This is a genomic window from Limnothrix redekei LRLZ20PSL1 (genome assembly GCF_043235035.1).
Classification (GTDB): Bacteria; Cyanobacteriota; Cyanobacteriia; order CACIAM-69d; family CACIAM-69d; genus CACIAM-69d.
The window spans coordinates 1-57,671 of the sequence record NZ_JAZAQF010000001.1 but is presented as its reverse complement, the minus strand read 5'-3'; the positions used below and the strand labels follow the sequence as shown (position 1 = coordinate 57,671).

Here is a 57,671-nt window from a genome sequence, read left to right as displayed (position 1 = left end):
AGTCGGCTCAGGAGTCGGTTCCGGCGTAGGCTCGGGAGTCGGCTCAGGGGTGGGTTCCGGTGTAGGAGTCGGTTCAGGAGTCGGTTCCGGCGTAGGAGTTGGCTCGGGAGTCGGAGTGGCAATCACGAAGGACTCACTGCCACCGTTCGCAAATCCTTGAACATGGAAACCAATGTCAAACGCACCGGCCGTGATCGCATCAATCAGGCTATTGAAGGTTTTGCCCGTATTGAGGCTGAACAGGAACTCGACCCACTCACCCGGATTTACGCCGCTGGGTTGCACAGGCGACTTGGCTTTGAAGTTGAAGTCTTCATCAAATTTGACCGTGTTGCCGCCGGGTAAATTGCCGCCACTGTCCAACGAATCAAAATTAACACCAGCACCAGAGTCGTTGATGCCGACACCCGAGGTCTTCAGGAAGCGCGAGCTATCCACGTCATCAAAATAGATCTGAGTGATTGAGGATGCCGCCAGGCCCGTATTACTGAACTTGAACAGCACCTTGTTGCTGCCGCTATCAGTCACATCAAGGCGCAGTTGGCTCTCACCTGCGAGGGCATTGACTGCGCTATTACCAGTGATATTTGTAAAGTTAAAAGTAACAGCGTGAGCGCTGGCGGCAGACAGTGCAGAAGCAACGACTGCAACTGCAGCGGAACCAACTGCACGACCCCAAAAGCTAACTAAATTGGTAGTTTGTCGTTCCATTGTCATTGACCAGCAAGGATAGAGTAGTAGGGTTGAGGGGCTTGGTAGGCGCGGTGAAATTAACTGAAGTGATTCAAGCTCAGTAATTTATCTAAGTAAAGATGCAATTACTAACTTGAATTGCCAGTTCGACATCAGGAGCTTTTGCCGAAAACGCATCTCTTCTGGGTATATGACTAACAATATTCGATCTGTTTGGGCTATTCAAGACACTTGAACCACTCTTCATGGAAATTTCAATTAATTTCCTTTTTAGGTATCTTTTTTGACTTAATTACTCAATTTTTATACGGAGATCGCTAATTTTGCGCCTGAACTCTAATCCGTGATTCGGTAATTTGAACTGCAGCCACAAAACTACGATTCAGTGCTAGGTATGATCTTGGGGCATCGCTGAGCACTCCTGAGGCGATCGCGCTGTTTGTGTCTGTCGTGGCATACCTGGCCCGAGCTGGCAACTGAAGGGGGTGGGGGTCGTGTTTTTGCCGACGATCGCGATCGAAACCAATGCACGAAAAAAGTGCGCAAAACAAAAAGCGACTAATCAGATTTCTCTAATCAGTCGCTTTTTGCTTTTACAGAGCGGGTGACGCGATTCGAACGCGCGACATTCACCTTGGCAAGGTGACGCTCTACCACTGAGCTACACCCGCTTGCGTTTGACGCTTTAATAGAATGCCAAGAGTTTTTTGATTTGTCAAGGGTTTCAGAAAAAAATTCTAGGAATTTTCTAGAAAGTATTCAAGATGATTCTGGGGCTGTTCTTGGGGGCTGCTTTGGGGATGTGTTGTTTTGATCGGCTGGCTCCAGGCGATCGCCCTGTCAAGATCCGGACGGTTGGGCCGGCTGCCGGGGGGATGGGGGATAGAGCAGCAGGCTGAGGCCAACGCCCCGAATTAGCCCCACGATCGCCCCGCTCAGGAGGCCGTTCAGCAGGGCGTAGCTCGCTGGGACAATTGCGCCCTCTAGCCAGTCCAGACTCATGGCCCCAAAAACCAACATGGGGAAAAGGTTCACGAACCAGGCCAGGGCACAGATCAAAATCCAGCGGTTGGGGTGTTGCACGCGCGATCGCAGGACGGGCGCTTGGAAGGCTCCTTGGATGGCGGCGGCGATCGGGAAGGCCGCTAGCAGAATTGAGAAATTGCCCGATGGCAACCGCTGCCCCAACCAGATCATCAAGCCACCGACCGATAGACCCACCCAAAGACCGATCGCACTGGCCTTGGCCCAAGCTTTGCCCCGGCGCAGGTGCGATCGCAGCACGAAGCCTTGGGCCAGCCCCACAAAGGGCGCACCCAGCAAGGGCCCCAACCAGGGCAGCCAAGGGAACTGGGGCCAAGAGGCCAGGTGATGTTGCCCAAAGCCAACGGTTCCGGCCACGAGGCTGCTAACGATGGTCCATTCCAGCCAGAGGGGCAGGGGGCGAGGCCGGGACAGGGGTTCAGGGAGTTGCATGGGAAGGCGGAGAGGGGATGAGCCGATCGCGTGGGAGCGCAACCTCAAAGCAGGCCCATGGCCCGTTGGGTGGTTAGGTCAGCAATGCCGGTGGGGCTGAGTCGTCGCGATCGCTGGAAGTTCATGACGGCCTGGGCAGTGAGGTTGTCATAGACCCCGTTTACCCGATCGAATCCCAAGAGACCGAAGGCGGCCAGGCGCTGTTGCAGGGCCGTGACGCGCACCCCTCGATCGCCCGGCATCAACCACCGATCATCGCTACGGGCACTGGGCGATCGCTGGGCCAGGGGGCTGGCGTTAGGAACGGCTCGCGGGGCGGCGGCTGGCTGAGGCGATTGGAAGGCAGGCACAGCGCGGGCAGGTGTTGCCGAGTTGGGGCTAGGGCTGGATTGGCTGCGGCTGGAGGCCCCAAACAGGGCTCGGAGGGTGGCGGGGCTGGCTTGGCCCGTGGCGGGTAGTTGGCGCGATCTCTGGAAGGCGGTGACGGCCGCTTGGGTGATGTCGCCATAGAATCCGGTGCTGCGGGCTTTGAGGAATCCCAAGGCTCGCAACTGATCTTGAAGGGCCTTGACCCGATCGCCGCTGTCACCAGGTTTCAAGGTTTGATAATCGGGATTGAGGGGCTGAATGGGCGGGCGATCGGGCGGGTTGACCGGGGTGGCCGGTTGGGCTGGTGTTGGCTGGGTCGATCGCTGACTGACTGCTTGGCGATCGGCGGATTGTCCATTGGTCGATCGGGTATTGGTCGATCGGGTATTCGTCGGTTGGGCCACCAGACGGGCTTCGATCGCCCGCAGGGTTTCCGGCGTTGCCCGACCTGTGGCGGTCAACCCCGCCGCCTGTTGGAAAGCTCGCACCGACCGGCTGGTGATTGGCCCATAGAACCCCGTGGGCGTGGTTGCAAAAAAGCCCAACTGGCGCAAGCGGGTTTGCAGTTGCCGAACGGCGGCGCTCCGTTGGCCGGGCCCCAGTCCATTGCTGGCTGTGGCCGGTTGGCTGGTGATCGGGCGGTTAGGCTGGGCTGGGGTCCCTTGGCCGCTGTCGGTTCCGGCTCGATCGCGCAGGGCCTGCATGGTGGCCAAGTCCACATGCCCCGTGGTTGAGAGATTCAGGGATTGCTGAAACCGTTCCAGGGCTTGGCGAGTAGGGCTGTCGAAATAGCCAGTGGGTTCGGCGGCCAAAAAGCCTAGCCGATTCAGGAGCTGTTGCAATTCCGTGGTGCTGGGGCCCCGATCGCCCGGTTGCAGATTCGCCACCAAGGTTAAATCAGCCCCCGTGGCTTCCAGGAGCGATCGCTTCGTCACAATATCCACCGCCCCCTTGGTGTAGAGACCCCGCGATCGCTGGAAGGCTTCTAGGGCAGCGGCCGTGGCGTTATCAAATTGGCCACTGAGGGGGCCGCCGTAATTACCCAGGGTTTTCAGTTGTCGTTGCAAGCGCACCACACTGGGGCCCGCATCGCCCGATCGCTGGCTGGCCGACAGGGCCCAAGCGGGCGCACCGCCCAAGACCACAACCCCGATCGCTGTTGCCACACAACTTCGCTCGATCGCCCGGCCCATGGTGGTGTCCTCCTGCTTGCTGATGCTGATGGTTAGGGGCTGGCTGTTGTTTGAACCATAACTTGGAGCCGTTAACTTGGAGCCGTTCCTGTGAATGGCTATTTTGGACTGTTGCCTCATCCCGGGGGCTGAGTCCAAGGGCTGGTTCAACGGAGCCAAGCTTGCCCTGGCCATGCTAGCTCAGGCGATCGACCGGTTTGCAGGGCCAGCGCTCTGGGCGGGCTGAAGCCCCCACGACCAACCATTGCCCGATACTATGAAAGACTCCGAAAGACTCCTTTGGCCATATGAGTGCCTCTGCCACGCCGCGCGAGATTCCTAACGCTGACTATCGGCTGCTGAACCGCGATCAGCTCACGCCGATGATGCAGCACTATGTCTCGGTCAAAGAACAACATCCCCAAGCCCTATTGCTCTATCGGGTGGGCGATTTTTTCGAGACCTTTTTCCAGGATGCTTGCACAATCGCGGAAGTGCTGGAGTTGGTGCTGACTTCCAAGGAGGGCGGCAAAGATATTGGGCGCGTGCCCATGGCCGGTGTGCCGCACCACGCGATCGAGCGCTACGCGGCGCAACTGGTGGAAAAGGGCTATGCGGTGGCCCTCTGTGACCAAACCCAGGATGCTGCCGAAGCTCAGGGGTTGGTGCGGCGGGAGGTGACCCGAATTCTCACGCCGGGGACGGTGCTCGAAGAAGGCATGTTGGCGGCCCGCAAAAATAACTTTTTGGCGGCGATCGTGCTGGAGCGTCGCCATTGGGGCTTGGCCTATGCGGACATTTCCACCGGGGAATTTTGGGCCACCCAAGGGGAAGACCCAGAACCCTTGGTGCAAGAGCTGTTGCGCCTGAGTCCGTCGGAAGTGTTAGTGCCGGTGAATGCGCTGGATCTGGTGGGGCTGTTGCGGCCGGGCGAGAGTCGATCGCACCTGAAGGGGCGGGATTTTCCCGATTGGTTACCCGGCCAGTTTTGCTATGCCCTGCGGCCCCAATCGCGGTTTGGGCTGGCGGAAGCAAGGCAACGGTTGCTCGATCGCTTCCGGCTGCGATCGCTCGAAGGGGTGGGCTGCGATCGCCGGCCCTTGGCGGCCCGGGCGGCGGGCGGGCTGTTGACCTATCTCACGGAAACCCATCCCAGCTCCGAAGACCAAACCCGCGAAATTCCGCTGCAACTGCTCAAAACCTACGAAATTACAGACTATTTAATTCTGGATTACCAAACCCGCCGGAATTTGGAAATTGTCCAAACCGTACGCGATGGAACCCTGACCGGATCGCTACTGTGGGCGCTCGATCGCACCGTAACGGCCATGGGCGGTCGGGCCCTGCGTCGTTGGTTGCTGCAACCCCTGCTGGATTTGGATGGAATTCGGGCCCGCCAAGGGGCGATCGGGGAACTGATTGATCAGCCCGACTTGCGCCAGGATCTGCAACGGCTGCTGCGGGAAATGTATGACCTGGAGCGGTTGGCGGGGCGGGCCGGCGCGGGCACGGCCAACGCCCGGGACTTAGTGGCTTTGGCGGATTCCTTGGGTCGGTTGCCGGAGCTGGCCCAAGTGGTGAGCGAGGGCCGATCGCCCTACTTCCGCGTGTTGCAACAAGTGCCGCCGGCCCTGGAGCAACTGGGCGATCGCCTACGCAGCCATTTGGTTGATGAGCCGCCCCTGTCCGTCACCGAAGGCGGCCTTGTTCGGGATGGTGTGAACCATGCCTTGGACACCATGCGCCAACAATCGGCGGGCGATCGGGACTGGCTGGCCAACTTGGAGGCGATCGAGCGGCAACGCACCGGCATCAACACCCTGAAAGTGGGCTACAACAAAACCTTTGGCTACTTCATTGGCGTGTCCCGGGCCAAGGCGGATCTCGTGCCCGAGGACTATATCCGCAAGCAAACCCTCGTGAACGAAGAGCGCTACATCACCCCGGAGTTGAAGGAACGGGAAGCGCGAATTTTGTCGGCCCGTGAAGATCTGAACCGATTGGAATACGAGATTTTCTGTGAGTTGCGATCGGCTACGGGGGAGTTGGCAAATCAAATTCGCAAGGTGGCCCTGGCAGTGGCGGCGATCGATGTGTTGACCAACTTTGCCGAGCTGGCGATCGCCCGGGGCTATTGCCGACCCGTGATCGATCAGGGCCGCACGATCGAGATTCAGCAGGGTCGCCACCCGGTGGTTGAACAATCCTTACCGGAAGGGTTCTTTGTACCCAACTCGACCCAGTTGGGGTATGAACAACCGGGCGATCGGACGGGGAGCCAGTCCGGTTCGCTGGTGGCTGCTTCCTTGGGTGCATCCATGGATGTGTCAATTGATGTATCAATTAATACCCGACCTGATCAGGGCGATCGCGATTTTGATCAACCGTCCGATCGCCCAAAAAATCTACCTTTTAGTTCAGACCTTAATCCAGCCCTTGACTCGGCTGGTCATGCCACTTTTGATCCATCCCTTGCGCCCTCGCCTGCGCCGGAGTCCCATCAGCCTCAGACCGATTTACCCGACGGGCCCCATTTGCCCGATTTAGTGGTGCTCACGGGGCCCAACGCCAGCGGCAAGAGTTGCTATCTGCGGCAAGTGGGCCTCATTCAGCTCATGGCCCAGGTCGGATCCTATGTGCCAGCCCAGGCGGCCCACTTGGGAATTTGCGATCGCATCTTTACCCGGGTGGGGGCGGTGGATGACTTGGCCACCGGGCAATCGACCTTCATGGTGGAAATGAACGAAACGGCCAATATTCTCAACCACGCCACCGATCGATCCCTGGTCTTGCTCGATGAAATTGGGCGCGGAACGGCCACCTTTGATGGCCTGGCGATCGCCTGGTCGGTGGCGGAATATTTGGCCAGCGAACTGCGTGCGCGATCGATCTTTGCCACCCACTACCACGAGCTAAATGAACTGGCCACCCTGTTAGACAACGTGGCTAACTACCAAGTGGCCGTCAAAGAACTGCCCGATCGAATTGTGTTTCTACATCAGGTGCAACCGGGCGGGGCCGATCGCTCCTACGGCATCGAAGCGGCCCGCCTGGCCGGGTTGCCCCCCAGCACGATCGCCCGGGCCCGCGAAATCATGGCCCAAATTGAAAAACACTCAAAAATCGCCGTAGGCCTGCGAAAAACCGCCCAAGCTGGCTCTCGTACTCACTCAAAGCCCCCGAATGAGGTTAACGCCGCATCAGAGCAGCCCATTGCCCAATTAGACATTTTTGGTAGTGGAAATTAAGAGTTCGGGTTGTTGATGAGTTTGACTGCTGGGTTGATTGCTGGGTTGATTGCTGGGTTGATTGCTGGGTTGATTTCCAGGCTAATTGCTGAGTTGAATTTGGAGCTTTGTTTTGAGGCCAATTCGGGGTTGGAAATTGGGCTAGCTTTTGGATTGAGTGTTGCGCTTGGCTAGCCGCCAGCTTTTGGGGGCTAACGGTTGATGGCTCATCTTTTGGACTGAATCGGACGCGATCGCCATTCGGCTGCTGAAAGACTTCAACTCGATCCCCCAATCGTTCCACTCAATTCAGATGAATTTTGCGACAAGAATCCTGAAAAATTTCACGAAATTCAGCGCACCCAATCAATACCGAATTAGCATCGATCGGGGCTGGTGCGGAGATGGATCGCCATAACCGACCAAAGAGATAGTTTTGGCTTCTGCTCAGGCATTGGCCAACCTCAGATCAATCCCCATGCTCAAAAAGATCACAAGAAATTTGGCAGCCGATCACACAGCCGCAGAAGCTCCCTTGACAGGATAGAGGGGAACCCCCGTTCATCCTCAAAAGCAATCGACAAATGGCAGATCGATCGGCTAAAGATAAAACAGCAACGCGCTAAGGCTGAAGCCGTTGCTAGCAACGCGAACCTGTTCTACTGTTGCCCATCTACATCTTGCTGAAGGTACACCTCTTTCCTGTGGATCTCATCGGAACGACTCGCTCCGTGAAGTTTCGGACGCGCCCCTGCGGTTGATCGCTGTTGATTTCGGCAGTTTTCCCAAGATTTCTTGGGCTATCTCCGTACTTTTCCGTATTTTGTCGAATCGGTTGGCTAGGATTTGGACAGGTCTGAACCCCCTGACCCAAAGTTGGCTGTGGAATCTGGATCTGCGGCCCACCCACAAAGGGCGGATAGCCTGCTGTTTGGTGTGGGGATAGGGATTAGACTCAATCGCCCCGCTACCGGTCTTGAAGGTGATCAGGGTCTCTAGGTTGGTCTACGTCTCCTAGCTCACTATCTTTGCGGATCCATGACGGAAGCGTTTAATCCCCTTCGCACTAGTTCAATCTTGACTCCGCCCCCCCTGCAACTACTGGATCAACTGACTTCGCCCATTTGGGTGATTGATCTGTCCGCTATGCGGCTCCATTGGGCCAATCGATCGGGGAGCGAACTCTGGAGCCGATCAAGCCTGCGGGCTTGGGTGAAACATGCCCAGCATGGCCGCCACGAGCAAGTGCGGATGCGCCTAGAGCGAATTCAGCAAGCTCTGAGCAAGCGGCAGACCTGGACAGAACATTGGACGTTTTATCGCCAAGGGGAGTTGGTGTCGCTGCCCTGTCTTTGTTCGCGGTTGACTTTGCCGGATCATGGGGAACCCCTGCTGTTGATTGAGGGGCTAGACGAACGGTTGGAACCTACCTTGGCCAAGGCATTGCGCCTGGCGGAACAGGACTTGGAACAGCGGGATGCGACGGCGCTGGCGGTGGGGGAAGCCATGCGCTGCTTGATGTTGTTGCCCGATGGCGATCGTGCCATTACCCAAACCCTACAGATGCTGGGCAGCATGACCCAGGCCGATCGAGCCTATGTGTTTCGGAACCATCCCCACCCGGTCACGGGCGAGCTGCTCACCAGCCAGCGTTGGGAATGGACTCGCGCCGGGCTGACGCTGCAAATGGAGCATTTGGAGCTGCAAAACATTGCCTACAAAGATTTAGACCCCAGTTGGTATGAATACCTCAGCACCGATCGGGTGTTGAATTTCCGGCTGCAAGATTTGCCCGCCAACCATGCCTATCGCAGCTTTTGGCATGGGCAGACGGTTCATGGGGTTTTGATGTTGCCCATGATTTTGCAAGGGGAATTTTGGGGGTTCTTGGGGTTCGATCGCTGCCGAACCGATCGGCTCTGGACGGATGCGGAATGCAACCTGCTGCGGTTGGCGGCCGCGGGCATTGGCTGCACCATCTTGCGCCACCAAAGCGATGTGAAGCTGGCCAGTTTCAACATGCAAATTGAAAGCCTGGTGGAACAGCGCACCCTGAAGCTGCGGGCGGCGGTGCAACAACTGCAACAGGAAATTCAGGAGCGGGAACGGGCCGAATCGCAATTGCGCTACAACGCCCTGCACGATCGGCTCACCGGGTTGCCCAACCGCACCTTTTTGATGGAGGAGTTGGCTAAAACCATCCGCCTGATGCAAGCAACCGAGCAGGGGGGCTTTGCGATCCTGTTTGTGGATATCGATCGCTTCAAGGTGATCAACGACAGCCTGGGCCATCAAGCGGGGGATGAACTCTTGGTGGCGATCGCCCACCGATTGCGGCGCTGCTTGCGGCCCACCGACTCGATCGCCCGGTTGGATGGCGATGAATTTGCCATTTTGCTGCAAGACGTGACCACTCGGGCCCAGGCGGAACAGGTGGCCGAATCGATCCATCGTTCTTTGGCGCGGCCGGTGACCTTGGGCAGCCAAGAAATTTTCACCAGCGTCAGCATTGGCATTGCCCTGGGATCTCGGGAATATGACTGTGCGGAGCTGCTGTTGCGGGATGCGGATATTTTCATGCGCCGGGCCAAGGCCATGCGATCGCGCCATGAGGTGTTCGATCGGGCTGTTCACCAACAGGTGCTCACCACCCTGCGCCTAGAGCATGACCTGCGCCGGGCGATCGCTCAAATTGAGGACATGGGCATTGATCGAGCCGGCCACCCGGAAGTGCCCATGCCCTTCAGCTTGCGTTATCAACCGATCGCCGAGGCCCGCACGGGTGAAATTCAGTGTTTTGAAGCCCTGTTGCGCTGGCATCACCCGGAATTGGGGCCCATTTCCCCCGATCGGTTCATTGCGATCGCCGAAGAAACGGGCCTGATTGTCACCCTCGGCCTGTGGACGCTCTATCGCGCCTGCTATCAGCTTCGGGAGTGGCAACAACTTTTCCCACAATTTGGGCATCTGCAAATTGCCGTCAACCTTTCCGCCAAGCAATTTTCTCGCCTTGACCTGATGGAGCAAATTGATCAGGTTTTGAATCGCACCAACATCAACCCCGGAACCCTGAAGCTGGAGCTGACGGAAACCACCATCGCCGACAATTCCGATCTGGCAGCCGCCACCATGTATGAGCTGCGATCGCGCCAGATCGTCCTTTGTCTCGATGACTTTGGCACGGGCTACTCTTCCCTCAGCTATTTGCATCGGTTCCCGTTGGATGTGCTCAAAATCGATCAGTCTTTCATTTCCCAACTGGGCGGGCGCGACAACACCCAAGCGATCGTCCGCGCCATCATCACTCTGGCGGAACAGTTGGGCATGGACACGATCGCTGAGGGGGTGGAAACCGCTGAGCAACTGGTCTGGCTGGCCAACCTGGGTTGCACCTACATTCAGGGCTATTGGCTGGCCCAGCCGCTTCAGGCCAGTGCCGCCACCCAACTGCTGGAGCAGCACGATCCTCGCCTAATTGCGGATTTGGAATCTAACCTGCAAGAGAGCGATCGCCCGTTCAATTTACTGGCCCGCTCCTAGTACGGTCGATCGAGCAGCGCGAAAAATCTTGAGCTGAAGATGATCGCTAATTGCTAGGCGATCGCCTGGAGGCTGGCATCATACCAGCGTTGTTCGCCGTTGTCTTCGTAGGACAGCAGCAGCCCCGCGCCTTCGAGAGCTTCGATCGCCTGTCTGATGTTCTTTGCTTTGGCTTTGGTGTTTTTGCCGCTGAATCGGCTGGTGGCGCGATCGATTGTCCATTCGCCCCCTTCGGTGCGAACCAGATCGCGGACGGCGGCGACGCGCTCTTTGAATTCCTTGGGCAGGGGCAAGGGGCGATCGTCCTGCGCAGCACGGCTCCGCGCGATGTGTTTGCCTGGAAGCGCGGCGAAACGACGGCTACCGCTGGCCAACTGATGGGTCTGAATGGTCTGACGGCTGAGAACCTGGTGAAACGGGCGATCGCGCCGTTGGATTAGGGCTGTGGTGTTTCTGGGGCGATCGTTGCGGTAAAAGTCCTATAAGGGGGGGTATTATCTTGCAACTGCGGGATAATACTCTTAGTACCGGAGCTAGACCGCAACTGCTTGATAACACTCTGCTGAGGAGAGTTATCCTGTACCTGCGGTCTAATAAATAGTTCGGCTGCTACGCTCAGCATTGTCGTGTTTGATATAAATTAAGGCAGAGCATGACAATACGAACACTCACGCCCGCAGACGTAAAAGAATATCGAGTACTCCGTTTAGCTGCATTGCGTGAGCAACCACCTGCGTTCGGCACTCCAGCCGAAAAAGAAGAAAAGCTCGCACTTGAAGCAGTGGCTTCACGTCTCCAAGAATCTGAAGATACATATATTCTTGGAGCTTTTTCCGATGAAATTCTTGTTGGCACCATACGCTTTTCACGTTTTGAAGAAGCGAATGAAAAGCATCGTGGCTTGATCGCTGGACTCTATGTTAGACCTGAATTTCGGCGGCGTGGTGTAGCACGAGCACTGGCAACTGAAGTCCTTGGACGTGCTCAACAAGATAATAGCTTGCGTAGAATACATCTCACGGTCGTCACAGCCCAAGACGCTGCTATCCAACTTTACAAATCGCTGGGGTTTTGCATTTACGGGACAGAACATGAAGCTTTTTCTAATCAAGGTCAATTTTATGATGAGCATCTGATGGAACTCATCTTACATGCTGAAACAAAGTGAACTTCTAGTCAATCAACAGCCGCCGAACAACCCTGCTGCACCGGAACGAATCTAAGCTATCGTTGTGATGCAAAGGTTATCTGCGTCCGGTGAGCAGGAACGTTAGGCTGAACAGCATTCCTCTAAGTCAAGATTTTGATCCTTGTAAAATACAGATAACAAAGTTATTTATTCTCTACATGCAAAACCAAGAACAAGCTGTAGTCTTCGACGAAGAACGCGCCGCTACCTATGACGAAAGATTTGCTAAACTGGCCCCATTGCGCGACACACTTCATTTATTGACCCGCCTGGTTCTTGCCGATCTTCCGCTCAATGCGCGGATTCTTTGTATCGGTGTTGGTACTGGCTTGGAATTGATTTATCTCGCCCGTGAATTTCCCCAGTGGCAATTTACAGCGGTTGAACCTGCCCCCGCAATGCTTGAAATTTGCCGTCAGAAAGCCGAAGCAAGTGGAATTGCATCGCGTTGCACTTGGCATGAAGGTTATCTAGATTCATTATCTGTTTCGGAGCCGTTTGATGCGGCAACTTGCCTATTGGTTTCGCACTTCTTTATGAAGCAAGAGGAGAGGCGCAACTTTTTCGGTCAAATTGCGGCACGACTTCGCCCTCAAGGATATTTAGTTAGTGCGGATTTAGCGTCTGATATGTCCACTTCGTCCTATCAAAGCTTGCGTGAGGTTTGGACTCGGATGTTGCAGTATGCCGAATATCCTGAGCAGACAATCAAAGACTTTCTCGATTCTCATGGTCGGGATGCGGCGGTGTTACCATCTCATGAAGTCTCGGCAATTATTGCATCCAGCGGATTTGATAGTCCAGTGCTATTCATGCAGACTCTGTTTATACATGCTTGGTATGCAATTCGACCATAACGGGTTTAAAAGTCTTCAACCACCGCCTAACAACCGCAATGCACCGGAACTTTGAAGGTTTCTGGTTCTAACAAAAACTATTGTCGTCCGGTGATTGCGAACGTTATGCCGCTGCGCTGCGAGACCCTTGCAGTGATAGCCATCGGCAACCGACAGAGATCAGGCAGACAATGCACTCAGTCCTGTGATCATCCTCATGACGAGAGCCAGTAGAATCGCTGAGCAACAGTTGGGTGAATCCGCAAGACTTGGACGTGCGATCGCCCCCTTCGGATCGGGCCGCGCCACCCCCAACAAGTCACACCATTCACTCAAAAAAAGCTGATAATTGCCCCGCTCATTGCCGCTTGACGCTTGCCACCGCTGAATGAAGGAATGAATGGCTGAAGGAGCAGGCTCAGGCATGGCGCAGTGGGCTGGAGAGCGCGTCGATCTTGGGTGAGATTCCTATTGTAACCCTAACTTCTGCGTCCTGCCCTGGCCATCTTGACTGACGCTCGGGGCTAAGTAGATTGCCCTTCTTGCTTCAGGGGCATCACGATCGTAAACGTCGATCCTGCACCCGGCACAGAGCTAAACCGAAGCTGGCCCTGGTGTTGCTCCGTCACAATTTGATAGCTAATCGACATTCCCAGCCCCGTGCCTTTGCCAACTGGCTTCGTCGTGAAAAAGGGATTAAAAATTTGTGATTGGATGCTGTCCGGCATCCCCACCCCATTATCGGTAATTTGAATTTGCACCCGATCGCCCCGCAAAAGGCGCGTTTGAATTTCAATACAACCCTTAAATTGCTCCCTAGTAAATTGCCCCCTAGCTGATGAATCAGGGTTCGTAGCGCCCAGCGGATCAGTCTGATATTTTTCAGTAATTGCCTCGATCGCATTGGCAATCAAATTCATAAAGACCTGATTTAAATTGCTGGCATAGCATTCTACTGCCGGTAAATCGCCATAGTCACACTTCACCTGAATTTCCGGGTGGTCAGGTGCAGCCTTCATCCGATGTTGCAAAATCGCCAAGGTGCTGTCAATACCTTCATGGATGTTGACCGGTTTATAACAAGCTTCATCCATTCGCGAAAAGTTGCGCAAAGAAAGGATAATTTGGCGAATTCGCTCGGTTCCTAAATTCATGGAAGATAGGATTTTAGGCAAATCGTCCTGAATAAATTCAAAATCTGATTCTGCATCTAAATCAGTGATCATTTGCACTAATTCAGGACGGTTGGAACAAGGACTAGATTGGGCCCAAGCTCGCATCTTTTCTGTCCAACCTAACAGCAACTCCACATGACTTTGCACATGTTTGAGGTTGCCATGGATAAAATTCACCGGATTATTAATTTCATGGGCCATACCGGCCACCAACTGGCCTAAGGAAGACATTTTCTCGCTTTGCACCATCCAAAGCTGGGCTTTTTTCAGCTCATCCAAGGTGGCTTCCAGTTCGATCGTCCGTTGGCGCAATTGATCTTCGGCGCGTTCCCGTTCCTGCATTTCTCGCTGCAAACGGGTCACAACCAATTGCAAATCTTGAGTGCGTTTGGTGACCTGTCGCTCCAAATCTTCATTCGCCGCTTGCAGGGCCTTTTCGGTTTGGTGTCGTTCGATCGCCACACGGGCCAAATAGGTCGCCTTAATCAGCAATTTGCGATCGTGGGGATGGGGGCGGTGGGGAAAGGGGTTATACATGGCAAAGGTTCCCAACACTTGACCTTCACAGGACAAAATGGGCGTGGACCAACAAGCCCGCAGGCCAAAGCCGATCGCCAAATCCCGAAATTCAGTCCACAATGGATCGGTCGCAATATCTTCAGCAATCACAGAAGCTTTGTGATAGGCAGCCGTGCCGCAAGATCCCACCACGGGCCCGATCGGGATGCCATCAATACATTGGTTGTAGTCGGACGGCAGGCTAGGTGCTGCCCCATGGCGTAATCGTTGGGTTTCTGCTTCTAGTAATAAGAAAGCGCAAAAAGTTTGACAGGATGTGTGGGCTTCAATGAGTAAAGCCAACTCCGTCAGAACGGTTTCTAAGGGTTGGCTCTGGGCAATTAGCTCCAAAATATGATTTTGACCATCTGCCAGGGCCACCAGATTTTGGTGATAGGTCAGGGGAATCGTTTTACCCTGCACCGAGTCACTGACCGGGTAGAAGTCCGCCACTTGGAGAGGAGAAAATTGCATAGTAATCACAATTAATATTGACTAGGTGTTTTAGGCGTTTAGGGTTGGTCGTCAAAGCACCTGAAATCTTGATGCTGCCGTTAGCGAATTGTTAGGCAGCAAGGAGTTTCAGACCCTTGTTGCGACGATTGTTACGACGATCAGAGAACAATTCTGGAGGCAAAGAGCTTGCGAATTTTGTCTGCGATGGTTTGAACTAGAAAATTAGCGATTGGTTTGTCCACGAGAGGCAAGGTGCACCCTACGATCAATTTGGCGGTAACTTTGGTCAAAGATTAGGTTAAGAACTGGACTAGGGTCTTAACGAAAACTGAGTCATGAACCGCAGCGTAACCAAAGGCTGCATCAATGGCTTAACCAATGGCTTAACCAAAGGCTTCATCAATGGCTCAAAAATGGCTCAACAGAGTCGCCAGTGAGAAAACCGACGAGTTTAGATATAGCGGTCAGGGGTGAAAATCTGGTGAAAGCCCATCTTGGTTTGATGGTAAATCCGCCACGAGTAGGTAGCGAATGAGTAGCGTTAGATCCCTAAACCCTACGAAATGGTGCTAATCCTAAACTCAAGTTTTAGCCACAAAAGGTAGACTTTGATTTTTCTCTAGCTTTGACCAGAATTGCGCTGTTTTGGAGAAATTTTGGTTTTTCTGCTGAATCAGAGCACAAAAGTGCAACCTAAGCGGCGGCAGATACCGAAGGAGGTAAGCGATCGGGGCGGAATCCCAGGACGGCCAATTGCTGTTGGGCCGTGTGGGCGGCTCGTTCCCAAGTCCAGAGGCTGGCGGCTTCGGCCCGGGCGATCGCCCCGCGTTGTTGGGCCGCTTCCCGATCGTGATAAACCTGCCGCATCAAGGCCACCAGCGCATCCAAGTCCGGCTCAGCCCAGTGGCCCCAGTCCAAGTTGGGGTCAAAAAACTGCGGATCATTGACGGGAATTAGGTTTTTGACCGGAATCAGGTAAGCATTGCCCGGGTGAGCATAGGCCCGCAGGCCGCTCCAGTCCGTGACAATGCAGGGCAGTCCACAGGCCATGGCTTCCAAAATGGGCAATCCCCAAGCCTCGCCCCGGGTGGGCAACACAAAGGCATCGGCTTTTTGCAGAACTTGCACTAGGCCCGATCGCCCGGCTGGAGGGCTGGGCAAAATGCGATAGGCCTCGGCCCCCAGCAGTCGCGCGGCATAGTCGATCGATGCCTGGAGGTCAAAGTGGGGAATGTAGCCGTTGTGGGCGTGCAACACCAGTTCCACGGGATCTTGGGGTTCAAAGGCTTTGGCAAAGGCTTGGATCAGCAGATCGATCCCCTTGCGTCGTTCCCATTTGCCCACACAAAGGAACCGGAAGGGCCGCTGCCGCAAGTCGCGATTCAGGGCTGAGGGGCGGTGGGAATGGGGCTGAAAGACTTGGGGGTCAACCCCTTCCGGCACAACGGCCAGGCGCTGGGGGTCAAGCCCGGACTCGATCGCCACTTGGCGCTGCCAAAGGGACGGAACCCAAAGGTAATCGAACCGATCGAGCAATTGCTGAAATTTTTGATGAATGTGGGTGGTTTCCCACACAAACAGCCCAATTTGGCAGCAACCGGGAAAGGGCGGCATCGGCAACCCGGACACAATGACCAGGGTGGGGGCATTGGCCACCGGGCTGAGACCGGCCGCTAACAGTTCCGGCACGCCCCGTTCCCAGTCGGCCAGGGGCTGGGGAGGCTGCCAATCACAAAGGGAGATCGGCTCGATCGGGTGCAGTGCTCCCGCGAGCGATCGGGCATGGGTTCCCCAACCACCGGGGGCAAAAAAATAGCTCGCAAAATTCAACACAAGCGATCGCAGCAATGGTTGAGGACAAAAGACGCAGCTTGCTGCCTCGATCGGTTGGAATTAACTGGAATTAACAAACCTCAGAGGATGGCTGAAGCGACTGGGGGCACTGGTCAAGCCCTAACGGTCTTGGGATCAAGGGGCTTGATCGTCTTGGCTTTGTCGGTGGATGAGAGCCACAAGCAAGGTAGCCATTGCGGCTTTTCAGACATCCTCTCAGGCTATTTCAAGTGCATTCGCGCGATCGCCTCAATCCTATGGGGGTTCTCAACTGAACTCCATCAATTCTGTGCCAGTCTGTAACTGTCTACGCCAATTTTAATTGGTCAAAAATGAGGTTAATTCTAACAAATTGTTGCGACAAATCATGACGACAAATTCGTGAGATGACATGAAATCCATTAGATCTCTTTCACGAAAACCCCTTTTCTCAAGATCGGCTGATTAACGATCATTTTGTCGGTTAGGTTGAGGCACGAAACCCAACAACAGCAAAATTTTTAGTGATTGAGTTGGGTTTCGCAAAGCTCAACCCAACCGACTGGAGAGCCAAGCATTTGAGCGTTTTGTCAGTCAATCAGCAATCTTGGAGAGAGATTTAGGATCAGGATCGTGATTGATGCAAGAGGTCTATTGATGGGTGTGATAAAAACCGATCAGGTAAAGCAGATTTAAAATCCCCTAATTGCATCACTCATTCTAGATAGGTTATTTCGCTTCCATCCAGTTTTGACCCGCATGAACTTCTACCGCCAGGGGCACACTCAAGGTGACTGCTGACTCCATGGTTTCCTGAATAATTGGGCGCACAAAGTCCCACTCTTCCGGAGGCACTTCAAAAATCAATTCGTCATGCACTTGCAACAGTAAAGTCGCCTGGGTGGATTGCAACCGTTGATGAAGTTGAATCATGGCAATTTTGATGATATCGGCGCTGGAACCCTGAATGGGAGCGTTGGCCGCCGCCCGCAGCAATTGGGCATCATTTTGACCATTGACCCGCAACCGATCGAGGTCGATCGCCTGGGGATCGGAGCCGCGCAATTGATTCAACGAAGGACTCATGAATTGAAAATAGCGCCGTCGGCCCAGCAACGTATGCACATAGCCCAGGGCGATCGCCTCGCGCTGCATTTGTTGCAAATACTCAAAGACTTGGGGATAGCGCTGGTTAAAGCGATCGATAAATTCCTTGGCTTCCATGCGCGACACGCCCGCTTCTCGTGCAAACCGTTGCGCCCCCATGCCGTAAATCACCCCAAAGTTGATGATTTTTCCTAGCCGTCGTTCTTCGGGGGTAATGTCAGGGCGATCGAGCAATAATTGTGCGGTCAAAGCATGGACATCTCGCCCCGTTTGATAGGCCTCAATTAAAACCGGTTCCTGACTCAAATGGGCTAAGATTCTTAGCTCAATTTGGGAATAGTCTGCTGCGGCCAACAGCCAGCCCGCTTTGGGTAAAAAAGCCCGCCGAATTTGCCGACTAAAGGCCGTCCGAATCGGGATATTTTGCAGGTTGGGATTGGATGAAGAGAGGCGACCCGTGGCCGTCACCGTTTGATTAAAGTCCGTATGGACGCGATCGGTTTGGGGCGAAACCAACTGCGGCAGCGCATCCACATAGGTAGACTTCAGTTTGGCTAAGGTGCGATGCTCCACGATCGCTTCCACCACGGGATGATCATCCTTTAACTTTTCCAAGGTGGCGGCATCCGTGGAATAGCCAGTTTTAGTTTTGCGAGACTTTTTGGGATCAAGGCCCAATTTGCCAAATAACAATTCACTGAGTTGCTTAGGCGAACCTAAATTAAAAGTCTCTCCGGCCGCTGCGTAGGCCCGCTGTTCGATCGCCAATAGGTCTGTTTCTAATTGCTTAGAAAATTCCGCCAAATAGGCCGTGTCAATCCGAATGCCTCGCCCTTCCATGGCCGACAAAACCGGCTCAAGGGGCAGCTCCACCTGCTCAAAAAGTGGCAGCAAATCCTGCTCGCTAGACAGTTGTGATCGCAGGATATTGACCAAATGAAATGCACTATAAACATCCGTGCCGCAATAGTTAGCAACAGCAGCAATGCTCACCGCTGCAATGGTTTGTCCCTTCGGCACCAGATCTTGGTAGCTGGTGGCGCTGATGCCTAAATAGCGCAACCCCAAATCTGTTAAGTTATGGCTGGCTTCTGGATTCAGCACATAACTGGCAAGCATCGGGTCAAAAATCACCCCGGCCAGTTGAATTCCTTGGCTACGCAAAATTGCCCGATCGAACTTGGCATTTTGCAGCACCTTGGGATGGTTTTCGCTTTCCAAAATGGGTTTCAGTGCTTGCAACACCAGCGATCGATCGAGCTGTTTTCCCGTACTGTGTCCCACGGGAATATAAGCCACCGTGAATTGTTCCGCATTGCCATAGCAAACCCCAATTCCCACCAAGGCCGCTTTTCGGGGATCTAGGGCAGTGGTTTCTGTATCCCAAGCGGTGGGATAGTCACGGTTTTGGCAGCGCAACAGTGCGGCAACCAGCGCCTCCAATTGATCGGGCGTAGTGATAATTTCTGGGGTGAATTCGGCCGGTAGCGGTGGATTGGCCTTGAGCGCATCGGTCTCTTCGGCACTGAAAAACCAAGTATCTTCCGCTTCCGAGGCTGGAGCTAGGGAACCCCTAGATAATTGGGGCGATCGGCCCACAGAACTCGTTTCATTACCTGTCCCTTGCTCCGCTCCCAGCGTTAACTGACCATTGCCAAATCGAGCTTCCAAACGCTCAATTTGCTTCAGAAACTGATTCAGTTCTAGTTTTTCCAGCAGAGGGGTGAGGGCAGCGCGATCGAATCCGCTTAATTCACAGTCAGCTAATGTCAAATCCAAGGGCACATCACATTTAATTTGCGCCAGAAACTGAGAATGGTAAGCGGCCTCTCGATCGGCCTCTAATTTGCTCTTGACGGATTTTTTCAGAGAGTCTAATGCCTGATAAATCCCATCCAAGGACTCATACTCTTGCAGAAGCTGGGCAGCGGTTTTTTCGCCAATGCCTTTCACCCCCGGAATATTATCGGATTTATCACCGCAAAGGGCTTTGAAATCCACCACCTGATCCGGACGCACGCCCCATTTTTCCACCACTTGGGCTGCACGATATTCGCTGTAGCGAGAAGACTTCACATCACGCCCACCCAAGTGCAAAACGCTGATGCCTTGCTGGTCATTAATGAGTTGAAATAAGTCCCGATCGCCACTCAAGATTTTAACCCGATAGCCCGCCGCGATGCCCTGTTGGGTCATTGTCCCGATCGCGTCATCTGCTTCAAAACCTGGCGTTTTGACAATGGTTAAATTCAGCGCCACCAACAGAGTTTCGAGGTGTTGAATATCTTCAATAAACTCCACGGGAGTTTCCGGCCGCCCATCCTTGTAGGTCGCATCGGCTTCGTGGCGAAAGGTGGGCTGGCGAGTATCAAAAGCCAGGGCGATCGCTTGGGGTTTTTCAAGGGCGATCGTGTCCAATAGGGCCTTAATAAATCCGTAGCAAATGCTGGTGGGAATGCCAGTGGAAGTGCGCAGACCACCATCTCGTCCATTCACGAAGGCATAGAATGCTCGGAAAGCCAAGGAATGGCCATCTACCAAAAGCAAGGTCTTTGCGGAGTCGGTCATGGGGCGATTGCAGAATGCTCGCCCTCAGCATAGCAGCCCCTTTGCGCACCGGGCGATCGGGTAGCTCGCCCACTGCTTGGCCCCATTGGCAATAATAGAACTGATCAACCGTTTCAGGAGTTGTGAGCAATGATTGCGATCGCCCCGCTGGCTCCCACCCAACCCATCGGTGAAAAACGTGTGACGCTGCGTGGCCTAACTTGGCAAACTTACCAACAGGTTCTCCATGCCCTGCCGTTCCGTCGTTCTGCTCGCTTGACCTATGATCATGGAGTTTTAGAAATCACTATACCCTTGGAAGATCATGAATTTTCGATTCGTCTCATTGAGCGCTTCATCATCATCATGATCTTTGAGATGGGTCTGAAAATTAAAACAATGGGATCTACTCGGATTGAGCGTGAAGAACTTGATCGCAGCTCAGAACCTGATTGTGCTTACTACATTCAAAATCAAGCACGGGTTGCGGGTCGAAGAGTTGATTTTGCGGCTGATCCTCCGCCGGATCTGGTAGTTGAAGTGGATATCACCCACACGGATATTGACAAAAATCGGCTCTATGCTGCGATGGGCGTTCCAGAGCTGTGGCGATATAACGGCCGTGATTGGCGCATTTTTATGTTGGAAAATGGGGATTATCAAGAATCGGAATTTAGCCCCATTTTTCCTTGGGTGCAAAAAGCGTATTTATATCAATTTTTGGCAGAGGCTCAGCAAGATGAAATTGCTGCTGAACAAGCATTGCGCCAGTTGGTGCGTGATCACTTAGCCCAGTAAGCAATTTGGGCTGGGATTCCTTGGAAAATTCTGGAAAATTCATTCCTGAAGAATCAGGATCTGTGAGTCGCCGTCCCTGGGAAAAAGCGGTACGATCGAACCAGGGGCTTCTGGTGAAGTTAACCGGATTGGGATCCCGATTCGCAGAACAATATCCTAGAGATTTGCGTCCAGATCCCTAGTGCGCTTCGACGATGAAGCTGGATTGCACTGGGATCATTCTATCGACGACGGGGCTGAATCTCTGAAGTCAGCAACTGGGCTGGCAATTCCCCCAACGTCAATTTTGGGAGGTCAGAATCATGACTCAGCGAACTTTTCCTGACCGATTTCATTCTTGGGACGATGCGATCGACCTGAGGAAAATTGTGGTTGACAAGCGATCGCGGAAACGCTCGAATGCTGCCAAATCCCGCCGCCGCAATCGGCGATCAGAAAATGGACTATTGAGCAGCCAATTGCGCCACAGTTGGGAATCCATGGCCGACTGGGTTTAGGGTCAATTAGTTCAATGGTTCAAGAATTGCTCAAGGCAACTGCTCAAAGTTGAAATTGACCAGCTCCACCGGTCAGCTTTGTAAGAACTAATTGACGAAGAGAAGCCAAAGAGGACTTGATGAGGTCTAAAGCCAGTTTTAGGCTAGCCCTATCTGAAACACCGCCCAGCTCATGAGTCGTCTCCCGGTGATTGCCAATCCCACCCGCAAACCCTATCCCAGTGATTTGAGTGATGATGAGTGGGCGCTCTTCCAGCCACTCTCTCAGTTTTCCTAGAACGGATTCGCGCCCAACGAGCCAGCCCCCCGCCCGCGAACGCAAACCCGAGGCCACTCCGTGCCCCCGGCCGATCGGGGCGCTGTGGGTGGCGTGAACTGGCAAAACCTGGAGCTAACCCCTAAGCAACTTGATGAATTGCTTTTTTAATCGCTAATAACGCATGAAGTAATTAAAGAATTCATCATTGGTTCATGAAGTCTCGCGCGATCGCTCAAATCATCTATTTCTCAACTGGGAATGGATCCAGATAGCCAAATTTCGTTACAGATCCTCCTGCACCAAACCAACCTAGTGATGCAATGTCACAGATACAAAATTTTCGCTTGAAATGGTTTGGTCTCGTTTTCCATTCATGTTCGATTCTTTACAGAAACGCTTTAAATCAATTACGATTGATCGAGAAATCACAGCTTTTGGTTTCAATTGGAAGCGTTAATTTTAACCAAGTTTACCTCATAAATTTCTCAGTGCTATGGGGATAGTCAGAAAGATCCCTTGACGCTTAAAACTGTCGTCTTTATATAATGAACATGATTAAGCAAGATTGCTGATCATGCGCTCAAAACTCCCTACTCCGTCAGATCAGGATTTCACTTTATTTTTATGTATGGCTTAATTAACAGCGCCTTGCGGATGATGATGTGCGAGCAGTATGGCCAGGAGATTTGGAACGACATCATGGCCCATGCTCAGCTCTCGGAGGAGCATTTTTTTGTGATGAAGTCCTATCCCGACGACATCACCCATAACATTGTGCAAGCAGCGACCACTATTTTGGATATTTCTTCAACGGAATTGCTGCGCAAATTTGGTCACTATTGGGTGGGTTATACCAAAACGGCAGGTTACCGAGAAATCATGAATATGTGTGGTGATAACTTGGTGGATTTTTTGGGCAACTTGGATGATTTACACACAAGGCTAGGGGTGCAGTTTCCCGCGTTTCGTCCCCCGTCCTTTGACTGTGATCAGGTGGGCCATCACACGGTGGAATTACACTATCGATCGACTCGCCAAGGGTTGGCTCCCATGGTGGAAGGTTTGATTCAAGGGCTGGGCGATCGCTTCGATACGGAAGTGGAAATTACCCAAATTGCCGATCGTACTCAGGGTGATGAATGCGATACCTTCCTCATCCATTACACCACTGATTAGGGTTATGGATCAGTTGCCCTTACCCCAATTCAGCCTTTCAGCAGAGTTGCTGGTGCAGCTCTTTCCGTTCCATCTGGCCCTCAATCATCAACTGCAAATTGTTCAGGCGGGGCAAGCACTCGATCGAATCTATCCCCACCCCTTGAGGGGACGCTTATTTGCAGATCATTTTTCGATCAACCGTCCTCGCATGTCTATTAGCATTGAGGACTTTCTTAAAAAAAGACAATCCCTTTTTCTGCTGGAGTCTCGAGATTTATCTTTGGTTTTAAAGGGGCAGATGGTGGATTTGTTGGAATCAGAAATTTTTCTTTTTCTGTGCTCACCATCCGCGATCGATGCTCAAAAATTAACAGATATAGGAATTCAACTGAAGGATTTTCCGCTTCATGATGTAACACCGGATCTAGTGTTCTTACAACAAACAACACAGATGTCTGTGAAACAGGTGGAGAATCTCAATCAGCAGTTGATTACTAGTCAAGAGCAGTTAAAAGATGCTTTATCAATTCAGGAGCATTTGCGATTTAAGGCAGAAAAACAGGCACGTCAACTTGAGCAACAACTGAAGGAGTTGAAAGAAACACAAATTCAACTTGTACAGTCCGAAAAAATGTCCACTCTGGGGCAAATGATTTCAGGCATTGTTCATGAAATCAACAATCCTTTACATTTTATTCACGGCAACTTGGATCATTGTCTCAATTATGTTCAGGATTTGCTAGAGGCTTGTCAAATTTTGTTAAAAGCCTCTCCCCGAGCAAGAGAGTGGCACGAGATATCTCATGCCCATTCTTCTAAAAGTTGGCTGAATGAATCAATGTTAGATCAAAATATTAAAGATCTAAATCCTGAAGAGCAAAATACTGATTGTGTCCATTCTTTTGATGCTACTGCGGCTTTAGCCGGTTTGGACTTGGAGAATTTGGCTTTTGCTTTGAATGATTTTCCGAAGGTGCTTCAGTCCATGCGAATTGGGAGTCAGCGAATTCGTGAAATTGTGGAAGGATTGCGCCAATTTTCGCGATTGGATGCCAGTGCGCTCGATTGGTTTGATATTCACGAAGGTATTGATAACACATTGATGATTCTGAGGAGCCGACTCGCTAAGGCTAAGGTTTCATCGGGCATTGAAATTATTAAAAACTATGGCAATGTGCCACTCGTTTCTTGCTATGGGGGACAGATTAATCAGGTTTTTATGAATATTTTGGCGAATGCGATCGATGCCCTTGAAGATCATAATCAGGCCTGTGAATTGCCGGCGCGATCGGGCCCAAAACGGGAACCACCCCGAATTTGGATTGAAACAGTTTTGACTAATCCTGAATGGTTGCGTATCTCGATTCGTGACAATGGGTGCGGAATGCCAAGGGATATTCAGTCGAAGCTGTTTGAGCCATTTTTCACAACAAAGTCCGCCCATCGGGGCACGGGTCTGGGCATGTCAATTAGCTACAAAATTGTGACGGAGCGCCACGGGGGCCGGCTGCGCTGCACCTCGGAACCCTGCAAGGGCACGGAATTTGTAATTGAACTGCCGATCGAGCCGGCCCAACTGCAAGGCAAGAGCGCGGTTTAGGAATAACCCCAGAATTGAGAATTGAGAGAGCCGGTCGATACTGGCTGAGAAATCGCTGAGAAATCGCTGGGAAATTGGCGCAGCATGGCTCAGGAAAGCACCTCCGCAGGAGACTGGGCCCCTGGCCGACGACGTGGGGCGATCGCATGGCGGCTGACCGCATAAAAATCGGCAGCTTGGCTCATGGTGTAGCTCAGCCACTGAGGATCGCCGATCGGGATGGGGCGATCGGGCAAGGTGGGTTCACCCGGCAGGCACGATCGCACTTGGGCAGCCACAGCCCGCGCCAACAGGGGCGGCACTGAGTTACCAATTTGCCGCATTCCATGCCATTTCGTGCCGTGGAAACAGAACCAGTCGGGGTAGGAGTGGAGGCGGGCCGCTTCGCGCACAGTGATGCAACGCCCTTGGATGGGGTGAATGGGCCGGGGTGAGGTGAACGCACCGCGATTGCTGGGGGTTCCGGCCCGTAGGGTGTTGCAAATGCCTTCGGGATGCAGTTTTAAAAAGCGACTGATCCGATCGACTTCGCCGGGGGGCGTGGTTTGAAACCGGGCAATTGAGGCGGCGCTGTGGTCGGTACGCAAACAACCGGACAGGCCCGATCGAGGCGATCGACGGGGATGGCTGAAATCAGCGGGATCCCGCAATGCGCCCCGTAACCAGCGGGCATAGTCGCCGGGGGGATCGGCCAGTTGGCCCAAGTCCAACCAATCACTCGATCGCAGTTCGGGATATTGATCCACGTCGGGCAAATCCCCGATCGCCCCGGCCACGGTGGGGCAAATGGGCAAATGGGCCAGAGTTCGATCGCGCTTGGCACTTTTGCAAACCGGCGGGCGACGGGTTTGGGGCGCTGGATAGCTGGGCAGCGGCCAGCCCGATCGGGCCCCCAACAAAAACAAACGTTGGCGATCCTGCGGCACGCCGTAATGGGCCGCATTCAAAACCTGATAGTTGGCTTCCACTTGGTAGCCAAAATCGGCAAATAAATCAATTAATTCGCTCAAAAACGCCCGATGTTTGCCCAGGGTCATGCCCCGCACATTTTCAATCATAAAATACTTGGGCCGCAGCTCATTCACCAACCGAGCAAAGTGGAACATCAAGGCATTTCGCGGATCATCAAAGGCCCGCTTTCCCATCATGGAAAATCCCTGGCAGGGCGGCCCCCCAAACAGCACATCAATTTCCAGCTCTGGTTCTTCTAGCCCTAGGTGGCTGGTCGGCGCTGAATCACGAACCCGTTCGGAATCACTCGGGCGATCGCCCCGCAACACCGCCGCCAATTGCTGCCGAATTTCCGCCCCCGTCACCTCCGCCGCACTCCGACAAAGCACCGCCCCCTGCGGAAAGTTGTACTGATGGGTTAAACAGTGAATCGGGTCAATTTCTACCGCCACCGCCACATCAAACCCCGCCATCTCGAACCCTAAGGACATCCCTCCGGCTCCGGCAAACAGGTCAACGGCGATCGGGCGGCGGGAAACGGTCACGGCAAGGGGGTCAACTTTCAGCAACAGCGGTCAAGCGACCCATATGGTAGCGGAATTCCGAGCGATTGATCGATCCACTGCCCCTACCCTTTCTTGGGCGATCGGGTAACAAACTTATTACTCAGTCAATTTTGTGGATATTTAATCTATCTGATCAGCAACTCTTGGCCCCTGAGTCACCCAACCTGAATAACTTGATGAATAGCTTCGACTACACCAACAATGAAATCCACAGCTTCGCTCACTTGCATTTCATAAATCGGCCAACGTTCGCCAATTTCAAGTGTTGGATTAGCTCTGGTAGGTTGAGTTGAGGGACGAGACCTAACAGCCACAAAGTTGACGCAGATCGAGTTGAGTTTCGCGCGGCTCAACCCAACCTACAGGGCTACAATTGGGGAAGACTTATCGCACTTGTCGATCGCATTGCTTCAGCAGTTGGTGCAACACTCCCAACAACTCAGCCGGGTTACGGTTGGAATAGAGACCAGTTTCATAAACCTGACCGGACGAATCGAGCCGATAAAACCGCCAGCCGTCGCCATTGGTGACAATTCCCAACACTTCAAGGGTTTGATCGCCATTGCAATCTTGGCAAGCTTTCATTTCCACTAAGCATTGGGCTAATCCCTGCTCGAAGTCGTCTTTTTTGGCTTCGACAATGCACAAAAAAGGTGCGGCTACATAGTCTCGGCGCTCCGTGATTAAATAATCGACATTGCCGGTGACTTGTGTCGTTTCCAGCTTAACGCCTTTCCAAATTTTGAGATTTTCTAGATCGGTAATTGCTTCTTCGCAAAATGCATCAATAATCAGTTCTTTGGATTTTTCACAGTAGCGCAGATCAAAATGGGCCTGTAGGCGGCGGAGGCGTTCTTGAAAGAATGTGCTAGGCGATCGAGGTTGGCTTTCGAGTTCCCAGGGCTTGAGTTCTTTCAAGTTGAGATATTGATAGGCTTCTTTTAGGTTAAATCTGGAGAAGTTTTTGCGTTTTTTAATCATTGAATTGGATCGCTGGACTCCAGATCTATTGATCATTATCGATCATGGCGAAATGGTCGATCGACTTGCTTCTGGATTACAGGGCGATCGCACCGGATGCCAGGGAGCAAAGCCAAGCCAGTAGGTTGGGTGGAGGGACGAAACCCAACGTCCACAAGGTTGACATGGATTGAGTTAGGTTTAGCATGGCTCAACCCAACCTACAGGGCTACAATCGGGGGAGACACAACAGTGAGAGTCTGAACCCATGAGCCTGGAAGTCGCCCAACAACGAATTGCTGCTGCCTTGGCTGAGGGTGCAACCTCTTTGGATTTGAGCGAGTTGGGCTTAACGGAATTACCCGTTGAATTATTTGCATTAAGGCACCTAGAAGAACTCAATTTATTTGATAATCAAATTTCGACAATTCCTGATCAGCTCTTTGATCTAATAAGTCTCAAGATTCTTAGGCTAGATCAAAATAAGCTCACGGAAGTCTCATCAAAAATTCAATCTCTCATTGCTTTAGAGCGACTAGATCTAGACAAAAACCAACTAACGAGCTTTCCTGAGTCGATAACCAGACTGCAAAACCTGCAAGCACTCGATCTCGACAACAACCAACTAACGAGCATTCCAGAGGCGATCACCCAACTACAAAACCTGCAACAACTCTGGCTCTCCGACAACCAACTGACGAGCATTCCAGAGGCGATCGCCCAACTGCAAAACCTGCAAAAACTCTGGCTTGAAAATAACCAACTGACGAGCATTCCTGAGGCGATTGCCCAACTACAAAACCTGCAAACACTCTCGCTCTCCAATAACCAACTAACGAGCATTCCTGAGGCGATCACCCAACTGCAAAACCTGCAAAGGCTCGATCTTGACAACAACCAACTAACGAGCATTCCCAAGTCGATCACCCAACTGCAAAACCTGCAACAACTCTATCTCTACAACAACCAACTAACGAGCATTCCTGAGGCGATCGCCCAATTGGAAAACCTGCAAATACTCTTGCTCTCCGACAACCAACTGACGAGCATTCCTGAGGCGATCGCCCAATTGGAAAACCTGCAAATACTCTTGCTCAACAACAACCAGCTGACGAGCATTCCTGAGGTGATCGCTCGACTGCAAAACCTGCAAGAACTCCATCTCTACAACAACCAACTAAAGAGCATTCCTGAATCAATTGCTCAACTGCAAAACCTGCAGATGTTCTTGCTCCACAACAACCATCTAGCCAATATTCCAGAGGTGATCGCCCAACTGCAAAACCTTCAAACACTCACGCTCGACAACAACCAGCTGACGAGCATTCCTGAGGCGATCACCCAACTGCAAAACCTGCAAATACTTTGGCTCTCTTTCAACCAACTGACGAGCATTCCTGAGTGGCTCGATCATTTGCCTAAACTTCGAGAAGAGCCTGCGGAAGCGCGGCAAAAGCAGAGTTCCAATCTGAATTTGCAAGGGAATCAGATTCAAGAAATCCCGTTAAAGCTAGTTCCTTTTTTGAAAGGTGTTTATAACGTTGCGATCGATCAGAATCCCTACTCTGCCTATCCGCCCGAAATTGTCGAGCAAGGGCAGCAAGCGATCTTTGATTATCTCGATGAACGGATTGAAGGCTACGAACAAAAATGGGTTTCTAAACTGCTCGTCGTTGGTCAAGGCGGTGCAGGCAAAACCGCCCTGTTGAATGCCCTGCGTGGCCAAGCATTTGTCCCCACAGACACCACTCACGGCATGGCGATCGCCCCCTTGGAACTCGCCCACCCCACCCGCGCCGATGTGACCATGACCCTGAATGCTTGGGACTTTGGCGGCCAGGAAATTTATCACGCCACTCACCAGTTTTTTATGAGCGAGCGATCGCTCTTTGTGGTGGTTTGGAGCGCCCGATCGGGCCATGAAGAAGGCAAGCTCGACTATTGGTTAAACACAATCACCACCCTCGCCCCCAACGCCCCGATCGTCCTGGTGGCCAGCCACACCGATCAACATGTAGCCGCCTTCCCCGATCGCGCCTTCCGGGAAAAATACCCGCAAATCCAGGCGATCGCCGCCGTCAGCAACCGCACCAACGACGGCATCGACGACCTTCGTACCACCTTGGCCCAGCTCGCCGCCGACCTGCCCCTAATGGGCGAAACCTGGCCCGCCACTTGGTTGCGCGCCGCCGACAGCCTGGCCGAGCTGCCCGACCCCTACATCGGCCCCAAAGCGTTTTATCGTCACTTGGCCGCCGCCGGAGTCGCCGAAACTAGCCGCCCCGTGTTGGCCCGCTGGCTGCATGAGCTGGGGCAAATTTTGTTTTTTCAAGATCGCCCCGCCAACAGCGATTTAGACTTAAGTGATTTGGTGATTTTGCAACCGGCTTGGGCCAGCCAAACCATCAGCCGCGTGATTGACGATCGGGAAGTCGAACAAAAACGCGGCATCTTTACCCACTGCTGCATGGAGCGGCTGTGGTGCGACCTCGATCGCCATGTGTGCGACCACCTGTTGCGGCTGATGGAACGGTTTGACCTGTCCTATCGACTGCTGGACGATCGCGACGCGGATCGATCGCTCGTGGTGGAGCGCGTGCCCCACAATCCCCCGCCCTACGAAACCGATTGGGACGCGCTCGCCGACGGGCCGCAAATCGCCTTTCGCTATCACCTCAACTTCGTGCCGCCGGGAATTCCCACTTGGTTCATTGCCCGCCAATCGCGGTTCAGCATCGATCGCCACTGGCGCTACGGAGCCTTGTTTGCCTACGACGATGGCGGCGTGCGTCACCTGGCCCTGTTGGACTTGCCCCTGGGTGAGCGATCGTTGCGGCTGACGGTGCGCGGCCCCCACCCCCAGAATTTTTGTACGTTGCTGCACGACGGGATTACGCAACTGCTGGCGGAACGGTTTCCGGGGCTGCAAGTTACGCCCAAGGTGCTTTGTCCGGGCCACAACGGCCAGCCCTGCACGCACGAATTCGACTATCAGCAGTTGCGAACCCGCAAAAAACCGCAGATTGAATGTCCGAGTGCGGAAGAAGATTTGGTGGTCGATCGCTTGCTTTATGGGATCGATCGCCGCACCGAACCGCAGGTGTTGCAACGGATTGAATCCCTCACCGAAACGGTACTGAAAAACCAAGCGGAAACGCGATCGGAATTGCAATCTTTGCGCGAGCAAACCAGTCGGGAATTCACCAAACAATTCGCCGCTGACCAAAGCAAAGTCGATCGCTGCTGTCCGACGATTTTTACGATTCAACCCGGCTCCGGTGGCGGTCGGTTCAGCAGCCTCAAGCAAGCGGTGTTGGGGCAAAAACTGGAATTGCAGCTCTATTGTGAGCATCCCGGCTGTTGCCATCCCGTGGAGCAATGCCGTTACGAGCTCACCGACGGGGCCCGCTGGCTCAAAAGTCTCAGCCCCCACCTGAACAAACTGGTGACGCTGCTGAAGGTGGTGGCTCCCTTGGCCGGCCCCACGGCGGGACTGACGGCGGCGATCGACAACGAACGCTGGAAAGCCGGCCTGGAATTCACCAAAGAGCTAGCCGGCCAGTTGCCGCACCTGTCGATCGCCGATCTCGACCCGGACTTGGCCGAGGGCGATCGGGGCCGGTTCGATCGCCTAGCCGAAGACCCGATCGCCGCCGACGATCGCCAACTCTGGGCCCTGCGCCAATTCCTGAAAGACCGCGAACCCGACTTCGAGCGATCGGGCCTGGGCAAGGGCGAACTGCAACTGGTGCTCACCCCGGAATATCACTACCTGTGGCTCTGCCCGGAACACCGCGAACCCTATCGCGGCCGGGAAACCTACCCCCACGCCACCTTCAATCCCTTCTCGTTGGATGAAACCAGCGAACGGGCGATCGGTCTGTAGACATTTGGGCGGGCGATCGCTCGGGAGCAAGGGGTTTAAACCCCTTGTCTGATCACGGTTTCACCCCCAATCGTAGGGGCGTACCGCCGTACGCCCTCCGCCAGGGTTGATCGCTTGAAACAAATTGGTTCTCGAAGATCTCGCGTATCGGAGGGCGCATGGCGATGCGCCCCTACGGGATCTATGCCCGCACCTCATAGGGCACTGGATCGGTTAGGCCCAACTCTGCAAAGGCCGCCAGCCGCAACCGACAAGAATCGCAGCGCCCACAGGAGCGATCGCCCCCCGCATAACAAGACCACGTATCCGCCCAAGGCACCCCCAACCGATTGCCCAGCTCGATGATGTCCGTTTTGCGCAGCTCCACCAACGGCGCGATGATTTCGATCGGCTGGCCCTCCCGACCCTGGCGCGTGCCCAACTGAAACACGGACTGCATCGCCGCCAAATAGTCCGGTCGGCAGTCAGGATAGCCGGAATAGTCCAGGGCATTCACGCCGATATAAACCCGTTGCGCGTCGATCGCCTCCGCGTAGGCCAGGGCAAAGCTCAAAAAGATCGTGTTGCGGGCCGGCACATAGGTGATCGGAATTTCCGTCGCCATGCCGTCCAAGGGCCGATCGCTCGGCAAATCAAGCTGGTTATCCGTTAGCGCCGAGCCACCCCATTGGGTTAGGTCAAACCGCACCACTTGATGGGCCACCACGCCGGCCGCTTGGGCGATCGCCACAGCCGCTTGCAGTTCCCGACGGTGGCGCTGCTGATAATCAAAAGACAGGGCGTAGCAGTCGCACCCATCGGCCTTGGCTTGATAGAGCACCGTGGATGAGTCCAAACCACCGGAGAGCAACACAACGGCTTTGGGCGGTTGGCACTGGGGCGATCGGGCAGAGGGCGTTGGGGCGGCTTCCGGAGTTCCAGGCGGTACGACGGTCATGGGTCAAGAATTCTTGCGAAAATCCACCCTATGGTAGGATGTGGCCGGCCGACGCTGGCGGCATCACTCCTCGCCCCATTGCCCCTTCACTGCTGCTGTTAAACGCGCGTGCAATCCCGTAGCGAATCGCTCGATGCTCAAATTCGGCCTGCCCTCGCCCGGCCGAGCCACCATCCCATCCGCGTTGGCGCGATCGGGGTCGGCAACATGGGACAACACCACGCCCGGATCCTGAGCTTGCTTAAGGATGCCGAATTGGTGGGAATTTCAGATCTGAATGTGGAACGGGGGCTGGAATTGGCCAGCAAATACCGCGTTCGGTTTTTTGAAGACTACAAAGATATGCTGCCCCTGGTGGACGCGGTGTGCATCGCGGTTCCCACCAAGCTGCACTACACCGTGGGCATGGATTGCCTGCGGGCCGGGGTGCATGTGCTCATGGAAAAACCGATCGCCGCCAGCATCATTGAAGCGGAGGCCCTGGTGAATGCGGCGGCCGAACGTCAATGCATTTTGCTGGTGGGACATATTGAGCGATTTAACCCCACGTTTCAAGAATGCTTCAACGTTCTGAAAACGGAGCGGGTGTTAGCGCTCGAGGCCCATCGCATGAGTCCCCACGCCGATCGCGCCAATGATGTGTCGGTGGTGTTGGACTTGATGATCCATGACATTGATTTGATTTTGGAAATTGCCAACTCCTCGGTGGTGCGTCTGTCGGCCAGCGGCAGCCGGGCCGCTTCCGGCCAGTTGGACTATGTGACGGCAACCCTGGGCTTTGCGAATGGGATTGTAGCCACCCTAACGGCCAGCAAGGTAACACACCGCAAAATTCGCCGGATTGCCGCCCATTGCCAAGATTCGTTGGTGGAGGCGGATTTCTTGGCGCGCCAAATTTTGGTTCATCGCAAAACCTCCAGCTATCCGGCGGGCGATCGCGCCAGTCAGGCTTGTTATCGGCTGGATGGGTCGATCGAGTCAGTGGCGATCGGGAACACGGAGCCGCTCCATGCGGAATTGGAGCATTTTGTGAACTGTGTGCGGGGCGAGATGCAACCCTCGATCGGCGGCGAACAGGCCCTAAAGGCCCTGAAAATTGCCAGCGCGATCGAGCAAATGGCCCTGGACGAACCCTTGGGCAAAGGCGACGATCGGTGGGGTTAATCAACCGTTAGACCATCGATCATCACCTTCTAGAACGGGCCAAGCGGCCCAATTTGCCCATGAAGTCTTGGCGTGATCCGTTGGCTCGGATTGATCGGCTTGATTGGTTTGATCGGTTTGATCGGCCCAATCAACTGAACCGGCTTGTTAACCGGCGATCGCTGCTCACCCGTTGGTTTCCGGCTGGTTTGGCTTGGTCTTTCACCAGCGGTTGGGCCAAGCACAGTCAAGCCGCCAGCGGGCGATCGCCCATGGGCCTGTTGTATTGGATGCCCTATGACAATGACTTGGCTCCCGCTGGCCCCAAAATTCTCCGTTGGCTAACTGAGGCGACCCGCCGCAATCCAACCTTAACCCTTGCAGTGCAGGCGGACTTGCCTGAATCGGGGAAGATGATGCGGGCGGTGTTGGGGCCCCTAGCCACCGATCGCAGTGTGGTTGAGCAGAGTCCCGAAGTGACTTGGATCGACAGTGACAACAGCGCCGATCCCCAAAATTTTGCGGAATATTTGCGTTGGGCCGTGAAGCGATTTCCGGTTGAGCATTGGGCACTTGTGATTTTGGGCCATGGCGGCCGGCTAGATCAGATCAGCCCCGATGACCAACCCAACCACCATCTGGATCCCCATCCCAGCAGTCCCCAAGGTGATCACGTCCGATCCTGGCTGACCCTGGCGGATTTGACCACAGCCCTGAAAGAGTTTCAGATTCGCACCAATGATGGGCTAGAGCTATTGTTTTTGCAAAATTGCAATCGATCGACTCTGGAAATTCTCGCCAGCCTTGCACCCCATGCCCATTGGATTTTGGCATCCCAAAAACTACTGGGAGAACCCAACGCTTACTATGATCGCTTTTGTGACTGGCTAGCCCAAAACCCAACTGCAAACGGCCAGGACGCGGCCCGGGCGATTGTCCGGTATGAGTCACCAGCAATGTATCGCAGCTACTCGATCATTAATAGCCAAGCCTTTCGAGAGCTGCCATCCGTGCTGAATCCACTGATCGATCGCTTCCTGGATGCTTCGGTCACATCATCCTTGTCGCCCCTGGGCTACGATCGGCTGCGGCCCTATGTCTACTTCAACGAGGCCTACACCGACGCGCGCGAATTTTTTCAACTCCTAAGCAATCAGGTTCCCCAAGCCCGCACCGCCCATGCCGCCCTAGAGCGCTGGTTCGACCGGGCGATCGAACTGCACCGCAGCCCCCAAGCCCCGCCCAACAGCGGCCTGGGTGTCGGCCTCTGGTTGCCCCAAACCCGCACCGAGCTACAACAACGCCAAGATTTATCCCTGTATCGGCAAACTCGTTTAGCCCAGTGCCTAGAAACCAGTCTGTTTTCTCGATAAGCTGAGCTTTCTATGCCAGTTTGGACAAAGTTGCGTCAAGATTGAGCTTCCAGCCTTCCTTTTGGTGTGTCGTTTGGCCTAGAACCATGTCCGAGCCTTCTGTGGCAGTCCAGCCGTTCTACCAGCGCGATCGATGCACCCTTTACCAGGGCGATTGCCTTGAAATTTTGCCCCTGTTCCCGGCCAATAGTGTGGATCTAATTTTCGCTGATCCGCCCTATAACCTGTCTAATAACGGGTTCACCTGTCATGGCGGCCGGGCTGTCAGTGTCAATAAAGGCGATTGGGATCGCAGCAATGGCATTGAACAGGATTTTGAATTTCACCGTGCTTGGATTCAGGAATGTCGGCGGATCTTGAAACCCAATGGCACGATTTGGATTTCAGGAACCTATCACAATATCTACGCCTGTGGCTTTGCACTGCAATGTTTGGATTTTCATGTTTTGAACGAGATTTGTTGGTATAAACCCAACGCTAGTCCCAACTTATCCTGTCGCTTTTTTACGGCCAGCCATGAAACCCTAATTTGGGCCCGCAAAAGCAAAAAGGGAAAACATGTCTTTAACTATGAAGCCATGAAGCTGGGAGATTTTCCCCGCGATCCCCTCAAGCTTTCTGGCCGACAAATGCGAAGTGTTTGGTCAATTCCCACCCCACCGGCTTCGGAGAAATTGCAAGGCAAACATCCCACCCAAAAGCCTCTGGATTTACTCGATCGGATCATTTCTGCCAGCACCAATCCGGGAGATCTGGTGCTCGATCCCTTCAGCGGCAGCGGCACAACGGGACTTTCAGCCCTACGAGTCGATCGCGTCTTTATCGGCATTGAAAAAGAAGCGGCCTATCTGCAATTGGCAGTCGATCGCTTCACCACCGCCCCTCTCCCAGGCTCCGAGACCAGCGAGGACAATCATGTTTTGGCCAACGGCAAATCCAGTTCTCAACCGGGCCAACAACCCAGCCATCAACCCGATAACCAAACCAACAGCAAGGCCAGCAGCAAGGCCAACAACTCAGCCAGCAGTCAAACCAAAACCGGCAGTCAACCGGCTGGAGCATCAGTCATGGAGCCAAGCAACTCCCCATCGAGCTATCCCAGTCCCCCGAACCATCCAAACCATTAAGAAACCAGGCGATCGAGATTTGTTCAGCTTGATTCGACAGACCCAGTGCGACAATTGAAGATCGCTTTTCTGGATCGGCTAGAGAGAGCAAAACCCCATGTCTGACAATTTCCGCAGCCAACAGATCACCAGCGGTGTGCAGCGATCGCCCAACCGCGCCATGCTCCGTGCAGTGGGCTTTGGTGACAATGACTTCAGCAAACCGATCGTCGGCATCGCCAGCGCCTACAGCACCATCACCCCTTGCAACATGGGCATTGCCACCCTGGCCGACAGCGCCATGGCTGCGGCCCGCGAAGCTGGCGTGATGCCCCAAATTTTCGGCACGATCACCATCAGTGACGGGATTTCCATGGGCACTGAAGGGATGAAATATTCCCTGGTGTCGCGGGATGTAATTGCCGACTCGATCGAAACCGTCTGCAACGGCCAAAGTCTGGATGGCATCCTGGCGATCGGCGGTTGCGATAAAAACATGCCCGGAGCCATGATCGCCATGGCCCGATTGGATATTCCCGCCATCTTTGTCTATGGCGGCACGATCAAGCCCGGCCATCTGCACGGGGAAGATCTGACCGTCGTCAGCGCCTTTGAAGCCGTGGGCCAATTCAGCGCTGGCAAAATTGACGAAGCCCGGCTGATGGCCGTGGAACACAACGCCTGTCCCGGTGCGGGTTCCTGCGGCGGCATGTACACCGCCAACACCATGTCCAGCGCCTACGAGGCCATGGGCATGAGCCTGCCCTACTCCTCAACCATGGCCGCCGAGGATGATGAAAAGAACGCCAGCGCGGCCGAGTCTGCTCGCGTGTTGGCCGAAGCGATCAGAGCACGGCGCACACCGAAGCAAATTTTGACCCGCAAGGCCTTTGAAAACGCCATTGCCGTGATCATGGCCGTGGGTGGTTCCACCAACTCAGTGTTGCACCTGCTGGCGATCGCCAACACGATCGGGGTGCCCCTCACCCTGGACGACTTTGAAGAAATTCGCGCCCGCGTGCCCGTTTTCTGCGACCTGAAGCCCAGCGGCCGCTATGTGGCCACCGACTTGCACAAGGCCGGCGGCATCCCCCAAGTGATGAAAATTTTGCTGAATCAGGGGCTGCTGCATGGGGATTGCTTGACAATCACCGGCAAGACGATCGCGGAAACCCTGGCAGACATCCCCGACGAACCGCGCCCCGACCAAGATGTCATCCGTCCCTTCGACAAGCCCCTTTATCAACAGGGGCACTTGGCCATTCTGAAGGGCAACCTGGCCAGCGAAGGTTCCGTGGCTAAAATCAGCGGCGTGAAGAATCCCGTGATCACCGGCCCGGCAAGGGTGTTTGAGTCGGAAGAGGATTGCTTAAAGGCGATCCTGGCAAATCAAATCAACCCCGGTGATGTGGTGGTGATTCGCTACGAAGGGCCCAAGGGCGGCCCCGGAATGCGAGAAATGTTGGCTCCGACAGCAGCGATCATCGGTGCGGGTCTGGGCGACTCGGTGGGGCTGATCACCGATGGGCGCTTCTCGGGTGGAACCTATGGCATGGTGGTGGGTCACGTGGCTCCCGAAGCGGCCGTGGGTGGCACGATCGCTCTGGTGCAAGAGGGTGACAGCATCACGATCGATGCTCCGAACCGCAAGCTGCAACTGAATGTGTCCGATGAGGAACTGGCGGCCCGCCGGGCCAACTGGCAACCGCCGGAACCGCGCTACAAACGAGGCACGTTGGCGAAATATGCCAAGTTGGTCTCTTCCAGCAGCCTGGGAGCCGTGACGGATTTGAACTTGCTGTAGGGTTTGGGGCTGGGTCAAGTCAGCAATTCAGCTCAGTAATTCAGCGCGACCCAATCCACCCAGTTATTTCCGATCGTTATTCAGATCCGCATTTCGATCCGCAAAACCCCGCTCGATCGCGACTCGATCGAGCGGGGTTTTTGTAGACCGCATCGCGAATTAATTGCGAGTTGGGCTACTGGGGGTCACGCTAGCACCGCCTTGGTCGTTTTGTTCCAATCGCTGCTGGCGCTGGCGCAAAAATTCATTGGCAGCGTTGTCAATCCGTCCCGACTGTTGTTGATTGAAATCATCCAGGGTTTGCCCCGGGGCCAACATGATGTTGCGAATCAAGTCTTGGGCAGAAACGCCGGAGCCTTGAAACACTTCATTGGGGCGCACATCACCGGACGACCCATTGGTATTTGGGTCACCCAGAGCCGAGGATTGGGCGATCGCGGGGTTACTGCCCAAGGCTAGGATGCTCAGGACGGTGACAATTGAGGATCCCGACAACCAGGCGATCGAGGGAGCGATCGAGGGATGGCTCATGATTCGGCTAACTCCAATTCAGGGATATTAACGGGTTCGTTAGAATGCACCAGCAAATCGGACAGGGGAACCGCAAATAGCGAATCCTGTTGAGGATTACCGGAAGTGGCGCGAGCAACCATGGGCGATCGGGACTGGTTTTTTTCATAGCCCACCAACAGCAGAGGTATACCCCCCACATCGCCAATCACCCGCCTTTCACTGTGAGGCAGAAAGTCCACCTTCGGTTCCCAGTAGTTGCGATTAACGATGTTGTCGCGACGACCGGAACCCGCCGACTCCGATCGCGGTGGATGGGTTGATGCCAATAGGCTAGCGTCTTCGATCGCATCTTGGCTGAGGTCAAGGCCAGGACGATGGAGTTCCAAGGTCTGTCGCAGCCGGCCGCTGGTTTGGGCCAAGAGGGGCCCCCGCCGCTCCAACAACAGGGACATGGTTTTGCGATCGGTCTCTAGGGTTCCGGCATCGGTCAAACTCGCAAAAATCTCCGCCGACTCTTGCCCCAACTCCAACAGGAGGAGCAACCAATCTGGCAAGTTCGCCATTGCGCCGGCCGCTTCGCAATATTGTTGCAACCATTCCGAGGCATGGAGGTAAGCGTATTCCCCCAGCATCGTGCGTCCATAGGGGGATGCTAAAAAGCAATCCAGCTTGTCTTTTAAATTTTGCTCCATGCCACGCCTAGCCTGCTCCTGCGATCCAGTGCCCTATGCCATCCGCCGTTGCAGCAATGGCCGCACAAGCCCGATCGCCACCAAATCAAAAATGAATAGAACCCCGAGGGCCATACCAAAACTAACCGATCCAAAAGGCGCTTGCATGACAATGCTGCTAAAACTCCAGTCCGGATGCAGATAAAGGTAGCGAATGGGTTCGATCGCGTAGCTCAAGGGATTCAACACCGCCACCCACTGCAACCAACCGGGCATGAACGACAGGGGAGCCAAGGCCGTGCTGGCAAAGAGCAGGGGCAAGTTGGTGATAAAAATGGCGGCAATTAATTCCACGTGGCCCGGCAGCGCAAAGGCCAGACCCAAGCTGAGGGAAGTGACCCCCGCCACCAACAGCAGCACGATCGCCCCGACCACGGCCAGCCCAGCCACCCCCGGCAGTCCAGCCCCCAAAACAGCCGCCGCAATCACGATCGCCACGGTTTGGATCAAGGCCAGCAAGCCAATATACAGGGCCGAGGCGGTGATGATCGAAAAGCGCGACACCAAGGGAGCCACCAACAGCCGATTCAGGAAGCCAAATTCCCGATCGAACATCACCGGCAAGCCCGCATTCAGCGCCCCGCTAAAGGCAGCAAAGGCGATCGTCCCCGCCCCCAAAAACTGCCCATAGCCCACATGATCGCCAAACAAATCGGCCGGGACATTTTGGAACAGGGCCCCAAACAACACCAACCACATCAGGGGCTGAATAGTGCCGGCCACCAAGGTCACCGGCCGCCGTTGCAGTTGAATTAACAACCGCCGCAGCAGGGCCGCCGTTTCTTGCCAAAATTCCGCCAGGGGCGAGGGTTCCAGGGCGGGCGATCGGGTGGGACTGTCCGTGGGCAAAGTCGTGCTCATGAGGCTTAGGGGAATCTCGAGGGTAGGGGTGAATATGGAGAACTGGAAACTCTGGAAGGAATGGTCTAAGGCCTAGCGCATATTTTGCTTGCGGGCCAGCTTAGGATCCCGATCGCCCGCTGCCAAATCCGCATCGAGCAATGTCCGGCCCGTCGCAGCCAGATAAACATCATCCAAACTCGGGCGCGATTGGGCAATGCCAAACACTGGCAACCCCGCCTGTTCCAAGGCCTGCTGCACCAGGGTCAACCCCCGATCAAGATCATCCACCACCAAATTCAGCGTATTTCCCTGGCTCCGGTTGATCATCGCATCCTTGACACAGGGCAGCGCCGTTAGCAGGGCTTGGGCCGTTTCCGCCTCGGCAGCGGGGGTAAACTCCCGAATGCGCAGGGAAATGCGATCGCCCCCCAACCGAGCCTTCAACTCCGACGGTGTACCCAAGGCAATCACCTGGCCTTGATCCAAAATCGCCACGCGATCGGCCAACGCATCAATCTCTTCCAGGTAATGGCTGGTGATCAAAACCGTTGTCCCCCACTGGGGCAACTTCCTCAAAAACTCCCACACGGCCATCCGACTTTCGATATCTAGCCCCGCCGTGGGTTCATCCAACACCAGCACATCTGGCTCGTGGAGCAGCCCCGTGGCCAAGTCCAAGCGCTTGCGAATGCCGCCGGAATAGGTTCCCGTTTTGCGATCGAGCCAGTCACCCAACCCCAGCAGATCTGCCATGGCTGCAATCCGCTGCCCGATCACCTCGCGTCGCAAGTGATAGAGCGCACCATGCAACTCGAGCATTTCCCGCCCGGTCAACACCTTGTCCAGCGCAGCATCCTGAGCCACATAGCCCAACCGCTTACGGGCCGATCGGGGTTCCCGCAACACCGACACCCCCGACACAAAAATTTCTCCCCCGTCCGGCTGGGCCAAGGTACAAAGACAGCGAATCGTGGTGGTTTTACCCGCGCCGTTGGGCCCCAACAGACCAAAAATCTCGCCGGATTTCACCTCCAGCGATACGTGATCAACGGCAGTAACATCGCCATAGCGTTTTTGTAGGTTCCGAATCGCAATTGCAGGGGTCATAGGCCGCGCGAGAGTCAGGGGCGATCGCCCGGCCCCAGGGTCTGACACCGTTGGATAGCAACCAGAACAGAGACCGGGGCTGGCAGGTAGCTAAAACAGCAGCCGAAAACCGGAGCAAGGCAAGACGAGCAGGATTTCTCAGGGGCCGTCTTCCAGGGAGAAGCTCTCCAGGGAGATTGCACAGGAAATTCCTTGGATCATCGGCAGGGGCTAGATCCTCCCCACTCCGGCGATCGCACCCCCTCGCCATTCCTCAACAAATCTTCAAACTGATGCGTCATCCATTCTAAACCGCCGGGCAACGGCCGGGGCCGCCGGCCCGCCAACCAACGCCTCCTGAACCCAAGGGGCGATCGCCCCTAACCCCCCAAGCGCTTTGCCAGCAACTTAGCCTTCAGCCCAAACTCGATCGTCTCCAGCAGCTTGGTCATCCCCGTGGTGTTCACCATCTCCGGCGCAATGCCCATTTTCTTGGCCGACTGAATCGCCTTTTCCGTCAAGGAATGGCTGGCATAACCGGTCACGATAATCACCAAGTCCGCGCTGGAGATGTGGCTTTCCCCCTGCTGAGCCATGTTCAGACCCGCTTGGGCCGTACACCAAACCAATTCCACCTTCGATTCCCGCAAGCGATTGCGCACCGCCGACTCCAGGCGATCGTGTCCCCCAAAAACCACCACCTTGCCCGCCAACTCCGAGTAGGGATTGGGACGGCGCTCAGACGACCGGTGCCGCGTTTGGGGCCGCACATCGGGACTGCGCTCCACCCGCGCCCGATTCTGCATCGCCTTTTCATAAATAAACATCAGCGTCTGTTCATCATTGCCCCGACGCTTGGCTACCGGCCCTTCTTCACTGTGTTGATTAATTTGATCCATCAAGGCTTCCAGCACCTCCGTGAGGGCATCGATCGCCTTCAGGTCATGCATATAACCCCGAATCGCCACAGCCGCGTCCGTTGCGCTATAAAAATCCTGCTGGTCGCGAATCATGTCCAGCAGGTCTTCCTTTAGCTCATAGCGCCACCGATTTGTTTGATCCAGTAAGCGTTCCTCAATCAGTCGTTCTTCTTGCAAAATCAACTGCCGATCGGCCGCTTCTGAAGCCAAGCGCGGCGCATCAGCCAGTTGCTGCAAAATATCCGCTTCCTTCTCTTGGAGTTTGCGGCGGGTTATGCTGTCGCCAAACTCATCGGCCGGCAACTCTTTGAGGGTGGTTTGCACTTGCGCTAACACCGCGTTCAACCGGGCTTCGATTTCCGCAAGGGCATGTTGATAGTATTCATCTCGCTGCTTTTCTAGGCGTTTCGCTTCTAGCTCGACCTTTGCCGCTGAAATCAGGTCTTGGACGGAACTTTCGAGTTCATTCAGTTCTGTGATATCCATGGGAAGACTCCTAACACAAGGGGTTGGGGATTAGGAAATGGGCGGCCATTTTAAACATGACTTAATCCTATCGCTTCCCTTCAACGGTGCGTTATGGGCCACGGATCCAGTCCGCCCTAGCAAACATGGCTGAACTGGCGATCCGGCGCGGCATTCAGCATCGCTGTCTAGCATTGGGTATGGCTGTCTAGCATTGGGTTATTGAACCTTGCCAAGCATTCCCTTGCTTCTAAAACAATTCCTCAAATCCCAAAAACCCATGCTTTATCGACGGTTTGGGCGCACAGAGCTATCAATGCCGGTGTTTTCCTGTGGTGGAATGCGCTACCAACAGGCCTGGCAAGACCTCTCACCCACACAAATTGACGCGGCGGGCCAAGCCAATTTGGCCGCCACGATCGAGCGGGCCCTTGCATTGGGCATTAACCACATTGAGACGGCGAGGGGCTATGGCAGCTCCGAGATGCAACTCGGTTGGGTGCTGCCGCAATATCCCCGCCAGGATTTGATTGTGCAAACGAAGGTGGGGCCTGCTGCCCAGGTGGCCGACTTTGAGCGGGACTTTGAACAGTCCATGGGCTACCTCAAGCTCGACTATGTGGACTTGCTGGGCATTCACGGAATTAACACCCGTGAGCATTTGGACTGGACGTTGCGGCCGGGGGGCTGCCTCGATCGCGCCAGGCGCTGGCAGGCGGAGGGACGCGTGCGGTTCATTGGATTTTCCACCCACGGGCCCCTGGACGTAATCATGGAGACGATTCAGTCCAACCAATTTGATTACGTCAATTTGCATTGGTATTACATCAACCAAACCAACTGGCGGGCGATCGAGGCGGCCACCCAGTTGGATATGGGCGTGTTTATTATCAGTCCAGCCAATAAAGGGGGGCTGCTATACGAGCCATCGCCCAAATTGGTGGAACTCTGCAAGCCCCTGAGTCCGATGGTGTTTAACAATTTGTTTTGTTTAAGCCATCCGCAGGTGCATACCCTGAGCCTGGGGGCCGCTCGGCCTAGCGATTTTGATGAGCATCTGAAAACCCTGTCCTTTTTGGATCAACCGGGTCAGTTGCTGCCGATGATTACGCGACGGTTGGAGCAAGCGGCGATCGAGGCGTTTGATCGCGAGTTTGGCCCCGGGGAAGGGAAGGCCTGGCTGCGCACTTGGGAACAGGGGTTGCCGAAGCCGGAAGAAGTGCCGGGCGAAATCAGTGTGCGGACGATCGTGTGGCTTTGGAATTTGGTGAAGGCCTTTGACATGGTGGCCTATGGCAAGATGCGCTACAACCTGTTGGGCAATGGGGGTCACTGGTTTCCGGGGCAACGGGGCGATCGCCTGTCAGAGCTAGACTTGCGCCCCTGTTTAGCCCGCAGTCCCTATCCCGATCGGGTCTTGAATATTCTGACGGAGGCGCACCAGTTACTGGCGGGCGGGGCGGTGAAGCGCCTTTCGCAATCGTCTTAGCTGAGGTCTTGGCGGAGATCTTGACGGAGGTTTTTGTTGAGATCTTGGCGGAGGTTTTTGTTGAGATCTTGGCGAGATTTGGCGAAATCTTGGCGAAGGTCTTAGCAGAGGTCTGAGCAGTATTTTGGGAGACTGATCAAGCACCAATGGTCACGGGGACAAGGGGCTTAAGCCCCTTGTCTGGGTCAGATTTGGGGGGCAGGCGGCGGATCGTTGCTTCCGGTCTGCTCCCGATCGAGCCTTAGGACAGGTCGGTTTCTGCGAGCTTTTGAGCCAAGAACTCAATCAAGTCTTGCTTGGAAGCCCCGGCCTGATTGCTGTTCGATTCAATCCGTTTCACCACGTCCGGCGACAGGGCCAACAGCCGCACCAATTCACCATAGGCGGCGGATTCTTCGGCATTAATCACTGCTTCATCGGGCGTGCGGGCGCTGGAGGCAATTGTTTCATAGGCCAATTCCAGGGCCAATTCTTTGTCAGCATCGCTGGTGAGCTTGGGCACAATTTCCGCCAGGGGCAGATTTTGCACCAAATATTCTCGCAAGTCTTGTTTCAGTTCGATCGATTGTTGGCCGTCACGGGCAAACAGTTGGCTGAAGCGATCGAGCATCACTTCAATTTCTTCGTCGGCCAAATGTCCGTCGGCCCAGGCCATGGCAGCAACCACCCGCAGCAGGTTCATTTGCTTGGGGGCGATCGGGGGAGGTGGTGGCGGTTTTAGCATGGTGGCTCCCTCCGGTTTGGGATCCGGTGATTAGCGCTGAATTCTCTTTTCGATCTAGCCAATGGCCAGGGCGATCGGGGCGTTCTGGATCAATTCGCGATGGAAGTTGATGAAAGTCCACAATTGATCGTCACTGACCGTCACCTTGGGGTGATTGCATCAAGATTTATGGCAGATCTCAGGGTTTCCAGACCGAGTGCTTTCCGCATTTTCAGGGCGATCGCGCTGTTTTGGATTCTGCCCCTGTCGCGATCGCTCTCTCGATCGCCATTCGTACAAGGCCCAACGGAAAAACTCTAAGCTAAGGTCTAAGGAAAATCTAAAAAGTATCTGAACTTCCGTGATTTCCACCTTACCCACCGCTCCAGGAATTGACCTATCGAAGTTACGGTTAGATGTGCGAAATTTGTTGCCGCAATTGGTGTCTTGGCGGCGACAGTTTCATCAATACCCAGAGTTGGGATTTCAAGAGGCCCTGACGGCCGCTTTTGTGTGCGATCGCCTGCGAGAGTGGGGCATTGATTACCAAGCGGGCATCGCTAAAACCGGCATTGTGGCGGTCATTGAAGGCAGCCAACCGGGCCCAACCATTGCCTTGCGGGCCGATATGGATGCCTTGCCCGTGCAGGAGCAAAACGAAGTGCCCTATCGATCGCGCCACGAGGGCAAAATGCACGCCTGCGGCCACGACGGCCACACGGCGATCGCCCTGGGTACGGCCTATTACTTGGCCCACCATCGATCGCAACTGGCCGGAACCATCAAGCTGATTTTTCAGCCAGCCGAAGAGGGGCCCGGCGGCGCAAAGCCGATGATCGAAGCCGGGGTGCTGCACAATCCCGATGTGGATGCCATCTTTGGGTTGCATTTATGGAATAACTTGCCGCTGGGTACGGTAGGCGTGCGGCCGGGGCCGCTGATGGCGGCGGTGGAACTGTTTGCTTGCACCCTGTTTGGGAAGGGCGGCCATGGAGCCATGCCTCACCAAACGATCGACTCGGTGTTGGTGGGGGCGCAAATTGTCACGGCCCTGCAAACGATTGTGGCTCGCAACATTGACCCGATCGATTCGGCGGTGGTGACCGTGGGCGAATTTCACGCGGGCACGGCCAAAAACGTGATCGCAGATCAGGCCCGCTTGGCCGGCACGGTGCGCTATTTCAATCCGGCCCTGGAGGGGGTGATTCGGGAGCGGGTGGAGTCGATTATTGCGGGCATTTGCGCCGCCCACGGGGCCCGGTACGAACTGGACTATCGATCGATTTATCCGGCCACGGTCAACGATCCGGCCGCAGCCGATCGGGTGCGACGGGTGGCCGAAACGGTGATTGAAACCCCGATCGGGGTTGTGCCCAACTGCCAAACCATGGGCGGTGAGGATATGTCCTTTTTCCTGAAGGAAGTCCCCGGTTGCTATTTCTTTGTGGGGGCGGCCAATCCCGATCGGGGCTTAGCGTTCCCCCATCACCACCCCCGTTTTGATTTTGATGAAACGGCGCTGGCCATGGGAGTGGAGTTGTTTTTGCGGATCATCGAATCTTTCGGCACACCGTAAACTCAAAAAACTCAGATTCCTGAACCAGATCCCTTAACCCCCAATCTCGCCACATCACAAATTGGGGGGACAGGGACTGAATCCCCTTATCTAGGATTGTGCAGCCACAGGAGCCGATCGCTAGAAATCGGGATCTCGTTCTGCGGCTTCCGGTTGATCCTCCGGCGCGATCGGGTCAGTTCGGGGCGCAACCTTCGAGGGCGATGGGGCCAGGGCAGCATCCGGCCCTTCGCCCACAAACCGCTCAATGATTCGGAACCAAAGCACCACAGTCAGCAACATTACGGCTGAATACAGATCGCCGCCGGTTCCCTCATGCATGAAGTCGAACAGGCCGTCCTGACCCGTGCCGTGCAAGTAGGCCAAAATCGTGTTCCGAAAGACATTCATCAACACGCTGATGACCGTCGTTCCCACCAAAAACAGAGCGATGGGCGATCGCCCCCGCACCGTACCGCACCAATGGATAGCCATCAGACCCACATACCAACAGGTCAGGAGCATTTTCAGGCCCGCGCAGTGGGGAGCCACTTCCACTGCCCGATCGCGCACGTAAAGATAAATGCCCTCCACCTGCGCTTCCAGTCCCACTTGGTTCAGCAAAAAACCAGCCATGGCGGCAATGAACCGCTGCAAACCCACCACGTAGGGCGAAATGAGGTAGGGAACCTCGTTGGGCGTGGCCAGGGTGGTGAAGACCAAGGGAGCCGCCATCAGTCGCCAACCGGCCGCCCCTTTCCAAATGCCACAAAGCCCCCAGAGGGCGATCGGGAACGACAGGTTCACCCAATCGGCCACGCCGCTTAGATAAAACGCCACGCTCAACCCCAACAGCCCCCAGCCCACCGGGTGCGATCGATCCGCCAATTGCTGCCAGCGCGATCGCTTTTCCCATGCCAAATAGGCCGCAAAGGGCAACCCAATCAGACCGTAGCTGAAATATTCATGCTCAATGCTGATGTCTTTGGTGAGCCAACCGCGCACCCAATGCACCAACAGCGGCCCATAGGCCAGGGCCAAGCAGGCCGCTCCCGCTGGCAACAGGGCCCGATCGAGCCAGTCAGAACGATTTGCAACGGGGCGATCGGCAGTCATGAACTTCAACCTCAGCGATCAGCAAATTCCAGCGGCCTCTTCCAAAATGCCACAGCCGCCAAACCCTAACCACTGTTGATGCTAGGCGATCGGCCGCAAATCCGGCTCGATCGACCCAAATTGTCCAAAATCATGCCTCAGCCATCACTCAACAGCCCAGGCAATGCTGGCCTATTGCAACCCGTTGGCCATGGCTCGAATGATGTCGCCCCGAGTCAGGATGCCCACAATCGCTCCCGCATCATCTACCACGGGCATTCGGTGAATATTGCCTTCCAGCAAATGCCGCGTGGCATCGCGCAGCAATGTATCGGGCTTGGTGGTTTTCACCCGATCGCTCATCACATCGGCCACCGTACTGCCCAAGGCCTTGTGCAACTCCTTTTCAAATTGCAGGGGATTTTTGAGATAAATCACACTGTCCAAGATGGTGATGAACGGCGGCACATCCACGCCGGTCTCTTGCCACATCAGATCGCTTTCCGACACGACCCCAATCAACTGCCCCGCTTCATCCACCACAGGCACGCCGCTAATGCGCTGTTCCGCCAAGAGTTTGATGACCTCAACGAGGGAGGTGTCACGACGGACGACGATCGGATCGCGGCTCATTACATCGGCAACCGTTGCAGCCATTCGCTCGATCCCTAAATGCTTCTGCCCTCATTCTAGGACGGGCGATCGGTTGGAGAGCGCAACTGGTAACGATTTGACACGCTCTGTGGCCCCAGCTCGGAAGCGAAGGACTCGATCGCTGAACGGGGGCTAGGGTTTGGGGGGTGTTTTGGCCTTAGCTGTGCTGGAACTGGCTTTGCTATTAGATTTGCTGCTGGTTTTGCCGGTCGATCGGGCAGTGGATTGGGGTTTGGCCTTGGTTGTCGTTGCGCCCAGTCCCTTTTGGGGACACAGATCCGCCAACTGGCAGCGATCGCAAGCCGGTTTCCGGGCATCGCAAACGGCCCGCCCGTGATAAATCAGTCGAATTGACCAATTTTCCCAGTCCGGTTGGGGCAACAGCCGCATCAAATCGCGCTCAATCCGCACCGGATCCTGATGCTCAGTCATACCCAATCGATAGGCCAGGCGCTTCACATGGGTGTCCACCGTCACGCCCGCATTGATGCCAAAGGCGTGGGCCAGCACCACATTCGCCGTTTTGCGCGCCACCCCCGGCAGCAACAGCAGTTCCTCCATCCGCTTGGGCAGTTCGCCGCCAAATCTGTCCAGGATCATTTGGCAAGCGCCCTGAATATTCTTGGCTTTGTTGCGATAGAAACCGGTCGATCGCACCAAGGCTTCCAACTCGGCCCGATCGGCCCCGGCCAGGGCCACCGCGTCGGGAAACCTTGCAAACAGAGCTGGCGTAACCAAGTTCACCCGCTCATCGGTGCATTGGGCCGACAGAATCGTCGCCACCAACAATTGCACGGGGGTTTCATAATTCAGGCTGCATGTGGCATCGGGATAGAGCACTTTCAGGCGATCAAGAATTTCGATCGCCACCTGTTGTTTGGCGGCCCACTTACGCGTGCTTACCGGCATGGTTGGGAATCAGTTGAAAGGAGCCTGAACGAGTCAAACCAAGGGGTCAAATTAGCCGTCCCCTTGGACAATTTGCTTGATGGTGGTCAACATGTCCAGGCCGATCGCCCCGCGTCGGTAGCCCTTTTGATTCGACATGCCCAAAAACACCGAAGCACTGCCCCGGGGGTTGCGCTGGAATCGGGGTGAGGCATTGATGTAGGTGGAGGCGCTGTCGAGGCGGGAGGCAAATTGGTGGGCTTCTCGATAGGATTCGGTGGCGATGCAGTCCGCGTGGCCGCTGCTTTGGGTGTGAATCACCGCGATCGCCTCTTCCACGCTGGCCACGGTGCGAAACGCAACGGTTTTGGTTAAATAGGGCCGATTCCATTCGCCATCGGCCGCCAAGGGCAAGTCGGGAAAATCCTGTTGCAGATGGGCATCGACCCGCACTTCAAACCCGTCCGTTTGCAAGGAGCCAAAGAGCACCCCCAGCATCGATCGATTATGGCGCTCGTGAACCAGCACCTTTTCGATCGCGTTCACCGCTTCCGGATCGCCCTGGTGGCTGTCGGAAATGGCCCAACGCACCACGTCCAATTCGCCGGACAGGGCCCAGTAGAGATAACAATTGCCGATCGCTGCGCCCAGAATAGGCACGGTGGCAAACTGACTGACCTGTTGCACCAGCTTTGGCCGACCATAGGCCACAATCAGGTTCAAGTAGCGCTCCTGGGCCAACAGGTCGCGCATGGAAATATCCCGATCGGGCGGAATGGCCGTGACACATTCGGGCGGCAATTCCCCAGCCGTCAGCCCGTCGGTGAGGGCCGCCGCGATCGCCGCATTGGTGTGCTTGGTATCGCTGCTGCCATACAAAATCATGCTGTTGCCAGTTTTGATGCCCATGCCCGCCGCGATCGCCCCCAGTTCCGGCAGTCCCTCATGCACCAGGGCGATCGTTCCCAGGGGCATCAGTTGGCAATAGCTTTGTAGGTATTGAGTTTGGTGGGTGGCGCGAATGGCCTGTCGGGTAGGGTCGGGCAAATCCGCCAGCCGATCGAGCATATCGGCCACCTGTTGCAGTCGATCGGGCGTGAACTTAATCCACAGCAACGGCAGGCCACTGTTGGCCTTTTCACGGCTGGCTTCCAAATCCAGCGTGTTGGCTTCCAAAATTTCGTTTTGGGCGGCTCGCAAAGCCTTGGCCATCACCTTCAGCGCCCGCGATCGCTCGCCGCCACGCATGGCCACCAGGGCCGATCGCCCTCGGGCCGCCGCCGCCAATGCCCCAAATAAATCCAGCGCTCCCGAATTAACCAGGGGATTTCCAACCATAATCTCAGCGCCGGTATGCCAGCCATAACAACAACAGCGGTAGCCCAATCACCAGCAATCCCGGCAACAGCCAAGCCGCCGTGCCTGCCAGTCCTTTGACAATCAGGGGCAACCAAGCCAACACCAAGACAAATCCAGCCCAAAGGGTAATGGGCAAATAATTTTCACGCAAGGGTGGACGCACGGAGAGCCAGCGCGTTCCTGTCCATCGCCACAGCCGTCGGTAGATTGCCCCAGAAGACACCTGCTCAATTTGATCGCCCGATTCGGTCACCACAAAAATTTGCTGGCAGCGATCGCAGCCAAATGCGTCCATGAGTGCGATCGGCCGCAGGGTGCCCCGTTGCCGACAGGGACAAGGGTAGGACTCCGTTAGCTCAATCTGAGAAGTCTTCAACGATCGCCCGATCGCCCGGTGGGAATAAACGACTTGGCCAGGGGTTTCTCATGCTCTTAGCTTAACAGGGCCGCCCCAGCCGCAAGGAAACACCCCTGATCCAAACCCAAATCACCCACGGATCCCATCCGAATTCCATAGGCATTCCATAGGCGTTCCATAGGCGTTCCATAGGCGTTCAATACGAATTCAATCTTGAATCAAGATTCAAGATTCAAGATCCAGGATTCAAACGGCTTCGGTTTTGTTTCAAGTTGATTTCAAGGCGACAAAAGGCGGCTCATATCCGCATTTCACCACAATTTGAGCCGAATACCAACCATCAAAAGGCCACGCGCTGGCAAAGTCGGGCTCAAACAAATTCTTTGGTTAATATGGAGGCTTGACCCCACCCATGGGGAACATTTCCACAAGGATGAGGTCAGGCATCGAGAGATTGGTAACAGCGGAGGGAAGCGTCACAACGAAGATTCCCTCCGTTCTGCTAAGGAGCTATGGTCAAGGATTTCGGGAGCTGAGTCCTGCGATCGCCATCATCATTTCCTGTGATTCTGGTTAACCTCGCTAGTGATTTTTGCCTAGAGACCTGACGGCATGGGGCGATCGACGTTTTCGTTCGATCGCTTCCAACTTTTGAGCGCCGTCCTGCCAACAATTCAGAACCAATTCAGAACAATGCCCACAAAAAACCGGAGATCGACTGTTCGATCTCCGGTTTCAGGTTGGTTAGCCCTCGTACAAGAGCCATGGCATCGGCCCCATACTTCTCGCCACTAGACCGATGGAGGAGGCCGGAGTGGGGCTTTTGGGCCCAAGTTCCTTAGGTGGCCGCCGCTTCGGCCGCATCGCGGGCCGCCGCCGCTTCGTCGGGATGGATGCCCAAACGGGTCAGGTTGATCCGGCCGCGATTGTCGATTTCGCGCACCTTGATGATCACCTCATCGCCCACGGCCACCACGTCTTCGACTTTGCCCACGCGCCGATCGGCCAGTTGGGAAATGTGGATCATGCCTTCTTTACCGGGCAAGAATTCCACAAAGGCCCCGATCGGGATCGTGCGGGTGACTTTGCCCACAAACACGCTGCCCACTTCGATCTTGCGGGTCATGTTTTGGACAATTTGGGCTGCACGCTTGGCCTTTTCGCCATCGTTTGAGGACACGGTAACCAAACCGCTGTCTTCGATATCGATTTTCGCGCCGGTTTCTTCGACGATGCCCTTGATCGTTTTGCCGCCGGGCCCGATCACCATGCCGATGTCGCTCGGGTCGATGCGGAAGGTTAGCAGGCGCGGGGCAAACTTCGACAGGTCGCCACGCGGTTGATCGATCGCTGCCATCATCTTTTCGAGGATGTGCAGACGGGCCGGGCGGGCCTGTTCGATCGCCTTGGCGATCGTGCCCATGTCCAACCCGGTGATCTTCATGTCCATTTGCAAGGCAGTGATGCCGCTGTCGGTGCCGGCCACCTTGAAGTCCATGTCACCCAAGAAGTCTTCGAGACCTTGGATATCGGTGAGGACGCGAATTTCATCGCCTTCCTTGATCAGCCCCATCGCTGCGCCGCTGACGGGCTTGGAGATCGGCACACCGGCATCCATCAGGGACAGGGTAGAGCCACAAACCGACCCCATGGAGGTGGAACCATCGGAGGACAACACTTCCGACACCACGCGCAACACGTAGGGGAAGGCATCCTTCGGCGGCAACACGGGAACCAAGGCCCGTTCTGCCAGTGCGCCGTGACCGATTTCCCGGCGACCGGGCGATCGCATCGGGCGGGTTTCACCCACCGAGTAAGGCGGGAAGTTGTAGTGGTGCAGGTAGCGCTTCTGCTCGTCCGGGTGCAGATCGTCCAGTTCCTGGGCATCGCCGGGAGTCCCCAGCGTCACCACGGACATCACCTGGGTCAAGCCCCGTTGAAACAGGCCGCTGCCATGGACGCGCGGGGGCAACACCCCGGCCCGGCAGGAGACCTGGCGCACTTCGTCCAGTTTGCGACCATCAACGCGCACGCCATCTTCAACGATTTGGCGACGCATCAGGGACTTGGTGACGGCCTTGAAGACCTTGGGCAGGGCCTTGGGGTCAGCGGTGGCAGCCACTTTGATCGCGTCATCGTCAGCCCGATCGGCAATTTCCTGGGCCACAGTGGCTTGCAGGGCATCCAAGGCCGCGTCGCGCCGGGTTTTGCCCAGCTCAAATTGCGACAAGATGCCTTTGATTTCGCCCGTGGTGCGCGATCGAATGAAGTCTTCGAGGGTGGTGTCGATCACGGGGGGTTCCGCCGTCACCAGCTCTAGACCCAATTCAGCGATGATGTCCCGTTGCGCTTGGATCAGGTCGCGCACGGCTTCATAGCCAAAGTCGATCGCCTCGATGATGTCCGCTTCGGGCAGTTGATTCGCCCCCGCTTCCACCATCACCACGCCATCGGGCGATCCGGCAACCACCAGATCCAATTCACCCTTTTCAATTTCCGCATAGGTGGGGTTGATGATGAACTCGTCACCCACCAAACCCACGCGCACCGCCGCCATCGGCCCCTGGAAGGGAATTTGGGCCAGCAAGGTGGCGATCGAAGCACCCGTCACGGCCAGCACATCCGGCGGCACGTCGGGATCGAGGGACACGGTGGTGGCCACCACTTGGATATCGTCGCGCAACCAATTCGGGAACAGCGGGCGCAGGGGGCGATCGATTAAGCGCCCGGTCAAAATTGCCTTTTCGGGCGGCCGGCCTTCGCGGCGTTGGAAGCTACCCGGAATGCGACCGGCGGCATACAGCCGTTCTTCGTAATCAACAGTGAGGGGAAGAAAATCAATGCCCTCGCGCGCTGAGGAACGGGTGGCGGTTACTAACACTGCGGTATCGCCCGACCCAATCAGTACCGATCCACCAGCTTGGGGTGCGAGCAAACCGATCTTCAGCCGAATATCCCTTCCATCAAAGGATATTGACTTGTCAATTTCTTGCATGAATGATGATGATCCTTGGAGATTCTTTCTATTACTGTGGCAATCCTAACACCGTTTGTTAGATACTAGACCGTTTGTTAATTCACGGCCAACTGTCTCGACAAAACAACGTAAAACAAGACTCCATAAGGATTTAGACCCGATCGCCTCGGTGGCTCATTCAGCCGATCGTTCCCCTTCGGGTTCCACTCACCTACCCGATCACGGTTCATGATCCCGCCCCCGATCGAAGCGTTGATTCCAAGGGCAATTTCCCACAATAATTTCCCAAGACAATTCGGATTTCTAACGCAAAAGCCAATCCTTTAAGGGGCTGGCCGCAGTGGCCCCGATCGCCCATTGTTCCCCCGATCCGGCGCTCCATTCAAAACCGGTGAGGGCCAACCGGCGATCGGGGTTAAATTCCAACGCAGCCAGGCATCCTGGGCCAAGTCCAGGGCGATCGCGGCGGCTCCATAGCGGTTGATGTGGCTGGGGTCTGCGAAATAGTCGTGGCGATCGGGCCAGCGCAACAACCAATCTTGAACGGTTAACCCCTGATCCCGCAGTTGTGCCAAATAGGTCTGGAATTCCCGTTCATAGGCTAACCGGGCCGGATCCAAATAATCCTGACTGAGGGGCAAGTTCACAAAACTCAGGCGAATGCCGCGCGATCGAGCAAAGGTGATCAATTGGCGCACCGCTCGATCTTGAACACCGCCTGCCAACTGAAAACCGCTGTACATATCGTCATAGCGACCGGGCACTTTCGGAAATTGTTGGTAATAGCGATCGGGCGCAAAACGGCGCAAATCAGCCAAAAATCCTAGCCGATCGAGTTCTGGCTCTGGGCGCAGCAGCAAGGGCTGCTGTCGTTGAAGCCAGCCGGGCATCAGACCGGGCATCAAAGCCGCGCTGGGATAGGTGCTGCTGTTGAGGGTCAAGGATGGTAACCCGCTGACCGATCGCCCCCAAGGAGATTCCCGCCACCGCGCCAAAGCCCAGGGATGATTGCCCCGGGCACGGGCCATGGCCAGTTGTCGAAAGCCCTCGGAAGCCGCAATGCTGGCAAAGGTGCGATCAATCCGACCACTGTTAAAAGCCCGCGAGCCATCGCCCCAAACCACCACCCGAGGCAACCAGTCCGGCGGCAACAAATCCATCAGCAACCAACGCACCACCTGGGCCGTTGCGCCGTTAATGCCAAAGTTAAACACCCGCACGGGCCGCCGCAGGGTTGTTGACAGCGAACGGGCCAAAACCGTTGGGTCAATGCCCTGGAGCGATCGGGAACTGCCCACAATCAACAAATCCGGCGGCTGGCCATGGGTCGCCAAATATTGCCGATAGAGCCGCAACTGCGATTCCAACCGAGGACTCCCCCACCGAACACGATCGAGCGAAATCGGCGGTCGCGGAGTCAGGGGCCACAGGGGCCGCCGACGCTCCGGGGGCAAGGGCGCTTCCCAGTTTTTGAGCAAGGTTTGCGCATCCAGGGTTTGCGCATCCACGGGGGGTTGAGGCAGCTTGATCGGCCGATCGGCATCAGCTCGATCGATCCCCAAACCCAACAGAACCGCCCACACCAGCGCCCCACCCGCCATTAACCGGCCCATAGCTTGAGCAACCAACCCAACACCACTCCCAAACTGCCAAACCGCACCGCTTGCCAAAACACTTCCTTTAAACCGCTGTCCGCAAAGAGGCGACTTTCCAAGGCCAAGTCCAACTCTTCCAGCTCCCGCTGCAAGGTCTGGATCGTTTGCGTTAATTCGCTGCGAATTTCTCGATCGCGCGCCCGGGCCAAATCCGCCCGCACCACTTCCACCTGATGGCCCAAACTGGCTCGCCGCTCCCGATCGGCCCGTACCTGCTCCAAGCGCGATCGCACCTGGCCCATGGCGGTTTCCGTCGCCGCTAACCGATCGCTCAACTGGGCTAAAAAAGCCGAAAACTCTGCCTCCTCAGACAAAGGCTCCTTAGGCAAAGGATCCGGGCGATCGGCAGATGATGGGGATGGGCGACGACTCATTGGACAGCTTTGAGACCATTCAGCAGGGCAATTCATCCCAAAGTCTACCGAATCGATCGAACCCCAATCCCAAACGCCCAACTAACAAAAAAGTCGCCATCTTGCCAAAAGATAGCGACCCTCTCTCAGGAGTCAGTTCAGCCAACTTCGAAATGATGTCCAAGAAATGATCTCCAACCTTACAGCTCGATCGAGAGGTTTTGGCTCATCGGTCGATTGGGTTGGGTTCCCAGGAAGGGGGAGCTTGAGCCACCATTACCCGAGCCTGAGGGCAATCGCAACGGTGGCCATCAGCCGACCAATTCCGGCCAGAACGCCGAAATTTGCGTCAATTACAGGGCGGCGAAATAGTCCTTCGACTTCACAGGATCCGGATTCATTGTCTTTTCACCCGGTTGCCAACCAGCGGGGCACACTTCATCGGGGTGAGTTTGCACGTATTGAATCGCTTGCAGCACGCGCAAGGTCTCATCCACGCTGCGGCCGAAAGCCAGGTTGTTGATGGTGGCGTGTTGAATCACACCTTCCTTGTCAATAATGAATAGGCCGCGCAGGGCAATGCCTTCTTCGGTCAGCACATTGTAGGCGGTGCTAATTTCCTTCTTGATGTCCGAAACCAACGGGTAGCTCAGATCGCCCACACCGCCGGACTTACGATCGGTTTGGATCCAAGCCAGGTGCGAGAAGGCGCTGTCCACCGAAACGCCCAATACTTCGGCGTTCAGTTGCGAGAACTCAGCGTAGCGATCGCTGAAGGCCGTGATTTCCGTGGGGCAGACAAAAGTGAAGTCCAGGGGATAGAAAAACAGGACTACATACTTGCCACGGTAGTTCGACAGCTTAATTTCTTTGAACTCTTGGTCAGAAACGGCCGTAGCGGTGAAGTCAGGGGCAACTTGGCCCACACGGAGGCAACCTTCGGTCATGGGAGTGAGTCTCCTGTTGCGCTGTTTTAGACGAATTACGAACTGTTACGAGAATATCATAGTCATTACGATTTTGACATAACGGATTGCCATGAGTTTATTCCCGCCGATCGACCCCTATCGCCAAGGGACACTGCCCGTTTCCGATCGCCACACCCTTTACTTTGAAGAAAGCGGCAATCCCACCGGCAAGCCGATCATGATCCTGCATGGCGGGCCCGGCGGTGGCAGCCAGCCGAGCTATCGGCAATATTGCGACCCGACCCAGTGGCGGATCGTGCAATTTGACCAGCGTGGTTGTGGCCGCAGCCAGCCCCATGCGGACTTGACCGACAACACCACTTGGGATCTGGTGGCGGATATTGAGCGCTTGCGGGAGCATCTGGCGATCGAGCAATGGGTGGTGTTTGGGGGCAGTTGGGGCAGCACCCTCGCTCTGGCCTATGCAGAAACCCATCCCGATCGCTGTTTGGGGTTGATCTTGCGGGGAGTTTTCATGCTGCGACCCCAGGAACTGCGCTGGTTTTATCAGGAGGGAGCTGGCTATTTGTTTCCTGAAGCCTGGGCCCAATACCTAGAGCCAATTCCCCCAGCCGAACGACATGATCTGATGGGGGCTTACTACCGTCGCTTGACAGATAAGAATCCAGCGGTGCGACGACAAGCGGCCAAAGCCTGGGCCGTGTGGGAAGCCAGCACCAGCAAGCTCATTCCCGATGCGGATTTGCAGGCGGCCTTTGCCGATCCCTTTTTTGCGGAGGCCTTCGCCCGAATTGAGTGCCACTACTTTGTCCATGGGGGCTGGTTTGACCCAGCCGATCAACTGCTGCAACGGGTCGATCGGATCCGACATTTGCCGGCCGTCATTGTCCACGGACGCTATGACGTGGTTTGCCCGGTGGTTTCCGCCTGGGAATTACACCAAGCCTGGCCGGAAGCCGAGTTGCAGATCATCCCCGACGCGGGCCACTCCATGGCGGAACCGGGAATTCTGAAGGCGTTGGTGGCGGCAACCCAACGTTTTGCCCAACTGAAAGTCTGATCTCAGCTTTAAAATGGGACAATCTGTATCAACCTGAAAACGGTTGTTCTCAGTTAACAATTACGTGCGATCGCGCCATTAACTCCTATGCCCGTCAAAAAAGGTTCCTTTGTTCGTGCCATTCGCGAAAAGCTAGAAAACAGCGTCGAAGCAACCGCCAGTGACCAGCGCTTTTCTTCCTACCTATTTGAAAGCAAAGGAGAGGTGCTAGATCTGCGGGGTGACTATGCCTTGGTGAAGTGGTGCCAAGTGCCAACTCCTAATATTTGGCTTCGCTTAGATCAACTCGAAGAATTTTCAGGCTAATGCTCTAATTGCTTTAGGTCAACCTTGGCTTATTTCATTTCAAGAAATCCCTAAAGTGCCCTACAGAAAAGCTTTTGACTATCGATAGGGCACTTTTTGCTGGTTTTCATTTTAGAGCAAGCTTGATTTTTCTTGCGAATTTTTATTGTTCAATGAAGAAAATATTTTAATTCAAGGCTTTAATTTTTATCAAAATCTATTCAATATTCTAGAAGTTGATTTTTTCATAGTTCAGGAGCTTTTATGAATCATACAGAGCATTTATTGTCTTGTAGGCTGGGTTGAGGCACGAAACCCAACAACAACAAAGTTCGTGGCGATCAAGTTGGGTTTCGCAAAGTTCAACCCAATCCACTGAAGAAATTTTTGTGAATCTTACAGCACTTATCGATGAAATGAGGTACTACAGAAGAGATGAGCAAGCCAAGGGATAGATGACGCATGAAAGCCTACTCAGTGGATCTCCGAGAAAAGATTGTGGCAGCACACCTGGTCAATCAAGAATCGATCCGCAAAGTTGCTGCTCGGTTTTCTGTG

Annotated in this window: 43 protein-coding genes, 1 tRNA gene and 3 pseudogenes (1 of these 47 running past the window's edge); 21 read left to right on the top strand and 26 right to left on the bottom strand. The window is 55.0% G+C overall.

Annotation, left to right across the window (positions count from 1 at the left end; translation table 11 throughout):
- The 4 genes from VPK24_RS00235 to VPK24_RS00220 form a co-directional block, all read right to left on the bottom strand.
- On the bottom strand, positions 1-528 hold the 5' portion of the coding sequence (locus tag VPK24_RS00235; RefSeq protein ID WP_393009666.1) for a hypothetical protein. The gene continues 321 nt to the left of window position 1, outside the view; the window shows 528 of its 849 coding nt (coding positions 1-528); its start codon is at positions 526-528; its stop codon lies off the left edge, out of view.
- A 764-nt stretch (positions 529-1,292) separates the two neighbouring features.
- A tRNA-Gly gene (locus VPK24_RS00230) sits at positions 1,293-1,364 on the bottom strand.
- Positions 1,365-1,533: 169 nt separating this feature from the next.
- A complete protein-coding gene (locus tag VPK24_RS00225) occupies positions 1,534-2,169 on the bottom strand; it encodes a hypothetical protein (protein WP_393009664.1) in 636 nt (211 codons plus the stop codon).
- Between the two features lie 44 nt (positions 2,170-2,213).
- Positions 2,214-3,731: a peptidoglycan-binding domain-containing protein gene (locus VPK24_RS00220; protein WP_393009662.1), complete on the bottom strand. Its 1,518-nt coding sequence runs from the start codon at positions 3,729-3,731 to the stop codon at positions 2,214-2,216.
- A 94-nt stretch (positions 3,732-3,825) separates the two neighbouring features.
- On the opposite strand from VPK24_RS00220, the gene VPK24_RS00215 reads away from it, so the two are divergent.
- The 3 genes from VPK24_RS00215 to VPK24_RS00205 all read left to right on the top strand — a co-directional run bounded on the left by VPK24_RS00215 (position 3,826) and on the right by VPK24_RS00205 (position 10,477).
- Positions 3,826-3,957, top strand: coding sequence for a hypothetical protein (locus VPK24_RS00215; protein WP_393009660.1), 132 nt, complete (start codon positions 3,826-3,828; stop codon positions 3,955-3,957).
- Between the two features lie 61 nt (positions 3,958-4,018).
- A complete protein-coding gene (gene mutS, locus VPK24_RS00210; RefSeq protein ID WP_393009658.1) occupies positions 4,019-6,958 on the top strand; it encodes a DNA mismatch repair protein MutS in 2,940 nt (979 codons plus the stop codon).
- Between the two features lie 1,056 nt (positions 6,959-8,014).
- Positions 8,015-10,477 (top strand): putative bifunctional diguanylate cyclase/phosphodiesterase, encoded by a 2,463-nt coding sequence (locus tag VPK24_RS00205; protein WP_393009656.1) that lies wholly within the window; start codon positions 8,015-8,017, stop codon positions 10,475-10,477.
- A gap of 53 nt (positions 10,478-10,530) precedes the next feature.
- Here the strand turns inward: VPK24_RS00205 and VPK24_RS00200 are convergent, their stop codons facing one another.
- Positions 10,531-10,770, bottom strand: a complete 240-nt coding sequence (locus tag VPK24_RS00200; RefSeq protein ID WP_393009912.1) for a hypothetical protein — start codon at positions 10,768-10,770, stop codon at positions 10,531-10,533.
- On the opposite strand from VPK24_RS00200, the pseudogene VPK24_RS00195 reads away from it, so the two are divergent.
- The 3 genes and pseudogenes from VPK24_RS00195 to VPK24_RS00185 all read left to right on the top strand — a co-directional run.
- Positions 10,732-10,917 (top strand): annotated as a pseudogene (locus tag VPK24_RS00195) (hypothetical protein); the annotation flags it as partial. The gene VPK24_RS00200 and the pseudogene VPK24_RS00195 sit on opposite strands and share 39 nt — an antisense overlap.
- 212 nt (positions 10,918-11,129) lie before the next feature.
- Positions 11,130-11,645 (top strand): GNAT family N-acetyltransferase, encoded by a 516-nt coding sequence (locus tag VPK24_RS00190; RefSeq protein WP_393009654.1) that lies wholly within the window; start codon positions 11,130-11,132, stop codon positions 11,643-11,645.
- Positions 11,646-11,824: 179 nt separating this feature from the next.
- Positions 11,825-12,523, top strand: a complete 699-nt coding sequence (locus VPK24_RS00185) for a class I SAM-dependent methyltransferase (protein WP_393009652.1) — start codon at positions 11,825-11,827, stop codon at positions 12,521-12,523.
- A 503-nt stretch (positions 12,524-13,026) separates the two neighbouring features.
- Here the strand turns inward: VPK24_RS00185 and VPK24_RS00180 are convergent.
- From VPK24_RS00180 to polA, 3 genes are all read right to left on the bottom strand, one after another.
- Entirely contained in the window at positions 13,027-14,709 is a 1,683-nt protein-coding gene (locus VPK24_RS00180) for a GAF domain-containing sensor histidine kinase (RefSeq protein ID WP_393009650.1), read from the bottom strand.
- A 675-nt stretch (positions 14,710-15,384) separates the two neighbouring features.
- Positions 15,385-16,539, bottom strand: coding sequence for a glycosyltransferase family 4 protein (locus VPK24_RS00175; protein ID WP_393009648.1), 1,155 nt, complete (start codon positions 16,537-16,539; stop codon positions 15,385-15,387).
- Positions 16,540-17,232: 693 nt separating this feature from the next.
- Entirely contained in the window at positions 17,233-20,178 is a 2,946-nt protein-coding gene (gene polA / locus VPK24_RS00170; RefSeq protein ID WP_393009646.1) for a DNA polymerase I, read from the bottom strand.
- Positions 20,179-20,307: 129 nt separating this feature from the next.
- On the opposite strand from polA, the gene VPK24_RS00165 reads away from it, so the two are divergent.
- The 5 genes and pseudogenes from VPK24_RS00165 to VPK24_RS00145 all read left to right on the top strand — a co-directional run bounded on the left by VPK24_RS00165 (position 20,308) and on the right by VPK24_RS00145 (position 24,469).
- Entirely contained in the window at positions 20,308-20,955 is a 648-nt protein-coding gene (locus VPK24_RS00165; protein WP_393009644.1) for a Uma2 family endonuclease, read from the top strand.
- Positions 20,956-21,257: 302 nt separating this feature from the next.
- Positions 21,258-21,452: a hypothetical protein gene (locus VPK24_RS00160; protein ID WP_099535395.1), complete on the top strand. Its 195-nt coding sequence runs from the start codon at positions 21,258-21,260 to the stop codon at positions 21,450-21,452.
- A gap of 172 nt (positions 21,453-21,624) precedes the next feature.
- Positions 21,625-21,714 (top strand): annotated as a pseudogene (locus tag VPK24_RS00155) (IS5/IS1182 family transposase); the annotation flags it as partial.
- Positions 21,715-22,335: 621 nt separating this feature from the next.
- Positions 22,336-22,887 (top strand): heme NO-binding domain-containing protein, encoded by a 552-nt coding sequence (locus VPK24_RS00150; protein WP_393009642.1) that lies wholly within the window; start codon positions 22,336-22,338, stop codon positions 22,885-22,887.
- Between the two features lie 4 nt (positions 22,888-22,891).
- Complete coding sequence (locus VPK24_RS00145; protein WP_393009640.1) at positions 22,892-24,469, top strand: ATP-binding protein; 1,578 nt, start codon at positions 22,892-22,894, stop codon at positions 24,467-24,469.
- An 89-nt stretch (positions 24,470-24,558) separates the two neighbouring features.
- Here VPK24_RS00145 and VPK24_RS00140 read toward each other — a convergent pair whose 3' ends face one another.
- Positions 24,559-25,965 (bottom strand): DNA cytosine methyltransferase, encoded by a 1,407-nt coding sequence (locus VPK24_RS00140; protein WP_393009638.1) that lies wholly within the window; start codon positions 25,963-25,965, stop codon positions 24,559-24,561.
- A 405-nt stretch (positions 25,966-26,370) separates the two neighbouring features.
- On the bottom strand, positions 26,371-26,967 hold the full coding sequence (locus VPK24_RS00135) for a hypothetical protein (protein WP_393009636.1): 597 nt from the start codon (positions 26,965-26,967) through the stop codon (positions 26,371-26,373).
- Positions 26,968-27,214: 247 nt separating this feature from the next.
- Between VPK24_RS00135 and VPK24_RS00130 the strand changes: the two genes are divergently transcribed.
- Positions 27,215-30,832 carry a leucine-rich repeat domain-containing protein gene (locus tag VPK24_RS00130; protein ID WP_393009634.1) on the top strand — a complete coding sequence of 1,206 codons (3,618 nt, stop codon included), beginning with the start codon at positions 27,215-27,217 and terminating at the stop codon, positions 30,830-30,832.
- Between the two features lie 181 nt (positions 30,833-31,013).
- Here the strand turns inward: VPK24_RS00130 and queC are convergent, their stop codons facing one another.
- A complete protein-coding gene (queC, locus tag VPK24_RS00125; RefSeq protein ID WP_393009632.1) occupies positions 31,014-31,769 on the bottom strand; it encodes a 7-cyano-7-deazaguanine synthase QueC in 756 nt (251 codons plus the stop codon).
- Positions 31,770-31,910: 141 nt separating this feature from the next.
- On the opposite strand from queC, the gene VPK24_RS00120 reads away from it, so the two are divergent.
- The 4 genes and pseudogenes from VPK24_RS00120 to ilvD all read left to right on the top strand — a co-directional run bounded on the left by VPK24_RS00120 (position 31,911) and on the right by ilvD (position 37,195).
- Positions 31,911-32,933, top strand: coding sequence for a Gfo/Idh/MocA family protein (locus VPK24_RS00120; RefSeq protein ID WP_255407512.1), 1,023 nt, complete (start codon positions 31,911-31,913; stop codon positions 32,931-32,933).
- A gap of 59 nt (positions 32,934-32,992) precedes the next feature.
- A complete protein-coding gene (locus tag VPK24_RS00115) occupies positions 32,993-34,285 on the top strand; it encodes a clostripain-related cysteine peptidase (RefSeq protein ID WP_393009630.1) in 1,293 nt (430 codons plus the stop codon).
- 86 nt (positions 34,286-34,371) lie between these two features.
- A pseudogene (locus VPK24_RS00110) lies at positions 34,372-35,154 on the top strand (DNA-methyltransferase); the annotation flags it as partial.
- A gap of 355 nt (positions 35,155-35,509) precedes the next feature.
- On the top strand, positions 35,510-37,195 hold the full coding sequence (gene ilvD / locus VPK24_RS00105; protein ID WP_393009628.1) for a dihydroxy-acid dehydratase: 1,686 nt from the start codon (positions 35,510-35,512) through the stop codon (positions 37,193-37,195).
- 159 nt (positions 37,196-37,354) lie between these two features.
- Here ilvD and VPK24_RS00100 read toward each other — a convergent pair whose 3' ends face one another.
- From VPK24_RS00100 to VPK24_RS00080, 5 genes are all read right to left on the bottom strand, one after another.
- The gene (locus tag VPK24_RS00100; RefSeq protein ID WP_393009626.1) at positions 37,355-37,726 is read right to left on the bottom strand and encodes a hypothetical protein; all 372 of its coding nucleotides are present in this window, start codon (positions 37,724-37,726) and stop codon (positions 37,355-37,357) included.
- Complete coding sequence (locus VPK24_RS00095; protein ID WP_393009624.1) at positions 37,723-38,400, bottom strand: hypothetical protein; 678 nt, start codon at positions 38,398-38,400, stop codon at positions 37,723-37,725. The genes VPK24_RS00100 and VPK24_RS00095 overlap by 4 nt, the downstream gene beginning before the upstream one ends.
- Positions 38,401-38,433: 33 nt before the next feature.
- Positions 38,434-39,300 (bottom strand): ABC transporter permease, encoded by an 867-nt coding sequence (locus VPK24_RS00090; protein WP_190353379.1) that lies wholly within the window; start codon positions 39,298-39,300, stop codon positions 38,434-38,436.
- 72 nt (positions 39,301-39,372) lie between these two features.
- Positions 39,373-40,389: an ABC transporter ATP-binding protein gene (locus VPK24_RS00085; protein WP_393009621.1), complete on the bottom strand. Its 1,017-nt coding sequence runs from the start codon at positions 40,387-40,389 to the stop codon at positions 39,373-39,375.
- A gap of 359 nt (positions 40,390-40,748) precedes the next feature.
- A complete protein-coding gene (locus VPK24_RS00080) occupies positions 40,749-41,774 on the bottom strand; it encodes a DUF2325 domain-containing protein (RefSeq protein ID WP_393009619.1) in 1,026 nt (341 codons plus the stop codon).
- 259 nt (positions 41,775-42,033) lie between these two features.
- Between VPK24_RS00080 and VPK24_RS00075 the strand changes: the two genes are divergently transcribed.
- Entirely contained in the window at positions 42,034-43,242 is a 1,209-nt protein-coding gene (locus tag VPK24_RS00075; protein ID WP_190353380.1) for an aldo/keto reductase, read from the top strand.
- A 241-nt stretch (positions 43,243-43,483) separates the two neighbouring features.
- Here the strand turns inward: VPK24_RS00075 and VPK24_RS00070 are convergent, their stop codons facing one another.
- Positions 43,484-43,966 carry a tellurite resistance TerB family protein gene (locus VPK24_RS00070; RefSeq protein ID WP_393009617.1) on the bottom strand — a complete coding sequence of 161 codons (483 nt, stop codon included), beginning with the start codon at positions 43,964-43,966 and terminating at the stop codon, positions 43,484-43,486.
- A 168-nt stretch (positions 43,967-44,134) separates the two neighbouring features.
- On the opposite strand from VPK24_RS00070, the gene VPK24_RS00065 reads away from it, so the two are divergent.
- Positions 44,135-44,266 carry a hypothetical protein gene (locus VPK24_RS00065; RefSeq protein WP_393009615.1) on the top strand — a complete coding sequence of 44 codons (132 nt, stop codon included), beginning with the start codon at positions 44,135-44,137 and terminating at the stop codon, positions 44,264-44,266.
- A 40-nt stretch (positions 44,267-44,306) separates the two neighbouring features.
- Positions 44,307-45,521, top strand: a complete 1,215-nt coding sequence (locus VPK24_RS00060) for a M20 family metallopeptidase (protein WP_393009613.1) — start codon at positions 44,307-44,309, stop codon at positions 45,519-45,521.
- A 120-nt stretch (positions 45,522-45,641) separates the two neighbouring features.
- On the opposite strand, the gene crtB is transcribed toward VPK24_RS00060, so the two are convergent.
- The 9 genes from crtB to VPK24_RS00015 all read right to left on the bottom strand — a co-directional run bounded on the left by crtB (position 45,642) and on the right by VPK24_RS00015 (position 55,786).
- A complete protein-coding gene (crtB, locus tag VPK24_RS00055) occupies positions 45,642-46,616 on the bottom strand; it encodes a cyanoexosortase B (protein ID WP_393009611.1) in 975 nt (324 codons plus the stop codon).
- 171 nt (positions 46,617-46,787) lie between these two features.
- Entirely contained in the window at positions 46,788-47,252 is a 465-nt protein-coding gene (locus VPK24_RS00050; protein ID WP_190353382.1) for a CBS domain-containing protein, read from the bottom strand.
- Positions 47,253-47,381: 129 nt separating this feature from the next.
- Positions 47,382-48,158: an endonuclease III gene (gene nth, locus VPK24_RS00045; protein ID WP_190530865.1), complete on the bottom strand. Its 777-nt coding sequence runs from the start codon at positions 48,156-48,158 to the stop codon at positions 47,382-47,384.
- 51 nt (positions 48,159-48,209) lie between these two features.
- Complete coding sequence (locus VPK24_RS00040) at positions 48,210-49,475, bottom strand: glutamate-5-semialdehyde dehydrogenase (protein WP_393009608.1); 1,266 nt, start codon at positions 49,473-49,475, stop codon at positions 48,210-48,212.
- Positions 49,476-49,479: 4 nt separating this feature from the next.
- Positions 49,480-49,872, bottom strand: a complete 393-nt coding sequence (locus VPK24_RS00035) for a hypothetical protein (protein WP_099533052.1) — start codon at positions 49,870-49,872, stop codon at positions 49,480-49,482.
- Between the two features lie 820 nt (positions 49,873-50,692).
- Entirely contained in the window at positions 50,693-52,849 is a 2,157-nt protein-coding gene (locus VPK24_RS00030; RefSeq protein ID WP_393009606.1) for a polyribonucleotide nucleotidyltransferase, read from the bottom strand.
- A gap of 305 nt (positions 52,850-53,154) precedes the next feature.
- Positions 53,155-54,459, bottom strand: coding sequence for a hypothetical protein (locus VPK24_RS00025; RefSeq protein WP_393009604.1), 1,305 nt, complete (start codon positions 54,457-54,459; stop codon positions 53,155-53,157).
- Complete coding sequence (locus VPK24_RS00020) at positions 54,432-54,860, bottom strand: DUF2203 domain-containing protein (RefSeq protein ID WP_190353386.1); 429 nt, start codon at positions 54,858-54,860, stop codon at positions 54,432-54,434. The genes VPK24_RS00025 and VPK24_RS00020 overlap by 28 nt, the downstream gene beginning before the upstream one ends.
- Positions 54,861-55,192: 332 nt before the next feature.
- Positions 55,193-55,786 carry a peroxiredoxin gene (locus VPK24_RS00015; protein WP_099533057.1) on the bottom strand — a complete coding sequence of 198 codons (594 nt, stop codon included), beginning with the start codon at positions 55,784-55,786 and terminating at the stop codon, positions 55,193-55,195.
- Between the two features lie 91 nt (positions 55,787-55,877).
- Between VPK24_RS00015 and pip the strand changes: the two genes are divergently transcribed.
- Positions 55,878-56,828, top strand: coding sequence for a prolyl aminopeptidase (gene pip / locus VPK24_RS00010; protein ID WP_393009601.1), 951 nt, complete (start codon positions 55,878-55,880; stop codon positions 56,826-56,828).
- 87 nt (positions 56,829-56,915) lie between these two features.
- Positions 56,916-57,134: an NAD(P)H-quinone oxidoreductase subunit O gene (gene ndhO / locus VPK24_RS00005; RefSeq protein WP_393009599.1), complete on the top strand. Its 219-nt coding sequence runs from the start codon at positions 56,916-56,918 to the stop codon at positions 57,132-57,134.
- The last annotated feature ends 537 nt before the right edge of the window (positions 57,135-57,671 follow it).

What these genes read in the sequence shown, in the direction of transcription:
- VPK24_RS00065 (WP_393009615.1), top strand. Translation starts at nt 44,135, where the DNA reads ATGGCAGATCTCAGGGTTTCCAGACCGAGTGCTTTCCGCATTTTCAGG.
- queC (WP_393009632.1), bottom strand. Translation starts at nt 31,769, where the DNA reads ATGACCGTCGTACCGCCTGGAACTCCGGAAGCCGCCCCAACGCCCTCT.
- VPK24_RS00085 (WP_393009621.1), bottom strand. Translation starts at nt 40,389, where the DNA reads ATGACCCCTGCAATTGCGATTCGGAACCTACAAAAACGCTATGGCGAT.
- VPK24_RS00090 (WP_190353379.1), bottom strand. Translation starts at nt 39,300, where the DNA reads ATGAGCACGACTTTGCCCACGGACAGTCCCACCCGATCGCCCGCCCTG.
- VPK24_RS00080 (WP_393009619.1), bottom strand. Translation starts at nt 41,774, where the DNA reads ATGGATATCACAGAACTGAATGAACTCGAAAGTTCCGTCCAAGACCTG.
- pip (WP_393009601.1), top strand. Translation starts at nt 55,878, where the DNA reads ATGAGTTTATTCCCGCCGATCGACCCCTATCGCCAAGGGACACTGCCC.
- VPK24_RS00095 (WP_393009624.1), bottom strand. Translation starts at nt 38,400, where the DNA reads ATGGAGCAAAATTTAAAAGACAAGCTGGATTGCTTTTTAGCATCCCCC.
- VPK24_RS00185 (WP_393009652.1), top strand. Translation starts at nt 11,825, where the DNA reads ATGCAAAACCAAGAACAAGCTGTAGTCTTCGACGAAGAACGCGCCGCT.
- mutS (WP_393009658.1), top strand. Translation starts at nt 4,019, where the DNA reads ATGAGTGCCTCTGCCACGCCGCGCGAGATTCCTAACGCTGACTATCGG.
- VPK24_RS00050 (WP_190353382.1), bottom strand. Translation starts at nt 47,252, where the DNA reads ATGGCTGCAACGGTTGCCGATGTAATGAGCCGCGATCCGATCGTCGTC.
- ndhO (WP_393009599.1), top strand. Translation starts at nt 56,916, where the DNA reads ATGCCCGTCAAAAAAGGTTCCTTTGTTCGTGCCATTCGCGAAAAGCTA.
- VPK24_RS00160 (WP_099535395.1), top strand. Translation starts at nt 21,258, where the DNA reads ATGACTCAGCGAACTTTTCCTGACCGATTTCATTCTTGGGACGATGCG.
- VPK24_RS00040 (WP_393009608.1), bottom strand. Translation starts at nt 49,475, where the DNA reads ATGGTTGGAAATCCCCTGGTTAATTCGGGAGCGCTGGATTTATTTGGG.
- VPK24_RS00180 (WP_393009650.1), bottom strand. Translation starts at nt 14,709, where the DNA reads ATGCAATTTTCTCCTCTCCAAGTGGCGGACTTCTACCCGGTCAGTGAC.
- VPK24_RS00215 (WP_393009660.1), top strand. Translation starts at nt 3,826, where the DNA reads ATGGCTATTTTGGACTGTTGCCTCATCCCGGGGGCTGAGTCCAAGGGC.
- VPK24_RS00220 (WP_393009662.1), bottom strand. Translation starts at nt 3,731, where the DNA reads ATGGGCCGGGCGATCGAGCGAAGTTGTGTGGCAACAGCGATCGGGGTT.
- VPK24_RS00145 (WP_393009640.1), top strand. Translation starts at nt 22,892, where the DNA reads ATGGATCAGTTGCCCTTACCCCAATTCAGCCTTTCAGCAGAGTTGCTG.
- polA (WP_393009646.1), bottom strand. Translation starts at nt 20,178, where the DNA reads ATGACCGACTCCGCAAAGACCTTGCTTTTGGTAGATGGCCATTCCTTG.
- VPK24_RS00165 (WP_393009644.1), top strand. Translation starts at nt 20,308, where the DNA reads ATGATTGCGATCGCCCCGCTGGCTCCCACCCAACCCATCGGTGAAAAA.
- VPK24_RS00030 (WP_393009606.1), bottom strand. Translation starts at nt 52,849, where the DNA reads ATGCAAGAAATTGACAAGTCAATATCCTTTGATGGAAGGGATATTCGG.
- VPK24_RS00225 (WP_393009664.1), bottom strand. Translation starts at nt 2,169, where the DNA reads ATGCAACTCCCTGAACCCCTGTCCCGGCCTCGCCCCCTGCCCCTCTGG.
- VPK24_RS00100 (WP_393009626.1), bottom strand. Translation starts at nt 37,726, where the DNA reads ATGAGCCATCCCTCGATCGCTCCCTCGATCGCCTGGTTGTCGGGATCC.
- VPK24_RS00190 (WP_393009654.1), top strand. Translation starts at nt 11,130, where the DNA reads ATGACAATACGAACACTCACGCCCGCAGACGTAAAAGAATATCGAGTA.
- VPK24_RS00020 (WP_190353386.1), bottom strand. Translation starts at nt 54,860, where the DNA reads ATGAGTCGTCGCCCATCCCCATCATCTGCCGATCGCCCGGATCCTTTG.
- nth (WP_190530865.1), bottom strand. Translation starts at nt 48,158, where the DNA reads ATGCCGGTAAGCACGCGTAAGTGGGCCGCCAAACAACAGGTGGCGATC.
- VPK24_RS00150 (WP_393009642.1), top strand. Translation starts at nt 22,336, where the DNA reads ATGTATGGCTTAATTAACAGCGCCTTGCGGATGATGATGTGCGAGCAG.
- ilvD (WP_393009628.1), top strand. Translation starts at nt 35,510, where the DNA reads ATGTCTGACAATTTCCGCAGCCAACAGATCACCAGCGGTGTGCAGCGA.
- VPK24_RS00075 (WP_190353380.1), top strand. Translation starts at nt 42,034, where the DNA reads ATGCTTTATCGACGGTTTGGGCGCACAGAGCTATCAATGCCGGTGTTT.
- VPK24_RS00015 (WP_099533057.1), bottom strand. Translation starts at nt 55,786, where the DNA reads ATGACCGAAGGTTGCCTCCGTGTGGGCCAAGTTGCCCCTGACTTCACC.
- VPK24_RS00130 (WP_393009634.1), top strand. Translation starts at nt 27,215, where the DNA reads ATGAGCCTGGAAGTCGCCCAACAACGAATTGCTGCTGCCTTGGCTGAG.
- crtB (WP_393009611.1), bottom strand. Translation starts at nt 46,616, where the DNA reads ATGACTGCCGATCGCCCCGTTGCAAATCGTTCTGACTGGCTCGATCGG.
- VPK24_RS00135 (WP_393009636.1), bottom strand. Translation starts at nt 26,967, where the DNA reads ATGATTAAAAAACGCAAAAACTTCTCCAGATTTAACCTAAAAGAAGCC.
- VPK24_RS00070 (WP_393009617.1), bottom strand. Translation starts at nt 43,966, where the DNA reads ATGCTAAAACCGCCACCACCTCCCCCGATCGCCCCCAAGCAAATGAAC.
- VPK24_RS00115 (WP_393009630.1), top strand. Translation starts at nt 32,993, where the DNA reads ATGAAGTCTTGGCGTGATCCGTTGGCTCGGATTGATCGGCTTGATTGG.